Below are 55,099 nucleotides of genomic sequence, written 5' to 3' on the forward strand. Positions count from 1 at the left end.
TGCCTAAAGATCCTTGGGGCAATCCATATCAATACAGCAACCCAGGAACGAAGAGTGAGATTGATGTCTTTAGCTTCGGTGCAGATGGCAAGCCAGGCGGTACTGGGACCGATGCGGATATAGGCAATTGGCAGTAACTATTTCAAGGGTATCTGCAATCGCATTTGCACAGGCTTGTTTCAGAAGGTTTCTGCCCAAGAAAATGGTTTCTAGAAGACTGCGCTATGCGGGCGATGCAGGATTTACCTTAATTGAGTTGTTGATTGCACTTGCTGTAATGGCAATCATGATGGGTGTTGCAGTGCTGGCAATACCTAATCACGACAATCGATATTGGCAAGATAACTTAGATCAATTGGTTAGCTCTCTTAATATGGCGCAAGAAGAAAGCGCCATGGCAGGTATGCCTATCGTGGCTCAAGTGGATTCAACTGGGTGGAGGTTCTTTTCACCAGGGGTGAATGGATCGATGCCGACTATCAGTGATAGTAGTAATTTTGCTAATTCAGCTAAGGCAGGAAGTGGTGCAGTCATTGCGGGGAGCAGTGGTTTGATGCCCGATGTCTATCGCCCGCAACTGTGGCATAAACCTGTCGAGATGGCTTCCTTGCAACTGATCTTAGGTGGTGAGCAAGTCACACAAGCATTGCAAATTCCGATCAGACAAGAAAATCGTCAGGCCCTGTTAATGCGCAATAGGAATGGCCGATTTAGTTGGACTGCGAGTGCCGTCCAATGATGCTGAATCGTCGCCATCCAAATGATCAAAGCGGTTTTGCTTTGATAGAGGTGCTTGTTGGTTTGGCGGTACTCAGTATTGCGCTCTTGGCAGGCTTACGAGCCATAGCTAATGGAGCAGATACTCAGCTTGCAGTTTCACAACGCACGATGGCGCTGTGGAGTGCCGACAATGTCTTGATGGATTTACGTATGAGTCGTGCTTGGCCAGAGCAGGGCACAAGCACTTTTAACTGTCCTCAAGCTTCCTATGTATTTGTGTGTCAACGTAAAGTACTTAGTACTCCTAACCCAGGCTTTAGAAGGGTAGAGGTAACGGTATATCTTTCCAGCCAAAGTAGTGCTGACGTTGCCAATGGCCCGCGTTTGGCTTGGCTGACTACGATCATTCCTAATCCTGCAGGCGGTGTAATGTGAGGTCCTTCGGCTTTAGGTGTTTCAAATTGTCGGTACTTATAAATATTTACCGACATTATGTTACAATAGCCATATGATTTCTACCCGTTCAACCATATTGGACCTAGCACGTCAGCGGGGTATTTTGCGTTCACGTGAATTGGATGAATTGGGCTTGTCTCGAACCGCTTTGTCACGCCTTGTCGAGTCTGGTGCAATCTTGCGCCTGAGTCGCGGACTTTACACATTGCCAAATAGAGAAATAAGTGAGCATGCAACACTTGCAGAAGTTGCGATGAAATATCCTGGCGCGATATTTTGTCTGCTGAGCGCCTTGCAACTTCATGGCGTCAGCACTCAAACTCCGCATCAAGTGTGGATTGCTATTGATAACAAAGCTCGTGCGCCAAAAATGGACTATCCCCCACTGAAGGTTATTCGTTTTTCTGGCGATGCCTTGGAGAGCGGTGTGCAAGATATGGTTGTAGATGGAGTGGTTCATATTCCCGTCACCAATCTTGAAAAAACGATTGCGGACTGCTTTAAATTTCGCAACAAAATTGGACTGGATGTCGCGATTGAGGCCCTACAGGAAGCGTGGAGAACTAAGCGCGTCACAATGGATGGGCTTTGGAATTTTGCTCGTATCTGTAGAGTTTCAAATGTCATGCGACCGTATTTGGAGAGTCTGATATGAGTGAAAAAAATATTGCTGATTCAGTAAAGGCGAGATTAAAAACTAAGGCGATTGCCGAAGGCAAAGATTTCTCTTTAGTGCTGACTAGATATGCCTTAGAGAGATTTTTATATCGTTTAAGTATATCGACGCATACCGAAAATTTTTTACTAAAAGGTGCGCTACTTTTTGACTTATGGTTTGATGTGCCATTTCGGGCAACAAGAGATATCGATCTTCTGGGGTTTGGTTTGGAAGATGCCGCTCATTTGGGGCAGGTCTTTAATGATTTGTGCTTGCTAGAATGCGAGGATGGAGTTCGGTTTGATGCCTCTTCAATTCGCGTTGAGGAAATTCGGAAAGAATCTCATTACGCGGGGTTACGTATCACTCTAAATGGATTTATTGGAAGCGCGAAATGTGTTGTGCAGGTGGATGTGGGTTATGGTGATGCGGTGACACCAGCCCCAGAGCTTGCTGATTACCCAGTCATGCTTAAAGAATTTCCGGTACCGCGTTTACGTGTCTATCCTAAATACACTGTAATTGCTGAAAAATTAGAGGCCATCATTTCTCTTGGTATGGCCAATAGTAGGTTGAAAGACTATTTTGATTTATGGGTTTTACTCAATCACAGCAATCTAGATGAGGAGTTATTGCAAGAGGCAGTTCTGGCCACGACTAGACGCCGGTTAACTGCAATGCCTGCGGGGATGCCCTTAGGCCTCTCAGAGGAGTTTGGGAGTGACTTCAGAAAGCAAGCTCAATGGCTCAGCTTTTCCAATAAGAATCAAATCCATGACATTCACTTTCCAGAAGTGCTTGATTATTTAAGGGATAGGTTTACATACCTTTTTATTCCACCCCCAATTGCCACTAAGGCGCTACAAAAGCTTCCATTTGAATAAGGATCCTTCATTGAATTCAAGCTTACTAGATGCTGACAACCATGAGCAAGGCTTTGCATTGCTTGAGGTAGTGGTTGCTTTAGTGATCATGGCTTTAGTGGGGCTCATGGCATGGCGCGGAATGGATGCGATGATTCGGGGACGAGAAATCATAGACCGCCGTGCTAATCAAGATGCAGGATATTCTCAACTGGTTAGGCAATTTGAACGTGATTGCCAAGAGATTTTGCGTCGTGATGAGATTGGGGCATTGTTTGCTGGCTCTGGTTCCAGTGCTAGTTCTGGTACCGGCTCTGCTGGTAATACATCGGCGATCGCTAGTCTGGCAGCGGGTGCAAAAAATATCTGGTGGGTACGTCGTTACCGCGCGGATAACCAAGATGCCTGGATGATTGTGGGTTATGGCATGTCGCCCTCAGGCTTGCAGCGATTGACTAGTAGACCGCTATTGCGCAAGAGTGAAGTAGGTGCTTTATGGGCCAGCATTAGTCGTGATCCCGATCTCAGTTCTAGCGAGCTATTAGTGAGTTTGGAAATTCCTAGCGTAGTAAAGCAGTCCTTTCAGGTACAAACTTCAGTGATCAGTGGTTCAGGTGGAACGGGTATTAGTGCCAGTGGTACGGCTGCTCCCAGTACTGCGAGTGGGGCTGCAAGCAACTCAGGTACAGGCAATACAGCGATTAGTAATATCTATCCTGATCAACAAGGTGTCGTGATGCAGTGGTGGATTAAAGATATTCCCCTACCCATTACGCGCTCTTGCTTGATGGGAGGCGCGCTGTGATCAAGCTTAAAGCTGGCCATCAAGAGCGTGGCTCGGCAACAGTCACTGCATTGATTGTGGTGGGTGTGGCCGCTGTGCTGTTAGCTGGTTTGATGTGGCGTCAACAAATTCAGATTCGTTCTCTCGAGAATGCCCGTGATTTAGTACAGGCGCAGTGGTTGCAACGTGCCGCGGTGGATTTTGCGCGCCTGGTTTTGGTGGAGGATCAACGCACTTCTCAGTATGACCATTTGGGTGAGACCTGGGCATTACCTTTAGCTGACGGTAAGGTTGCTGACTTTTTAAAGAATGCAGATGTTCCTGATGAGATTGCTGCCGTAACCCTGCGCGGCCAATTAACTGATGCACAAAGTCTATTTAATCTCACCAATTTATGGGATAAAGACTTTAGGTCGATCAATGCGGCCGGGGTTCAAGAGTATGGCCGCCTATTGGAGGCGATTGGGCTGGATCGTGGTTTGGCTCAGCTCACAGCTCAAGGGGTATTGGAATCCGATATGCCCCTATATGACTTAGAAGGCCTCTTGCGCTTACCTTCTTACAATCCCATGATTTTGGAACAAATAAGACCTTTTGTGTCTATTTTACCAATTTTAACGACAGTTAACGCCAATACGGCGCCTCCAGAAGTGTTGATGGCAGCGATTTCGGGATTAACACGCTCGGCTGCAAGCAGTTTTGTGCAACAGCGTTCTACTAGCCCAATGAAGGGCATAGAAGACATCACAACATTGCTCAATAAGATGGGGGCTAGCCAAGGCGTCACGATCGATGCTTCCTTGGTGGATGTGCGTTCACAATTTTGGCTTGCCCGCTCTGAAATCCGCCTGGGAAGAGGTATATTTGTTAGTTCCGCTTTAATTCAGCGCTCTCAGACCCCATTGCCCGGAGGCAATTTCACGCAAGTGATTTGGAGTCGCACTGGAAAATCGGCAATCGAATGAGTTTATTAATAGTACGCGCCCCTCTAAAGCCTTTAAATGGCTCTACTGCTAGCTCTGCGAGCGACTGGCAGGATTTGGCGTGTGCTGAGCGTTTTGAATGGTGCCTATTAGAAGGTACTCTTATAGAAGGTAGCGCTGCAGGAGTTAATGCCGCCTATCAAACAGGTGTGGGCACCACCGAGTCGATGCCGTATGCCGATCAAGCTTTAGTATTAATGCCCACCCTGGATGTGCGCTTAATAGAAGCCAAAGTACCACTGGCAAATGCAAAAAAATTACAACAAATACTTCCGAATCTAGTAGAAGAATATTTACTCGGCGGTGTTGAAGCACTTTCAGTGCAAGCTTTTCCACCGGTACCTGGCAAGCCAGCTTTACAAAGAACTTTAGCTTTAATTGATCGTGCTTGGTTGGCATGGCTGACTAAGCAGTGCGAGAACTTACTCTGCCCTCGTGTACGTTTAATTCCGGATTGTTTGGTGTTGCAACTCACGGGTACTGAAATAGATTTAGCTAAGCAATCGATTGCACCAACGACGAGTTTTATCCGGGAAGAAGGCAGTCTGATTTTGACGAGACGAACTGGTGAACAGCTCGGTGTTGCCTGGGTTGAACGCGAAAACCTCGAGCAAGGCATTGCTTTGCCTAGTAGCCTTGGTAAAGACCAGGCGGTCGAGATTTCTTGGGATTGGCTGGCACCTAGTGCGCAGGCATTCATTCGCGAAAACGTGAGTAGTAAGTCTGCAAATTTCGCATTAAATCTATTGCCGCGCACCTTCAGAAAACAACTGGGTAAATCTGCTTTTGGCTCTTCTTTATCGAGTCTTTCTCAATTGTCAAAAACGGCTGGACTATCAGGAATATTTGGTCGTCAACAGGCTGGCCAAGCTGGAGTAGATTCCAGTGGAATGTCTTGGTCTGATCCCGCAGTCTGGCAACGTTCTCGTCAATGGTTAGGCTTTGCGCTGGCTACCGTGATTATTGGATTTGTATTGCACTTGAGTTGGCTTGCAGTGGATAACTGGCGTTGGGGTAAGCGCATTGAACTACTGGCTGCCCAGTCGCTGAATTCAGCATCTGTGTCCGCTCTCAATCAGAGTGGGTCAGGTGCTACCTATCAGGCAGTGCTTACCGCCTTTATTAAACAAGTGACTCAAGATCAACGTCGTCAAGGCGTGGTGACCGACGCAGACTTCTCTTCAATGTCGGCCAAGTTGCAGCAATTAAAAGCAGGGTTTGGAGCGGAAGTATTGCAATCAATTGATTACGACGGCTACGGTATTGATTTTCAATTCAAGCCAGGCGCCCTCCAGAAAACTCCTGAGCAAGTCATGCAACAGGCCAGAACGCTGGGCTTAATGGTGAGTCCCCTGGGCGCTAATCGTTATCGCTTGGAGCCGTATTCTGGATTGGGGGGTTCTCAATGAGCCAGTTCCCGAACGCTTTCCAAGAAAAATTACTCGCGATGATCAAGCGACTGAAAGAACTTCTCGGTAAAGACTATTCCTTGAATGATTTGAAGGGCGCCTTGCGAAATCTAGGACCTCAAGCGAAGCGTCTTCAGGCTAGGTTGGTAGAGATTTCTAAAGCTTCATCTAAGGCGCGTACTGAAGATGGTATTGAGTCCGATGCACCATGGGATTTCAAGCGGGTATTGAGTCTGTCTCAGACCTGGGTTGTACGCCAACGCAAGTTGCTGTTGACACTTCTAGCAATCTTGGCGGTGTTGCTATTGCATCGCTACGCCTTGTTACCCTATGTACGCAATATCGAAGCGCAACTATCAATGCGGCCTGCGCAGTGGTCTCAACTGCAAAGCCTGATTAAGTTATCGAAGTCCAATACCTCTACCGTGCCGGCCATGATTAGCACCGTAGCCCCTTTGGATGAGATGGAGTTGCAAAAACTCAAGGGCATCTTAACTTCCCGTGGCATCAAGCCAGCCGTCCTAAGATTAACGACAGATAATCCACCGCGCGTAGAGCTGCAATCGAGTGAAGTGATGTTCTCCGTATTGTTAGATGCCTTAGATGAATTACGCACAACCTGGCGTCTGTATCCAAGCCAGTTAAATGTTGTGGCAGCCAATGGGCCTGGTGTTGTCAATATCAGCGCAACTCTATTGCAGTTTGGCGGCAATACGCTCAGTTCGACTGCTGCAAATGCCAACTATCAGAACACCGCTAATGTCATCTCTGGAGCAGGGCAATGAAACTACGCCTAGATTTGACTCGCCAACATTTACCTAAATGGTTATGGGTAGTCTTGGTGTTGGCCTGTGGCTGGGTCATAGTTAGACAAATGCCAGTCGCCTGGGTTGGTGGCGCATTGGCGTCGCAGACGGCTTGCCGAGTGATGCTTGAGCAGCCGATTGGCACTATTTGGCAGGGAAGTGCCGCTTTAGCCTTTTCCGAGCCCAACGCTACTGAGGGTGGATGCCGAGAGGCCATGTCCGTGACTGAGCGTTTTCATTGGGAGACTTCCTGCAAACCCTTCTCTTTAAGCTGTCAGTCAGAAATTCAGTTTGCCGCCTTAGATCAGCCTCAGTCGATTCAGTGGCGTTTGGGTAAGACACTGATTGCCGCTAATGAGATTAAGCTTCCAGCCAATGTTTTAGAGGGTTTGGGCAATCCATGGAGCACTTTGCGTCCGCGGGGTGGATTGGGCGCGCGCTGGACTGACCTGAGCATTGATACTGTAGGGGGTTCCGAGGGTGCTGGAGCCGGTTCTTCGGGAGTAATTCGAATTATCATAAGTAACTTGACCAGCCCCATCAGCCCTGTGAAGCCTTTGGGTAGCTACGAGATTGCTGGCAATATCGCCCCAGAGGGTCTAAATTGGGTCCTATCCACTACAAGTGGCCCGCTCTTATTAAAAGGGCAGGGCGGCGTTGCCAGTAAAGCGGGTATGTATTTTTCAGGGGAAGCTTCCGCTTCTCCAGAAGCGCAAGAATCATTGATTGGTTTATTGTCTTTGTTGGGCAAAAAAGAAGGCGATGTGTATCGCCTCAAGTTTTAAGTTCTTAAGAAAATGAGTATGCAAATAGTATTAAGTAATCTTCAACAGAATTTGCGCAAGCGGTTAGCGCAGCTGGTCATCGTGTGCGTCGCCGGTGAAAGCATGCTCATGCCTTTGGCATACGCTCAGTCAGCGCCGCCGCAATCCAATATCGCAGTACCCGATGAAGGTAGTGTGACTTTGTCATTTTCAAACGCCGATATTGAATCCGTAGCCAATGTATTAGCAAAGGCAACTGGTCAAACCATCTTAGTTGACCCTAAAGTCAAAGGCACAATTAACCTCATCAGTAATAGACCACTTACCAAGTCAAAAGCATTGGATGCATTTTCTACAGCCTTGCGTACTTCTGGATTTGCGCTGGTGGATGTGAATGGGGTTTACCGTGTGGTTGCGGAAGCGGATGCCAAGCTTATTAGTAATTCAGTCACTACGGGTAAAGGCAAACAGGACGGCGATCAAATTATTACGCGCGTTTTCAAGCTGAACTTTGAATCTGCCAATAATCTCTTGCCAGTCTTGCGCCCTTTAGTGTCACCCAACAATACGATTAATGCCTACCCTGGCAACAACACGATTGTGATTACCGATTACGCCAGCAACATTCAGCGGATCTCGAAGTTAATTGAATCCATTGATGCACCTACCTCGAGTGATGTGCAGAGTATTAAATTGCAATTTGCCATTGCTACTGACATGGCAACTATTTTGAGCAAGGTCTTAGACACAGCCACTACTGGCGGTGCCGATCCTTCCCTGAAAACCATGATTCTGGCGGAGCCCAGAAGTAACTCTATCTTGGTACGTGGTGCAAGTGCAGAGCGTATTCGTCAAATTCGGATGTTGGTTGCGCGCTTGGATGTGCCTACTGCCAACAACGGCAATATTTGGGTAGTCCCACTCAAGAATGCGGAAGCTACGAAGTTAGCAGTCACCTTACGTGCGATTGTGGCGGCCGATGCAACCCTTTCTGCGCAAGTCGGTGGCACACCTGGGCAGCCGGGATCGGTTAATCCTGCGGCCAATTTAAATCAGCCTCAAGCCAATCAACAAACCAGCGCGCCAGGTGCTACTGGATCTAGTGCAGCCACTTCCGCATTAACCAGTTCAAGTAATCCCACCACGGGCGGCATTATTCAGGCGGAGCCCGCTACAAACTCCATCATCATTACTGCAAGCGAGCCTTTGTATCGCAACTTGCGTCATGTGATTGAGCAGTTGGATCGCCGCCGTACTCAGGTCTATATTGAATCGCTCATCGCTGAGGTGAGCTCTACCAATGCGGAAGAGCTAGGTATTCAGTGGCAAGGTCTCGTCGGATCAGGCAATCAAAACGTCGGCTTTGGTGGTACGAACTTCACTAACGCTGCAGGCCAGATCGGATCGAACATTGTTGGGCTTGGCTCAAACGTGAATAATATTCTCAATCCGGGTAATCCATCTGGTGTGCCAATTCCACCGGCACCGGGTTTGAATTTGGGGATGTTGACCAAATTTAATGGCACTTATGGAATGTCCGCTTTGTTAACGGCCTTGGCAACTACGCAAGGTACGAATATTTTGTCGACGCCAAACCTGATCACATTGGATAACGAAGAGGCCCGTATCGTCGTGGGCCAGAACGTACCAATCATTACGGGTTCTTACGCTCAAACAGGCTCCACTAGTACAGTGACACCATTTCAGACTTATACCCGCCAAGACGTGGGTTTAACTTTGCGTGTGCGCCCACAAGTGTCGGATAACGGCGTGGTGAAGATGCAGATTTATCAAGAGGTCTCCTCCATCTATAACCAGAGTTTTGCCTCCGGCATTATTTTGAACAAACGCAATATCGAATCCAATGTATTAGTGGATGATGGTCAGATTATTGTGTTGGGCGGTTTGATTGAAGATAAATACAACGATGGCTCTAGCGGCATTCCATTCTTAAAAGATATTCCATGGATTGGGGCGCTCTTTCGTTCTGATTCGAAGACCCGTACTAAAACCAATTTGTTGGTATTTATTCGCCCTTACATCTTGCGCGATAAAGATCAGACTGCGGATATCACTACCAATCGCTTGAACTTAGTGCAGCAAACTGAAAATCAATTTAAGCAGGCGCCAATGCTCTTGCCAAAAGAGGATTTGACAAAGATGTCAGATCTAGAGCCTCCACTCATTCCGCCAGGTAAGCCTGTAGCACCGGTACCGAGTAATCTGCCTTCATCCGGCTTAACCAAGCCAATACCAGTGCGACCTTCGACTGCGCCAGCTTCATCCGCGCCGTTGCCGATTACGATTCAATAATGTCGCGACTCCCTCGTATCCCCTTTGGCTACGCAAAGGCGAATGAGATCCTCTTGAAAAAGAGTGAGGATCCAGAGGGAGTGCCAACCTTAATTCATAGTGCGAAGACTGACTTATCAGTGCTGCAAGAGATCTGTCGTTTAGTGGGACCCATTCATCGGCTTGAGCAAGCAAGTGAGCAGGTATTGGAAGCGCTCAATGCGGCGTACTCTGAAGGTGACTTAAATGCCTCCCAAGTAGTAGATGAAGTAGAGGAAGCGGTCGATCTCTCACGCCTCCTGCAGGAGATGCCCGTCTCTGAAGATTTGCTGGAGATGAATGACGATGCTCCGGTCATCCGCATGATTAACAGTCTATTGAAGCAGGCTAGCCGCGATGGGGCGTCGGATATTCATTTGGAAGCATTCGAGCGTAAATCGCTGGTGCGCTTTCGGGTAGATGGCAATTTGCGCGACATCGTGGATATGCGTCGTGACCTGCATGCCGCTCTGGTTTCTCGTATCAAGATCATGGCATCGTTGGATATCGCTGAAAAGCGTATGCCTCAAGATGGCCGTATTTCATTGCGAGTAGGTGGGCGCGCGATCGACGTTCGCGTTTCTACTTTGCCAACATCACATGGTGAGCGCGTGGTATTGCGTTTACTGGAAAAGAACTACGATCGCCTAGATTTGCGAGCCTTAGGTATGGCCGAGGACACCTTTACGCAGTTTGATCAGTTGATTCATCGCCCGCACGGCATTGTTTTAGTAACTGGCCCTACAGGTAGCGGTAAAACCACGACCTTGTATGGCGCTTTATTACGCTTGCGTAATAAGATCAACAACATCATGACGGTAGAAGACCCTATCGAGTACAACCTCGATGGCATTGGCCAAACCCAGGTGAACTCCCGCATTGATATGAACTTTGCGCGGGCATTGCGCGCGATCTTGCGTCAAGATCCCGATATTGTGATGATTGGTGAGATCCGCGATTTAGAAACAGCACAGATTGCTGTGCAAGCCTCATTGACTGGGCATTTGGTTTTAGCCACCTTGCATACAAACGATGCCCCATCCGCCGTCACGCGGTTGATTGATATGGGGATTGAACCTTTCTTGCTCTCTTCCACCTTATTGGGTGTATTGGGTCAGCGCCTGATTCGTCTGTCTTGTACAGCATGTGGCGGCAAGGGATGCGCTGTTTGTGGCGACTCTGGATACAGTGGTCGCGCAGGCATTTATGAGCTGATGTCGACCAATGAAAAGATTCGTGAACTCATTCATCAGCAGGCATCCGAAAGCGAGATCCGTAAGCAGGCCCTAGTGGGTGGAATGCGCACTTTGGCTGATGATGGCAAACGATGGGTTGCCGATGGTAAATCCACCCCAGAAGAAATTCTGCGAGTGACTGGTTCAGTAGAAATAGATTAATCGATATATGCCGCGCTACCGATTTGAAGCCCTAACTTACGCTGGTAAGAGTGAGCGCGGAAGCGTTGATGGCGAGACTGTGCGTGCCGTTCGCCAGGCTCTGATGGCCAAGCAGTTAGTGCCAGTTAGCATTGAGTTGGAAACCGAATGGGGCAAGCAACGGTTCTGGAGTAAATGGTTTTCAGAAAACAAGCCCCTCAGTCGCGCTGATCTCACCCTGATTACCAAACAAGTAGCGATTTTGGTGCGATCCGGCGTGCAAATAGATGAGACCTTATCTGTGCTGGCCGAAGAGAGTAGTCAGGCGCACGTGAAGGCAGTATTACAGGCAGTAGTAGCCGAGCTGCGTGCGGGCTTACCTTTATCAAAGGCTATTGCCACACAACCTTTGTCATTCGACCCTTTGTACCAAGGCGTAGTTGGTGCGGCAGAGCAGTCAGGGAAGATGGGGCAAGTGTTAACTCAATTGGCTGAGTTTTTAGAGAAACGCCAAGCGCTCAAAAACAAGGCATTAGGCGCGCTGGCGTATCCAGCGATGTTAACTGGTGTGGCTTTCATGATTGTGTTGTTCTTGATGACCTATGTCGTACCCCAAATTGCGAGAGTGTTTCAGAGTACGAAGCAGGCCTTGCCTTTTTCAACTCGTTTTATCTTGGCACTTTCTGAGTTTCTAGTGAATTGGGGTTGGTTGCTCGTGATCGTGATTGTTGGTACGGTTTTTTATGCTCGTCGCGCTTTAGCAAAAGAGGATTTTCGTTTGAAGGTGGACCGCGTGCTATTGAATTTGCCTTTAATAGGACCCCTGCTCTTGGGATTTGAGACGGCGCGTTTTGCCAATACGATGGCGATGCTGGTGGCAGCGAATGTCCCTATTCTGACCGCCTTGCATAGTGCGCGCGATACCCTCAATAACACGGTCTTGCGTGCTGCGATTGATTCAACAGAAGGACGCTTGCGTGAGGGCAATAGCTTGGCTAGGGCTTTAGGTAGTCAGGGCGTGTTTTCACCGATCTTGATTCACTTGATCCGCTCAGGCGAGGCTTCAGGTAAGCTAGCTGAAATGCTGAAGTATGGCGCTGAGAATGCCGAGCTGGAGTCTGAACAAAAAACCAAAATATTTACAAGCTTGTTAGAGCCTTTGCTGATTTTGATCATGGGCTTGATGGTATTGGGAATTGTGATGGCGGTAATGCAGCCAATCTTAGAAATGAATTCAGGGGTGAGGTAATCAGATGCAAATACTAATCATGACTGGTCCACATAGTCGCGTTAGAGAGATCACGTTAACAGCACGCCACTTGGTGTTCGGTGGGGCTACTGTGCTGGCCTTATTGTGTGGCGCTAACTGGATGGTTAGTTCCGTAAATAATGAAACCAAAGACCTCTTGCATGCGATGGAGAAAAAAGAGCTTTTAGAGAAGCGCTTTATCGCAAACTCCGAAGATGATTACGAAACGAAGTTAATGGAATTACAGGCGCGCCTAGAAGATGCGCAGCGCAACCTCGATCAATTGGATGCCTTGCGTACTCAATTAATGCGCTCCAACGGTCAAGTCAGCGCAGTCAATCTTAGCAATGCGGACTTTGGTAATGCGCAGGGTGGCCCATTAAAGCCATCCAATGTCACTATCAATCTTGGTAATCAAGATGAGCAATACGGCGCGCGTTTAGATCGAACCGTTCAAGATTCCATCGCACTCAATGCACGTGTAAAAGATCTGCAGAAATCACTTACCCATACCTGGGATGTGGCGAACTCCATTCCGACGGCAGCGCCCTTACCTTTAATGCCGCAAGCATCTAGTGGTTTGGGTTACAGAGCTGATTCATTTACTGGCAAAGTCGCTTGGCATGAAGGTACGGACTTTCCAGCGGCTTATGGCACACCTATCCTCGCTACTGCTGACGGTACTGTAATCCGTGCGGCTTGGGATGAAGAATATGGCTATGTGGTTGATGTCCAGCACAAAAATGCCGTCATGACTCGCTACGCCCACGCCCAAGAACTCCTAGTAAAACCAGGTGACTTTGTGAGACAGGCGCAAGCCATTGCTAAGGTAGGTTCTACTGGTCGCTCAACTGGACCCCATTTGCATTACGAGGTGCTGAGAGATGGCCAGTCTCTAGCTAAGAATTAATTAGTACATCTGTCAGTACACCTATCAGTAAATCTTTTGCCCATTATTAAAAAACGAAATATTTTCATATGCATTTATCTATTCTTAAATTTCTGAGTGTTGCTAGCTTGCTGACTTTTTCAGCATTGAGTTTTGGTCAGCAGACTCCTATTTCAGCTCAATTTGAGTACGATCTCAAAATCACCGCCGACCCTTCTAAAAGGGCGGCATATTTGAAGCAATCGGGCGAGGCGCCTAGCCCTTATGAACAAGTGTTTAATTTGGTCAAAGGCTCGATGCAAGTTGCTACGGTCGTCGATAAGGTTGATATCAAGAAAGACCAATACCATATCAACTCCACAGGAACACTTTTGGCAGTGCTCTCAACCGTGCTACAGGATCAAAAGTTGATTCGGGATTCAGTTGGCGGCATGGGGGCTAATGGCATGCTGACCAATACCTATCAAGAGAAGCGGGGTAATACTGAATTACTCATCGCCAAGGTAGATACCCCAAAGAATGTGGTGAATTTCTATAAAGTTTCATCCCGTAGCGCTCCAACAGGAACTGCGCCTTACGCTGGTCGCTTATTAGATATGGTCACGGTAGGTTATCAATTTATTGGCCGTGATCTGCCCGCTAAATCAATCGTGTTACCAGTAACAGATGGCCGCTCGATCAAAAATTACACTTTGGTACGTGGCGAAGCTTGGGAATTTCCTTTTGATGGCGCTAAAGTAAAAGCAATTCGTTATTACAAAACTACCTCAAAGGATGATTCGGCTACCTTCGAGGTTTGGTTTTCGGAAAAAGAGCATGTGCCATTACGCTCTGTCATTGGTTTGAGTGATCAATATGGTGCAACTATTCAGGTTGACCTGAAAAAAGTTCCGAAACTGTAAAGAGATAGCTTGAGGCGAAAAAATCATGCAGGCTAGGACGCTTAAATTCATGATTGGCTTGGTGCTGATCTTATTTGTATTCTTGAGTATCTTGATCAGCCAGCTTTGTCAGCCACCACAAAATAATGCCGTAGTGGCCGCCGTATCTAATGCTTTTTCGGCACCCAATCCCATTCAAAAAAATGCCCCGCCAGATCCTTTATCTTGGGAGCCAGTGCTGCAGAAATTATTGATTTTTTTCTCTAAAGCTTGTCCGCGCTAACAAGTCATTATTGTTGGATTTTTCCTGCGGGCACTCTCACGATCACTAGTGGCGCACCCGATTTTCTGCTGGCTGTTGAGGTGTAGACCACTTCAGGTTTGTGATTCACGGACGCTGATGTTTTGATCTGATTGGGTGCTTTCAGGCGAATCTCTTTGAAAATGAAGGTATAGCGCTGCAGATCAGAGCCGGATTGTTTACCTTCAATTAAGAAAAGTAATTTTGGGTCTATAGAAATCCCGCTTTTACTCACCTCAAAATGTAAATGCGGGCCGGTAGATTTACCAGTGCTGCCGACAGTAGCAATTTGCTGTGATTGCTGAACGACATCACCCGCCTTCACCAGTAATTGGGCTGCATGCCCATAGCGTGTGACGACACCCTCGCCATGATCAATTTCGACCAGATTGCCATAGCCAGGAGCGTATGCGGAAAAAAGGATCGTACCCTTACCAGCAGCAAGAATTGGACTCCCTAATTGAGCGGGGATATCCAGACCATCATGATTTTCATGAAGGCCGGTAAAGGGGCCGATGCGATTTCCGTAATCACTGGAAATACTCGTACTTTTGATTTCTCGAACTGAACCTAAGATCGCAGGCTTAGAAGGTAGAGTCTCTAACATCGCCATAGCAATGGAGGGGTGCGCAGGATTCTGGGGCTCTGCCATCAACTTCTGACTCATCAGGCAGAGAGTCACCAAGATGCAGAATGGGATTTCTTTGGGTAGCGCTAAATACCTAGACATGCTTACTCATTACGGTACTAAGCTTAAAAACAGGAACTCAAAGAAGATAATCAAATGCACCACACCTTGTAGCTGGGTAGTTCTGCCAATCGCTAATGTGAGCCCGCCAATAAAGAAGGAAAGATACATGAGCGTCATATTGAGCGAGCTGATACCAAGACTAATCGGTAGATTAAAGAAGATCGCAAACGCAGCTACGGTAGGGATGGTTAGGCCAATACTGGCTAATGCTGACCCCAAGGCCAAGTTCAAACTGCTTTGTAGTCGATTGGCTTTAGCAGCCCTCACTGCCGCATAACCTTCAGGCAATAGAACGAGCATTGCAATCGCGATACCCACAACTGTCTTGGGTGCGCCCGCCGCTTTGACGCCAGCCTCAATAGCGGGGTTGAGTGCTTCGGCTAAGCCGACCACAACTGCAAGCGAGAGTAGGAGTAAAAAAACGCTGACAACGGTCTTGAGATTACTAGGGCGATCCGCATGTACTTCGATATCGGTTTTCTGATCTTCTGCTTTTGGTAAATAGTAGTCGCGGTGACTGACTGTTTGAAAAAAGATAAAAGCACCATACAAGGCAAAAGAAGCAATTCCGGCAAAAGCCAGCTGACTCTTTGTGAAGTCGGGGCCGGGAGTGCTGATGGTGACCATTGGCATGACGAGAATGAAAGTAGCTAAAGCAGTTAGCACTGCTAGGGCGGAGTTAGTACCTTCATTGCGGAAGGCCATTTCATGGTGCTTAAAGCCCCCCATAAAAATACACAAACCAATAACACCGTTAATCACAATCATGACAGTAGCAAAAACGGCATCACGCGCTATAAATTCAGAGCCTTCATGGCCGGCGAACATCATAGCAATGATCAGTGATACTTCAATAATGGTCACGCTGATCGCCAGCACTAAAGTTCCATAGGGCTCACCCGTTTTATGTGCGATCACTTCAGCATGGTGAACGGCAGATAAGACTGCGCCTATGAGTGTGACGCCCATTAAAGCGATAAACCAAGTTTGACTAAGGAGGGGCGCCAAGGAATGCATGAATATGACCTTTACGGTGAAAATCGCAATTGCTCGTTAATATAGAGAAATTCTATACAACTTAGATGAATCAACCCATTTTAAGGTGATTTATTGAGCGTATTGCCTCCCACTTGCTGAACCCCTATAAAGATCGATATGAAAGCAATTATTTTGTTTGGACATGGTGCCCGTGATGTTCGTTGGCGTGAGCCCTTTGATCGACTGGCATCGATGTGGAAGACGCAGCACCCCAATACTGCGGTTGAGCTGGCATTTTTAGAGCTAATGCAGCCTTCTCTAGAGCAAGCAGTCGCTTCTTTAAGTGCTGTTGGTGCAACCGAGGTAGTTGTGGTGCCAGTCTTTTTTGGCCAAGGAGGCCATTTACGCAATGACTTTCCGGTCCTACTGGAAGCTTGCCAAAAGCAGTTTCCTGCTATCAGCTTAAGCGCTCAGCCTGCTGTCGGTGAGGATCTCGCTGTCTTGCAGGCTATCGTTGATTTTGGCGCTCGAGCACTTCTCCCTTAAAGCTTCGCCGACCATGATCAAGGCAGGTGAACTGCCATCAAACCACTGATCTGCTTTTCCTAAAGCGAGCTCACCTAAGGTACTAGACCAATGGCGTTCTCTTGGAGTGCTTACAGCCTCCAAGATGTGTACTGGCGTATTAGCGCTGTGATTGCATTTGGCCTCTATTAGTTGCTGTGCAATCTGCGCAGCATCCTTGCGACCCATGTAATACACCAAGGTATCGGCATTGGGGGTTTGCAATGGTTGGAGAGATTGATCTTCAGAGAGAGGGGTATTTTCTGTACCTTGCGCTAGGGTGACAAATGCCACACTGCGAGATACTCCCCGTAGAGTTAAAGACTGCTGAATAGCTGCTGCACCCGCTAGTGCAGCGGTAATGCCTGGCACCACCTCAACAGCAATACCAAGCTCTTTGAGCGCTTGAATTTCTTCATCGGCGCGACCAAACATCATGGGATCCCCACCTTTGAGGCGCACGATGATTTGATATTTTTGAGCCGCATCAACTAAGCGCTTATTAATGAAGTGTTGAGCAGAAGAAAGCTTTCCACAACGCTTGCCAACAGGCTCTTGAATAGCTTGGGGGCATAGCTCTAACATGGCTGGCTCAACCAAGGCATCATGAAAAACAATATCTGCCTGTGCCAGTAGCTTTGCGCCACGCACGGTGATGAGGTCAGCGGCGCCAGGGCCGGCGCCAACCAAATACACTTTTCCGAGTTTGTTGATATTGCTCATGATCTGTCTATGCTGAGTCTATTTAGTTAGCTTCTTGAGTGCTGCGTTGATCGCGCCAACTATTCTGGGTAGTGACGCTAAAGAGATCAAACTGCTTTAGTCCGATAGCTAAGTTTTGATCGGGACGTAATTCAAAAGCGTCAAAACCTACGCGCGCACCTTGCAAGAGTTGATCGATCAATACATCCCCAATTGCCCTGACTTCACCTACCCAGGAAAAACGATCTCTTAGTAAGGCCGCGGTACTAAAGCTTCTGCCATCTCTAAAGATAGGGAAGTGCGCACCAACTACTGGCCAAAGACTTTTGCCTGCCTCAATGAGCTCGGCATGCTTGAGGATGTCGTCATCAGCAGCAAACCAAACGCCAATCTCACCTTTGTTTGCTCTCTCTATTACATCTGCATTCTTATGATGTGTAATCCACCAATGAAATGGCACCAATACCCTATGCAATCCATGCTCAAGATCGGGGATACCGCCTTCATCACGCTCGCCATCCCATACCTGCCATTCATTAGCAACTAGGGTGGGTTTGCCATCTTTGGGGAAAGAAATAATCTGCTGATTCATAGTTGTTCCATGATTAAGCCAACGCCCCTTTGGAATGTTTGCCATTGTTCTGATAGGCAGCCTCTTTGAATGGAGCTACACCTAGACGACGATAAGTCTCGATAAATGGCTCATCGCTTGTGCGGTGCTCGACATAGGTATTAATCAGGCTAGTCATCACATCAGGGATTTCATTGGCGTAGAAAGAAGGGCCAATCACTTTTCCAACGGAGGCATGATTGCCTTGCTCGCCACCTAAGGTGATTTGGTACCACTCTTCACCATCTTTATCGACACCCAAGACGCCAATATTACCAACGTGATGATGGCCGCAAGAATTAATGCAACCTGAAATATTTAAACTGATGTCACCTAAATCAAATAAGTAATCCAAGTCATCAAAGCGTTCTTGGATGGCTTTAGCGATCGGGAGTGACTTCGCATTAGCCAGTGAGCAGAAATCACCTCCTGGGCAGGCGATGATGTCAGTGAGCAATCCAATATTTGGAAGTGCTACATGTTGTTGCTTGGCAGCTTGCCAGAGCCCCAAGAGCTTAGATTGCTCGACATCAGCCAACACTAAGTTTTGCTCATGCGTGACCCGTAATTCACCAAAGCTATATTGATCAGCTAGATCGGCAATGGCATTCATCTGCGCACTAGTGGCATCACCAGGGGCAACGGTACCGTGTGGCTTGAGTGACAGAATTACGCTGGCATAACCTGGCACTTGATGTGGTTTCACATTACGCTCTAACCATCGAGCAAAGGCAGCTCTTTCCGTCTCGGGTGCGGCGGCTAGGATGGTTTCATTGCTTAATGCGCTGAACTGCTGATAGGCCGGCTTAGTAAAGTGCTGAGCAACACGTTCCCACTCAGCTTGTGTGAAATTGTCTTTGCCCTGTTTTGCTTCATTGTGAAGATGTAGCCACTCACCCTCAACCTGGCGGGCGAATTCTTCTGGACCTAAAGCCTTTACTAAAATCTTAATGCGGGCTTTGTAGAGATTGTCTCTTCTGCCAAAGCGGTTGTATACACGTAAGAGGGCAGTTAAGTAACTTGGTAAAACTTGCCATGGCAAACCTTGTTTAATTAATGAGCCGAGAATCGGCGTGCGACCCATACCGCCACCAGCATAAATGTCTGCAGTCAATTCGCCTGCGGCGTTTTTCTTGAGCTCAATGCCAACGTCGTGGCAAAGCAGCACAGTGCGATCTTCTTTGGCGCCATTGATTGCAAACTTAAATTTTCGTGGCAGATGAGCAAACTCGGGATGGAGGGTTGACCATTGACGTAGTAATTCACAAACGGGGCGCGGGTCAATGTATTCATCTGCAGCAACACCAGCAAAGGCATCACTAGTGATATTGCGAATACAGTTGCCCGATGTCTGAATCGCATGCATCTCTACCTTGGCTAACTCCGCCAAAATATCCGGAGTCTGCTCTAGCTCTACCCAGTTGTATTGAATATTTTGACGAGTAGTGAAGTGCCCATAACCGCGGTCGTACTTATCTGCAATGAAGGCTAGGGTACGTAATTGTTTAGCGCTCAGCAGCCCATAAGGGATGGCAACGCGCAACATGTAAGCATGGCGCTGATGGTAGAGGCCATTTTGCAACCGGAGCGGGCGAAACTCTTCTTCGGCCAAGGTGCCGTTTAGGCGTCGCTCAACCTGGTCTCGAAATTGGGTAACCCGTTGATCTACAAGGGTTTGGTCAATATGGTCATATTTATACATAGACCCGTATTGTCGAGGGGTAATGTTATTTCTACAAATAATTAAATATTGAGTCTATATAACCAAATTGATATAAAGAAATCACTTTTACTGGAAAGGCAAACTCTGCTTAAATAGGCCTCAATCCACTGGCAATCATGAAGCCGAGGGATTACCTAAAAAAACAATAATCGGAGACAAAATGAAGAAAGTGCTTATGGCGAGCATGCTTGCTAGCCTATTGGTCAATTCTGCGGCAGTTAGTGCGCAATCGACTAAACCACCATTACCTATGGCAAATTCAGCTGGACAGGGCTTTTCTCAAGAGGGCTTAAAGCGAATTGACACCTTCTTTGCAGACCAAGTAGCCAATAATCAAATGGCAGGGGCTGTTCTGGCCGTGGCCAAAAATGGCAAATTAAGCATCTATAAGCCTTATGGTTATCTAGATAAAAGTACGCAAAAGCCAATGACAACGGATGCCATCTTTAATTTGGCATCGATGACTAAGGTGATGGCTTCAGTAGGGGCTCTCACGTTTTATGAAGAGGGTAAGCTGCCCTTAAATGCGCCAATCTCCGATTGGCTTCCGCAGTTCAAGGACATGAAGGTGGGGCAGGTTGATGCGGATGGCAAGCTCACCACAGTTCCTGCCAAGAATCCAATCACGGTTCAGGATTTAATGCGTCACACCAATGGATTGACTTATGGGGGTCGAGGGGCAACTCCGATACACAAGTTCTATCCAGCTGGCTCAGCGCCTGCTGCGGCCAATTACACATCAGAAGAATTTATTAATAAGCTTGCGGCAGCGCCATTGTTATACGAGCCAGGAACCGCTTGGGACTATGGCTTTGGTATTGATGTGCTTGGTCTGATTGAGGAAAAAATTTCTGGTAAGTCATTGGGCGGCGTTTTACAAGAACGCGTTTGGAGTAAGGTTGGAATGCCCAATACGGTTTTCCAGTTAGCTGAAAAAGATCGCCCTCGTTTAGCGCAACCACTACCGATGGACCCTCTAACTGGTAAGCCCCAAAAGGTGGATATCCATACTCAGCAAGTGAAGTTTGATTGCGGAGGTTCGTGTGCTTATTCCACAGCAGGGGACTATGTTCGCTTTGGACAAATGTTGTTGAATGGTGGAAGTATTGATGGCAAGCGAGTCCTGGGGCCCCAGACAGTGGCCTTCATGACATCGAATCACCTCAACAAAGATATCAAAAATAATGTGAGTGGTACTGAGCCTGCCCGATTGGGGTATGGATTTGGTTTGGGTGTAGCGGTTCGAACTGAGCGTGGCCTGTCTGCCAATAATGGCAACATTGGCGACTACTCTTGGAATGGTGCTTACGGCACTATTTTCTGGGTTGATCCAAAGGAGCAATTAGTAGTCGTGATGATGGGCGTTGCTCCAGGCGAGATTCGGAAAATCCATCGTGAGAAGTTAAATGCTTTGATTTATGGTGCGCTTGAGAAATAAATTTATACAGTAACGCTGGTAATTAAAAAGCCCCGATCAGTCGGGGCTTTTTAATGGAAGCTATTACTCGCTCTAGAAACTAAATTCTCTGTAATGCCGATAGAGGTTGGCAATCGATGCAAAGCCCAGTACGACGATTAGTACTGCAAATAAGTAGTCGATGGTCAGGTAGGTAAAGATGCCCGTCTGAATAGCAACTGCGGCAGCAATAAAGGCGGCAAGTGCGCCCAATACAACTAGCTTGAAGTTCGGTATAAAAGCGCCCAGAGTAATGGCAACAAACAACAGAATGAGATCAGAAACCAGCTGATCAGCGATTAAGAAAATACTATTAGTGAACTCGGGATTAGTCAGCTTACCAACAATCGCGAGTACCAGAATGCTACCAAGTACTGCAAAGTTCAGCTTTGCTTTCTTGAGAATCGTGAGGAGTTGATCATTCATGATGGCGTAGCGCTTAAAGTATTTTAATAATTCGGGCTGCCATTGAATACCAGGCTGATACCAATCCACAAAAGAATAAAGGCGATCAAAATAGTAAAGCCAATTTTCTTTAGGAAGTATTCCAAAGTATCCATATAGGCTTCATCATTACGACCAAAGTATTTGTCAAAGCGCTTCCATACTAAGCGCCCTACGACGAGTGGCAGAAGCATAGCGATGATGCCGAAAACAACGGTAAAAGTAGTATCCATGTGAAGCTGCTATTCCTTATTGCTCAATTTAGTCATATTCCTAGCTGAAGGCAGGGAAGTCATACAGGATACAGGGGTTATTCACCAGAATGGTTTTTCTGAGGGCCGGGTCTTCCACCCATGAGCCAAAGAGGTCGCAGAGGTCTGCATCATGCGGCATTTGCTTTTTGACCATCACGTGCGGCCAATCGCTTCCCCAAACCAATCTGTTGGGATTGGCGTCTATGACCGCCTCATTGAATGGGCGCATATCGGCGTATGGAAGGTCTCCATCGCAAATACGATAAGGACCGGTCATTTTGACCCAAGCTTTTTCCTCGCGGAGTAATTGAAGTAGTCCTTGAAAGCCTGGATTATTTATCCCATGTTTCGAATGGGTATATCCAAAATGCCCGAACACCACATCGACTGGAAAATTCGTAAAGGTTTTTGCTAGGTCAGGATATTCATTGGCATGCATGAGTAATTCCAAATGCCATCCAAGCGGTGCAATTCGCTCCGCCAAATAAGTCAGCTCTTGTATGGGTAGACCAGCAGACTTATCGGCAACATCGACGACATTACAACGAATCCCTCGAACGCCAGATTGATGAAGCTTTTCAAGTTCAGCATCTGCAATATCGCTATCGATTACTGCAACTCCCCGAAATTTTTCAGGATTGGAGGTGAGTGCCGCTAGCATTGCGCGGTTATCAGTTCCATAGACGCTTGGTTGAACTAGTACCGAGCGATCAACGCCGAGCATGCGTAATAGGAAGTCGTATTGCTCTACGGTAGCATCTGGCGGCGTATAGATCCGCTCGCTTGAATAGGGGAATTGCTGCTCGGGGCCGCACACATGAGCATGGCAATCTACTGCACCCGCTGGAAAGACAATTTTTGGAGATCGAATTTCTGGATCGGGTGCCTGGCAGGGAGGTGCGGAGTGAGTTGAGTTCAATTTACTGAGGTTCGATGTTTGCGTCTTTAGCAATTTTTTGATACTTAGCCATTTCATCACGCACAAATTTACCGAATTCTTGCTGACTCATTGGTGTGGCTTTAATACCCTTGGAGTCGTAAGCAGTTTTTACTTCAGGACTTTGCATTGCCAAATTAATGTCTTGGTTAATCTTTTTCACAATCGCCGGCGGGGTCCCTGCAGGAGCCCACACACCAAACCAGAGGCCAATCTCAAAGTTAGCGTAGCCTTGCTCAGCAATGCTCGGAATCTCTGGAACTGCAGCATTACGTGTTTTGCTAGTCACGCCTAGTGCGCGCAGTTTGCCGCCCTTAAGTTGACCAATTGCGGTATCGAGTGGCGCCATATAAAAAGCGGTTCGCCCTGACATGGTGTCCTGAATCGCTTCAGGGGAGCCTTTGTAAGGAACATGGATTAATTTGATGCCCATCATCTGATTGAAATACTCAGCCGCTAGATGGGTTGAGCTACCAACACCTGCTGAAGCAAAAGTAATTTCATCAGGCTTAGATTTGGCTGCAATCACAAGGTCTCGAATCGTCTGATAAGGGCTATCTGCGGCGGTGATCATGACATAGGGAGTTTGACCCAGAATAGCTACATCAATCAAGCTTTTGAGTGGGTCATATGGGAGCTTCTTATAGATTGCTGGATTAGCCGCATAGGAGGCCGACTGCACTAGCAAGGTATAGCCGTCTGGTTCGGCATTCACCACTACCCCGGTACCAATTAAACCTCCGGCACCAGGCCGGTTCTCAATGATGACGGATTGTTTCCAGGTTTCGGTCAAACTTTTAGCGACAACGCGTCCTGCAATATCGGCACCAGAGCCAGTAGTTAAAGGAACTACCATTTTGACTGTGCGACTTGGAAAGCTTTGGGCATAAGCTGCACCACCTATGAGGCTGATGCTGGTAAGTGCAGTGAATAGCAGATTGGGAATGCGACGGACTAAACGGCTTGAGGTCAGCATGATGTCTCCTTAATATAATTTTTATAGTTTCGTTGGATAATCTAACACGCTCCTCTCGAGATCTCCATGATCAAGATGGGGTAAATAAAAATAGTCAAAAAGATGGGAAACAGAGACAAATGAGCCAGACACCAGAAAAACAGATCATTCAGGTAAACGGGATTGATATTGCTTATCGTCTTGACGGGCCAGAAAATGGTCACGTCATCTTGATGGCCAATAGCCTGATGTCTGATTGCAGCATGTGGGACTGGAATGTTCCGGCGCTAGCAGATCGTTATCGAGTACTGCGCTTCGATAAGCGAGGACATGGTGGTTCTGAGACAACGCCTGCGCCGTATAGCATTCCTCAGTTGGCTGATGACACGGTTGCTTTGTTGGATGCACTCAAGATTGATAAGGTGCATTTCATTGGCCTATCGATGGGCGGCATGATTGGTCAGCAATTGGGTGCTCGCTACCCAGAGCGTGTTTATTCCCTATCTTTGTGTGACACCGCTAGTGAGATGCCTCCTCGCGCTCTGTGGGAGAATCGTTTTGCGATCGCCCGTAAGGAGGGTATTGCTGGTTTGGTAGACGGCACGATTCAGCGTTGGTTTACTGCGCCATTTATCGCTCGCGCACCAAAAGACATAGAAAAAGTACGCCAGATGATCTTGGGTACTGAACTTGAGGGTTATTTAGGTTGCGCAAGTGCAGTACGAGATATGGCGCAAACTACGATGCTGCTCAAAATTAAGGCGCCTACACTGATTTTGACTGGACGCCAAGATCCAGCCTGTACGGTAGATCAGGCAATTGTGCTCAACCGTATGATTGACGGCTCTAAGATGGTTATTTTGGAAGATGCGGCACATTTATCCAATATTGAGCAGCCTGAATTATTTAATCGTACAGTCCGAGAATTTATTGATACAGTAGATGACACTTTGTAGGAGATTGAAATGACTGAATTATCCGTAGCCCAAATTAAAGAAATTCGTACCGCTGTTCTCGGCGCTGCCGCAAAAGTACCTGGCGCACTCATTGGCATGGGAATTCTTTTTATTGCTTTAGGCATGATTGGCGTTGCAGGTCAGACCTTGTTCTCATTTGTCACGATTAATATCTTGGGTGCATTCTTGATCTTTGGTGGTGCATTGCAATTTGCTCATGCACTGAAGTCATCAGGCTGGAAGAGTGTTTCTATTCAGGTGGTTTTAGCAATTCTTTATATTGCTGCTGGTATTTATACCTGGGCCTTTCCTATCCCCGCTTTAGAGGCAATTACTTTGTGGCTAGCTGCCATCTTTTTTGTAACTGGCTTCTTGCGCTTGATCTCCGCATTTCAGCACCGTCATTTCCGTGAATGGTTCTGGTTGGTATTGTCTTCAGCGATCTCCATCTTGATGGGCGTGCTCATCATGAATGGCTACCCACAAACCAGCTTGTGGTTGCCTGGCTTGCTCATCGCAATTGAATTGCTTTTGCAGGGCTGGTCTTTATTGTTCTTGGGCTTGGCAGCACGCTCAATAACCAAATAAGTAAAGTTACATTGCAATGAAAAAAACCGACCTCTATAAAAACCTAGCCCTGGCAACTGCACAGCGCATGAAAAATGCGACCAAGGTGCCCAAGCCAGGTGCAGCGGAGGATGTCGCCAAGACCAAGAAAGAGCTCGCTGATAGCAATCCCTTGCTTGCTTCTTTAATGGGTAAGGCAAAGTCCAAGGAATCCAAATAGTCACTCAATTGCTTAAATTGAGCGGCAACCCAGTTCTACTTTGAAGCAAGTCAAATCACTTTTCTTAATTGATTTTCTTAAGGTCTTCGCAGCTCTTTTGATTATTCTGCATCATCTATCTAGCTATGGTCAGATAGCGGTAGATGCGCGCTTAGTATTGCCAGGAATAATGACTTACTTATTTGAGTATGGTCGTTATGCAGTGCAGATCTTTTTGGTGATGGCGGGGTATTTAGCAACCCAGTCGCTGACAAGATTTACGAATGCGAAATTCAGTAGCCAAAATTTACTACGCGTGATCATTAATCGGTATCTGCGTTTGTTTGCGCCTTATATTGCGGCTTTGATTTTTACTATTCTCTGCGCCTGGACTGCCCGCTTTTGGGTTAATGATGAATTTGTTGGTCAGACAGAGACCTTGGGCCAATTTATCGCCCACTTATTTTTCTTGCAAGGCATCCTAGGTCTTGACTCGATCTCTGCTGGTGCTTGGTATGTGGCAATCGATTGGCAGCTTTATTCTGTATTGGCTGTTCTCCTGATTTCTTTTTCTTCGTATCAGGCTTTCATTTGGCTCATCAGTATTGCAGCGGTAAGTTCCTTGCTGTACTTCAATCGCTCTGATCAATATGAGGCTTACTTTATTTATTTCATTGGCTCTTACGGCCTAGGTGTCTTGGCTTATCTCGCTAAGAACTTTGCTGACAAGAAGATCCAGGGCCTAGCTAAGTTTTCGCTCATTGCTATCGGGGTGATTATTGCGCTCTCTACATTGCAACAGGTTTGGCTACGCAACTTCTTGGCCTGGTTTGTGGCCTTACTATTATTTGTCTGGGGTAATGCTACTTATCCGAGTGTTAGGGCTTCGGCTCATGGGGTGCAAGCATGGGCACTACGAGCTATTGCCTGGGCTAGCCCACGCTCTTACTGCGCGTTTTTAATTCACTTTGCTTTTATCTTGTTGGCGAATACTTTATATATTGCTTCTGGGTTGCATGCTCATGAGAGTGGGTTAATTGCAATTAGTCTTATGTTGGTAGTGCTGGTGTGTAGTGGTATTGCGGCAAACTATTTATATCGCTGGGTTGAGATTCCCTCAGCCAAACTCAAGATCTAAGGCAACAGCTTAAATTCCCATGTCCTTTAGTACGCGGAAAATTTCTCGATAAGCCTTAGGGGGTTTATTGGTTTCTTTTTCTTTGCGGGCATTGCGGATGAGAGTGCGCATGTTCTGAATATCCATGTCGGGATATTCTTCGATCATCTTAGTGAATGTTTCATCATTAGCAATCAAACGGTCGCGATAAGACTCCAGATAGTGGAGTTTGGCGGTTTCTGCTTTGCTCACGCCTTGAATGGCGTCTAAACGCTTTTGAATGGTATCTAGCTCTTCATCATCTAGAAAGCGCATCAGCTTACCAAGGTACTGCTTGTGACGACGAATCGCCTCAAAACTTTTAATCTTGTTGGTTTCCGCAATTGCAGCCTTGATAGCCTCATCCATAGGAATCGTCTTTAAAGCATCACTACTGAGCGCTGCCAGAACCTCGGCCAGCTTTTGGCGCTCAGTCATCTGGCGCTTTAGCTCGGATTTGCTGGGCCCCTGATCAGGATCTTCTTTCTTGGGGGTTCGGTTCTTTTCATTGACATGCATAGGACTATTTTAGACGGGTATTTGCTATTTCAAGCTGAATTGCCCAATTTCTTCCCATCTATAGAAGATGGTAAATAATAGAGCTTGAAAATAGGCATCTATAAAATTAGAGACATGAGTACAGTAAGCCAACAAAATACCTACGACTTCATCATCATTGGCGCCGGTAGCGCCGGCTGCATGTTGGCCAAGCGCCTGACTGAGAGCCCCGCTAAACGCGTGCTCTTAATTGAGGCTGGTAAGAATGACAACTACATTTGGATACATGTACCTGTAGGTTATTTGTACTGCATCGATAATCCAAGGGCAGATTGGCGCTTTAAGACTGCTGCTGAAAAAGGCTTAAATGGGCGCTCACTACTCTATCCACGTGGCAGAGTACTCGGTGGCTGTTCATCTATCAACGGCATGATCTATATGCGGGGTCAAGAGGGTGATTACGCCACTTGGGTTAATGCGACGGGTGATGAGTCTTGGTCCTGGGAGAATGCCTTAAGACGCTATAAGTCATTTGAGGACTATCACGGTGCTGCTAATCAATGGCACAGTAAAGGCGGCGAGTGGACGGTATCTCGGCAGCGTTTGCGCTGGCCCATCATGGATATCTTTAAGCAAGCAGCTGTGGAGGCGGGTATTCTGGCATCGGATGACTTTAACCAAGGCGATAACTTTGGCGTGGGCTACTTTGATGTGAGTCAGCGCAAAGGCTGGCGGCTCAATACCTCCAAAGCATTTTTGCGTGATGCAGCTAAGCGATCCAATCTCACTGTGATTACTGAGGCTGTAGTGAATAAGTTATTGATCGATCCCAATAGTAAAGATTGCTACGGAGTTCAATACATCAAAGATGGCAAAACTACTGAAGCGCTTTGCGATGTCGACAATCAAGGCGAAGTCATTCTAAGTGCAGGTGCAATCGGTAGCGTGCAGATCTTAGAACGCTCGGGTATCGGTTCAGCTGCGCATCTCAATAAGCTGGGGATTGCGGTGAATGCTGATTTGCCAGGTGTAGGTGAGAATTTGCAAGACCATCTGCAATTGCGGATGATTTACAAAGTCAATGGTATTCAGACTTTAAATACTAAAGCGAACTCCCTGTTAGGAAAGTTGCTCATTGGAATGGAGTATGTGTTTAAGCGCTCAGGCCCGATGTCAATGGCTCCTTCACAGCTTGGTGCTTTTGCCTATAGCTCACCCGATCAACCTTCAGCAAATTTGGAGTATCACGTTCAGCCTTTATCGCTGGAGAAATTTGGTGAAGACTTGCATGCCTTTAATGCAATTACTGCGAGCGTTTGCAACTTGCGCCCGACATCTCGCGGTAGTGTGCACATCAGCTCGCTTGATCCGGAGGCGCCTCCAATCATTGCGCCCAACTATTTATCGACAGATGAGGATCGTCAGGTCGCCGCAGACTCATTGCGTCTTACGCGCAAGATTGTGGAGAGTCCCGCACTGAAGCCGTATATGCCAGATGAATATAAGCCCGGCAAACAATATCAAACTGATCAAGAATTAATTAAGGCTGCTGGCGATATTGGAACGACTATTTTCCATCCAGTGGGCACATGCAAGATGGGGCGCGCTGACGATCCAATGGCTGTACTGGATTCTGAGCTGAGAGTCAGAGGAGTTCATCATCTCAGAGTGGTTGATGCATCTGCGATGCCAACCATCACCTCGGGGAACACTGCGGCGCCCACCATGATGATTGCGCAACGCGCCGCGGAATTACTCACTGGTGAATAACTCACCCCATCTCACCACAAAGCAAAGCTATCAATTACCAGCTAGCCATTTACTGCTAGCGTTAGCGATTGTCGCGGTATGGGGTACTAACTTTGTAGTCATTAAAGTTTCATTAGCAAGCTTTCCACCTTTTTTGTTTGCGGCATTGCGGTATACCTTTGCTTTGTTACCCCTAGTCTTTTTTATGCCTAGACCAAAGGTTTCCTGGATGAACCTTTGCGTTTATGGACTTGCAGTTGGAGTGGGGCAGTTCGGTGTGTTGTATTTTGCGATTGATGGCCGCATTTCCCCTGGGTTGGCTTCCTTGGTGATTCAGACACAAGTATTTTTTACTATTGGCTTTGCCATGTTCTTTGCAAAAGAGGGGCTGAGGCGCTATCAGGCCGTAGCGGTTTTAATAGCAATGACGGGTCTTGGAATTATTGCGCTGCACACAGATGCGACGACTACTTTCCTAGGGCTGGCTTTGGTGGTGTTTACCGGGTTTTCTTGGGGTGTTGCCAATACCACTAGTCGTCGGGCCGGCTCAATCAATATGCTCTCTTATGTGGTTTGGGCTAGCGCCTTTGCTATTCCACCCTTGTTTGCCATCTCCCTAATGTTTGAAGGCGGGTTGGAACAGATGAGCCTCTCAATAGTTGAAGCCCCTTTGGGGGCATGGGCTGGCGTGCTTTGGCAGTCGTGGGGCAACACCTTGTTTGGCTATGCGGCTTGGGGCTGGTTACTCTCTAAACATCCAGCCGCAGTAGTTGCCCCGGCCCCACTCTTAGTACCCATTTTTGGAATGGGGGCTTCAGCCTTCTTTTTAGGTGAAGCCTTACCAAGCTGGAAAGTGATGGCCGCAGGTTTAGTGATCGCTGGACTTGTGGTGAATCTCTTTTGGCCCAGTTTGCGGGTACAAATTGCTAAGTATTTTTAGAAACGACTTTATCTTCTTGGGCTAATGTAAAACCCTAATACAAACCCCTTTTTTTGCCCCTGCATTGACTGTAAGATGGATATTCGTTTCAAGTTGTACCTAAAAAAGATTTTATTTAATTAGCATTTTTAGTCATGGAGACTTTATGAATATTCGTCATCACATTTTTGCAGTAGCTGCAGCTGCAATGCTCACAACCGGCGCATATGCTGCCGATATTAAAGTTGGTGTTATTGGCCCATACACAGGTGGCTCATCCTCAATGGGTGTGAGTATGCGTGATGGTGTGCGTCTTGCTACCAAGGAAATCAATGCTGCTGGTGGTATCAATGGCAACAAGATTGTTTTAGTTGAGCGTGACGACGAAGCTAAAAACGAGCGTGGTGTACAAATCACCCAAGAATTTATTAATAACGAAAAAGTAGTAGCTACTCTTGGTTACATTAATACTGGTGTTGCTTTGGCTTCACAGCGTTTCTATCAAGAAGCGAAGATTCCAGTGTTGAACAACGTTGCTACGGGTTCGTTGATTACTCATCAATTCCCTAATGCATCAGAAAACTACGTTTTCCGTAATGCGGCTGCCGACAATATTCAGGCTCCAATGATCGCTAAAGAAGCAGTTGAGAAGCGTGGCTTGAAGAAAGTGGCGATTTTGGCTGATTCCACAAACTACGGCCAGTTGGGCCGCGAGGACTTAGAAAAGGCTTTGAAGGGCTATGGCGTAACTCCAGTTGCTGTTGAGAAATTCAACATTGGTGACGTGGATATGACTTCACAGTTGCTCAAAGCAAAAAATGCTGGTGCTGATGTAGTTTTGACTTACGCAATTGGACCTGAGTTGGCGCAAATTGCTAACGGTATGGCGAAATTAGGCTGGAAAAAGCCAATGATTGGTTCTTGGACTTTGTCTATGGCTAGCTTTATTGATACTGCTGGTAAGAATGGTAACGGCGCAACAATGCCACAGACTTATATTCAAACGCCAGCAACGACTGCTAAGCGCAAAGCCTTTTTGGATGCTTACTTGAAAGAGTTCAAGCCAAAAAATAACAACATCGCTTCCCCAGTATCAGCAGCTCAAGGTTACGACTCTGTTTACCTCTTGGCGGCTGCTATTAAGCAAGCTGGCAGCACAGAGGGACCAAAGATTTTGGCTGCACTTCAGGATCTCAAGGCTCCGGTTGATGGTGTTGTGATTACTTACAACAAGCCATTTAGCGCGACTAATCACGAGGCTATTTCTGCTAAAGACGTAGTGATGGGCGTGGTTGAGAATGGTCGTGTCGAGTTCTTGAATGCTGAGGATGCAACAGCTAAGAAGAAGTAATTGAAGTTAAAAGCTGCGGGCAAGATCATTATTTATTTTGCACTGCAACATTTGTGAGATCAAAGCGCCGCCCAAAAAGCGGCGTTTTGCTTACAATGTCGAATTCGTTAATAAAACAGTTTTAAGTATTTTCTTTTAGGCCAATAAAAATGGACATGCTTGCACAAATCCTCTCAAGCGGTATCGCGGTGGGGATGATCTATGCGGTTATCGCTTTCGGTTTCCAGCTAACTTTTGCCACTTCTGGCACATTGAACTTCGGACAAGGCGAGGCGCTGATGTTGGGTGCTTTGGTTGGTCTAACTTGTGTGGACACTTTTGGCATGAACTATTGGGTCATGATTCCAGTGGTTTGCTTGTTCGGAATGATTCAAGGTAGTTTTGTTGAATTGATTGGTGTGCGTCCAGCAATCAAAATTAAGTCCGAGTTTGGTTGGATTATGTCCACCATCGCTCTCGGTATTATTTTCAAGAACGTAGCTGAAAATATTTGGGGTCGCGATGCGTTGCCATTCCCATCACCACTCGATATGGAGCCAATGAGCTTCTTGGGTGCGAATATTCTGCCAATGGAAATCTTGGTAGTAGTTGGCGCCTTGGTGATGATGTTGTTAGTGGAATTTTTCAACCGTAAAACGATTTACGGTAAAGCGGTTGTTGCAACTGCCAACGATCGCGATGCGGCTGGCTTGATGGGTATCAATACCAGCCTGGTGATTACTTTCTCATACGCTTTATCTTCGTTGACTGCTGCTTTCGCAGGGGTATTGATTGCACCATTGACTTTGACTGGCGCAACTATGGGCGGCGCTCTCGGCTTAAAGGCTTTCGCAGTAGCGATCATCGGTGGCCTCTCTAGCGGCCTTGGCATCATTGTTGGCGGTTTGATTTTAGGAATCGTTGAGACTGCCACTGGTTTCTATGTCTCTACTGGCTATAAAGATGTGCCAGGTTTGATCTTGCTCTTGCTAGTGCTTGCATACAAACCATCCGGCCTCTTCGGTAAATCTGCGATTAAGAAAGTTTAATGATGAAATTGAAGTCTCTATTACCTCTATTAATTGCAATTGTGGGGCTGTTTTGCTTGCCCCTATTTGTTCATAATCCTTACTACATTCACTTAGCTGAAACGATTCTGATCTACGCCATTCTCTTGTTTGGTTTGGACATCGTGGTGGGTTATGTAGGCCAGGTTTCACTAGGGCACGCAGCCTTATTCGGGATTGGTTCCTATACCGCTGGTGTGCTGTTCTTCCATTTTGGACTTCCCATTTGGGCAACCCTGCCAGCTTCAGTAGTGGTGACTGCTATTTTCGGTGGCATCTTAGCGCTTCCAGCACTCAAGGTGATTGGCCCGTATCTGGCGATGGTGACCTTAGCGTTTGGAACCATTGCACAGATCTTGATTAATGAAATGACTTGGTTGACTGAAGGCCCCTTGGGCATCAAGATTCCAAAGCCAGAGCTCATGGGCGTTCCGATGACCAAGGCAGAGTATTTCTGGTTGGTATCGATCGTTCTGATCCTTGCTTTGATTGTGGTGGATCGTTTTGTGAAATCACAAATGGGTCGTGCGTTTGAGGCCTTGCGTGACAGCCCGATCGCTTGTGACTGTATGGGTGTTTCTGTATATCGCTTTAAGGTAATCGCATTTGTGATCAGTGCCGGCTTTGCTGGTTTAGCTGGTTGCTTGTATGCCTACTCCGAGCAATATATTTCTCCAAACACTTATAACAACGAACTCGCTGTTCTGTTCCTGCTCGGCATCATCATGGGTGGCCGCAAGTCACGCCTCGGTGCAGTGATTGGCGCTGCCATCATCGTGCTGTTGCCAAAACTCTTGGATGACATCAACCTGTTTCGTATTGTTGCCTCGATCATTGCGATCGTAGTGGTGGTTGGTGCTGCGATGGCCTTGTCAAAAAAGGTCACGACTCCACGCCGCGTTGCAATTCCAATCGCAGGCGTGGTTGGCTTGGCAGCATTCTCATTCTGGCTCAACAGTATTTCAGATTGGCGCCTGAGTATTTTCGGCTTCATGATTTTGTTGGTGGTCTATTACTTGCAAAACGGTATCGTTGGCTTTACTAAGAGCTTTTACCAATCTATTGCTGGTAAGACCAAAACTACTCGTGGCGATCAAGTTGAGGTAGTGGATGACTCCATTAGTTTCATCAGTACCGTTAAAAATCAAAATACAGGTGCTGAACTCCTGAAGGTGGATTCAGTGTTGATGCAGTTTGGTGGCCTGAAGGCTCTGAACAATGTGGATCTCAGCATCAAGCGTGGCACGATTCATGGTCTGATCGGTCCTAACGGTTCTGGTAAGAGCACGATGATGAACGTCTTGACCGGTATTTACGTGCCTACCGCTGGTAACGTTTTATTTTCTGGACAAAGCGTAGTCGGCCGCACTTCTTCTGACATTGCTCTTTCTGGTATTGCGCGTACTTTCCAAAACGTTCAGCTCTTCGGTGAAATGACCGCCATCCAAAATATTTTGGTTGGTTTACATCACACCTTTAAGTCCAACATGGTGGAAATTGCATTACATCTGCCGCGTTATAAGCGTGAAGAAGCTGAAGCACATGCTCGCGCAATGGCTCTACTGAAGTTCGTTGGCTTGGATGACTTGGCAAATGAAGAGGCGCGTAACTTGCCATACGGTAAGCAACGCCTCTTGGAAATTGCTCGTGCCTTGGCCTTGGATCCAGAGTTGCTCTTGTTGGATGAGCCAGCTGCTGGTTTGACAGCGCCTGACATTAAAGAACTCTTGCGAATTATTCGTAAGATCCGCGATAGCGGTATTACCTTCATCCTGATTGAGCATCACATGGATGTGGTGATGTCAGTATGCGACACCGTTTCTGTATTGGACTTCGGTCAGAAGATTGCAGAAGGTAAACCAGCTGAAGTTCAGGCAGACGAGAAGGTGATTCATGCCTACTTGGGTACTTAATCACTAGAACTATATTGAATCGGTAAATACCATGTTATCTATTAAGAATCTTGAAGCAGGCTACGGCAAAGTAAAAGTTCTGCACGGCATCAATATTGATGTTCCTAAAGGACAGGTGATTACTTTGATCGGCTCCAACGGCGCCGGCAAAACAACCACTATGCGTGCTATTACTGGGATGATCAAGCCTACTGCTGGCGAAGTGATCTTGGGCGGTGAAAAAATTGATGGTTACGACTCTCATAAAATTGCCCGCCTTGGATTAGCGCATAGCCCAGAAGGTCGTCGCGTGTTTACGACGATGTCTGTAAATGACAATCTTTTGTTAGGCGCATTCCCACGCTTTACAGGTAGCCGTCCAAAAGGCGATATCAAGAACGATCTGGAGCGCGCTCTAGAAATGTTCCCTCGCTTAAAAGAGCGTCGCAACCAGTTGGCTGGAACATTGTCAGGTGGTGAGCAACAGATGTTGGCAATGGCTCGCGCCGTGATGTTAAATCCAGAGATTATTCTCTTGGACGAGCCTTCCATGGGTCTTGCGCCAATTTTGGTTGAGGAAGTATTTAAGATTATTTCTAACCTTAAATCTCAAGGCGTGACGATGTTATTGGTTGAGCAGTTTGCTGCCGCAGCTCTGAATGTTGCTGACTATGGTTATGTGCTGGAGAACGGCAAGATTGCAACTCATGGCCCAGCCGATAAGTTGATGCATGATCCTGCTGTGAAAGCGGCTTACTTAGGTGGTGCTGGCAGTCACTAAGTCATTGCTTTTTCAGTAATGCATTAGTAAATCTTGTTTGTTAAAAAGCCCTCGATTGAGGGCTTTTTCTATTGGGGTGTAAGTAAGGCATTCGCCCAACTAGCCCTGGAGTAATGAGATCGCCTCACGAACCAGTAAGGCGCGGTAGCCCATATAGATGGCTACACCTACAAAGCCCAGCAGAAAGAGCTTAGGCACTAAAGCACCCTCAGCTACTAACTCTGAATTGAGGAGCCCGAGAGCTACAGCTAAGAAGAATATAGCGCCTAAGCCTAGGACAATCCAATTTTCATGCTGACTGACTTGCCGTGTTTGATTGGCGTAAGCCAGCACCTGAAAGCGATTGCCTTTGGAGTAGCCAGATACTGTAACCCTATCACCATTAGTGACCACCATGGGTGATGAGAATTTAGCTTCAATTGCACGATCATCTAAATTAAACGTAGAGATATAGAAGCGTTGGTAATACACCGAGGAATGGTCATGAGTAGGTTTTTCTGGATTCACATATTCCAGGAGCTCATGATTGAGATTGCTGACCGTTCCAGAAAGAGCGCTCACTGAGCTGGTTAAAAAAGAACTGGGTTTCAGAGTCATGAGTAAAGCTCCCGATATTGCGAGAGAAAAAATAAGAAGAAAGGATGGTATTGGACGTTTCACAGATTCAAAGTTAGCACACCTTTGACTAGCAGACTGATGGCAATCACTAAGGTGAAGATAGAGAAAATGAGTTGGGTATGCGGACCGCTGAGTTTTTTACCCAAGAGAAGCCCAATGAATAGCCCGCCCAATGCTGCTAGCGCAAATGGCGCAGCAAGCCAAATATTTAGGTTGCCACTGACGGCCGAGAAAATCGCTCCGCCACTAGTAATAATGGCAAGCACTCCAAGAGAGGTGGCAACAATGGATTTGATTGGTAAGTCGCTATAGCGCCTGAGGGCTGGGACGATGATAAAACCGCCGCCAACACCAAGCAAGCCAGACAGAAAGCCCGCGATGCTACCAGCGAATATTAGGGCGCGTGCGCAGGGGAGAGTCCATTGGAGCTTTCCAATAGCGGGATTGATTAGACAGGGAGGTGGTTTTCTGTTTGTCTCTGGGATGCCATTAATCTGATTGCGGGCCTCACCCAATAAGCGCATGGCTACATATAAGAGGATCAAGCTAAATAAAATCTGTAATGGGGCATTCGGAATCTTTGGAGCAAGCCAGAGTCCTATGGGCGATAACGCTAAACCAAAGATCGCCATAAAACCAGCTGCTTTATAGCGCAAAACCTTATTTCTGAGGCCCATGATCGCTCCAATACTGGAAGCTAAGGCAACGGCACATAAGGCAATTGGGGCTGCCTCTGCAATGGGTAGACCAAGGAAGAAGACTAATAAAGGGACCGATAAAATCCCGCCACCAGCACCAGTAAGGCCCATTAGGATGCCTACGAGGATGCCAAGTGCTGGGCTGATAAGGGGTGAGTAGTCCATTGCAATTTATTTTAGATTAATATAGTATATAAATATATATAATATTAATGCAATTGGGAGAATATTTTGACCATACAGCACAATGCCCTAATTAAGCACTTTTTTGATCCAGAAACTGGGACCTATACCTATGTGGTCTATGAGGGGGATGCTAGCCCCTGCATCATCATCGACTCGGTACTGAACTATGACCCTAAATCGGGCAGAACTAGCACCAAATCCGCTGATGAGGTGATTGCCTTTGTTCAGTCACATCAGCTGCAAGTGAGTTGGATTCTGGAGACTCACGCCCATGCGGATCATTTAACGGCAGCCCCCTATTTACAAAGTCGCCTAGGCGGCAAGTTAGTGATTGGCGATCACATCACGAAAGTGCAGACAGTCTTTAAGGGAGTTTTCAATCTAGATGATCGATTTCAGGTGGACGGGAAACAGTTTGATTATTTATTAAAAGAAGGCGAGTCACTCGCTTTTGGAAATCTTTCCTTGAAAGCGCTTTTTGTACCAGGTCATACCCCTGCTTGTATGGCTTATGAAATCGGAGATGCGATCTTTGTGGGTGATACCTTATTTATGCCAGATGTCGGCACAGCTCGCTGTGATTTTCCAGGTGGCGATGCAAAGATGCTCTATCGCTCCATCCAAAAGATCTTGTCATACCCTAGCCAGACCAAGCTGTATCTGTGCCATGACTACCCTCCAACTAGCCGGCCTGTCGCTTGTATGAGCACCGTTGCCGATGAGAAGGCAAATAATATTCATGTGCATGATGGCGTTACTGAAGAGCAGTTTGTACAGATGCGTACCGAACGAGATAAAACCTTAGAGATGCCCGTGCTAATTTTGCCGTCTATTCAGGTCAATATTCGGGCAGGGCATTTTCCTGAGCCAGATAGTAATGGCGTTGCCTATCTAAAAATTCCTTTAAACACACTCTGATAGGGGGATAACAATGAATATGCCGATCTCCAAAGCGGAGCTCAAGAAGATGCAGTCATCGGCAGATGATGCCTGCAAGCTAATGAAGGTCTTGTCTAACCGGGATCGCATGATGCTCTTATGTGAAATTGGACAGGCGGAAAAATGCGTTGGAGAGCTGGAGGCTGCGCTAGATTTACATCAGCCAACCCTCTCTCAGCAATTGACCGTGTTGCGCAAGGAGAATTTAGTTAAGACCCGTCGAGAGGGTAAGCAAATTTACTACTCTCTATCAAGCCAGATTGCCGTATCCGTCATGAGTTTGCTCTACAAGCATTACTGCAAGAAGTAAGAGTAATAAATCATTTAATCGTTTTTAAAGGGAGTTCAATATGAAATGTAACGTCGGTGGTATCGATCGTATTTTAAGAATCTCAGTAGGTATTGTGCTGGTCGCGCTTGCAGCTAACGGTATCGTGGGCTGGTGGGGTTGGCTCGGACTACTTCCTTTGGCTACTGGTATTTTCCGTTTCTGCCCAGCCTACCCATTGTTAGGAGTGAGTTCTTGCGGGACATCTGCTGGCGATTCTTGCTGTAAGTAAGTCTTTTTCAGCATCATCAAGGCGTATTGAGAAAAGTCACTCGATGCGCCTTATTACCATCTAAGGCAGTGGCTTTTTAACATAAACACCATGCAGTAAAAAGATGGCAAAGAATGCCAGGCCAATTACCCAGTGTGTTGTGATGACTGTATCTCGAATTTCTTCAGGGCCGTAATACAACAAGGCGCCCGATATTAATAAGGTAGTTAAAAAAGCCAACTGGCCCAGTCCACTCCATAACTTTCTTTTGGATTTCAGGCCCGCTTTAATGTGAAAAGGTAAGACTGAGCCTAAAGCCATCGTAGCTATCATGGCGGCAACCCCATGCCACATCAAAATCGAGTGGGCGCCCAGCACAGTGCGTTCAATATGAAATTCATGGCCGAGTAAGTAGGCTGTACCAGTAAGAGAGCAGCTCAACATGCCAGTTAGGACGAAAGGTCTTTGCCATGCCGGCATCTTACCGAGGCGACTAGTATTTTTCATATGGTGGGGGTGTTAGGGATTCTGATTGCTTGGGCAGAAAAATGCTTCAAGCAGGGGTGGTGGATATTTTTGGTGATGCTGATCACCTTGGTTAAGGCATCTGCATAGACGCATTCATTTGCAATGACTGAGTAAGACTCTTCAAACTCAATATGCTCATGATTAAGAGGATTTATTAAATAACTTTGCGAATTGGCATCGCGCTTTGCAAAGTAGAGGCTGCTAGTTGCAATCGCACCCGTCTGCATGCTACCAATCTGGATAAGTTCATGGGGATTAAATGGATTACGAATTTGAATATCTTGTGCGCGATCTCCAAAGACTCGTATATCGCCACCTGCATTGACTGATCCAACGCTAATCTTATGAGCTTGTAGAATTTCAATGGCCTTATCAACTGCATACCCTTTAGCGATGCCACCAAGATCAAGACAGAGTGGTAGCTGAGAGCGAACCAGATTTTCTTCAATAAAGTCTAGATCTTCAATGCCTCCGAATGAGTGATCGCCTAGACTGAAATGATTAGGCAGAAGTCCCGCTTCTACTAAGCGATGCCCAACTCCGCAATTAAATACCCCTTGAGACTGAAGATAAATCTCCTTGGAGATGGCAAGTACTCTAGCGGTCCAGGGATGAATACAAACTGGCTCTAGATAAGATCTGGCATTAATTTGGGAAAGCTCACTATCTGGATGATGAAAACCCATTAAAGACTGCACTTTTTCAATAGCCAAAAAGGCCTCGCTCAGAGCCTGAGAAGATTGCGCATCATCCTCAATCATGATTTCTACGAAGGTGCCTAAGAGCGGTTTGCAGCGAATCATTTTGCTTTTAGGGCTAAGGCCTGATTTTTCAAGGTAATGTCGTATAAGACTGCAACGCGCTTTACACCGTCGGTGAGATGCTTGCAGGAGAGGGTTGCCCCACCAATATTCTGAATATCTTGGTTGAGCTTGATTGGATCAGCCGCTGTCTTACCGATGAACTGGTTTCGCCACTGAACTTCACCTACTTCATAACCATAGGACTCTACATAGTCTAGGATCTCGATTCCAGTTACTGCGCCTGATGGACTCAGTGCAACAGCATAGGTAATCATTTCGTGTTTACCAACTACCTCATCTACGATGAACCAACTTCCATCGGCCGCTTTCCAAATTCGGTCTCCTTGAAAAGGATGGCGAATGCTAGAAGCGGAGCGCATTTTGTCTTGTAGTTCATCGGTGATGATGATGGGATTTTTAGTAAGTGATTTATTGGGTATGAGTATCTTTTGAGCTTGTTCAACTGATACATAAATCTTGGCATGCGCCACTATTGGTGTCGTGACTGCGGTTAGACCAATGATGAATAGGGGGTTGGGTTTCCAATACATAGCTTGAATTCGTTGGCTTAAGTAGGTTGTATAAATTAATTAGCTAGCAGCGCATTAGCCTGAGAGCAAAGCTCATCAAGCTCTTGATTGCTTTCGTTTAGCTGAGCTAAGGCCTCGAACATCATCAAGGCCCGTTCTCTCGCAGTTACACAGTGGGTGGACTGAAATTTAATCAGGTAAATGAGTGCTGCCATTAATAAATTTTGCTTTTCCATGGTTTCCTTAAAATGAAGACTGCGAGAGATTGTTTAGTTAAGTGGGAAACCGACTTTAACGATGAATTCATTGACTGAGTGGCTATCCCAAACGCGGGCATTGGAGCACTCCGCGGTTCCATCACCCATGCAGGTATTGCCCTTAAGCTGATAGCGCCAAGCTCCAGTGACCCACCAATTTTTTTCTGCATAGTGCAAATTGGGACCAACAAAAGTTGCCCTTTGTACTTGATTTTGTAGGTTGTAGCTAGAGTAGTCATTGTGAAAGCGAGCTTCAACACCACCTGACCACTTGGGCGCAAATCGATAGCTTGCTCCCACTAAGAAATCGAGCATTGACTCTGGGACATTGCCATTGCCGACAAACTTCAATTGCTCATTTGCCACAACTACGTTTCCAGCCAAAACTAACTTGTCATCTATGAAGTTAGATTGCAGTAGTAAACGTGCCTCTATCTCATTCTTATTCTTACCAATGGTTGGCTCTAAATAGAGTCCCACGCCTACTGGAGAGGTAACTGGATTGGTTATTCGGTAAATTGCCTCCAGTGACCCGCCTTCAATGCCACTCTTTCTGTAAGGTGAGGCTGGATTATGTGATTCCGGGACAGGTTGTCCTCCTGTGCATGAGGGGCTATCGCCACATGCCTCTGGGTTGGTGTAATTTTGATTTGCGTTGACGTAATAGGCATTGAGATAGCCGGCCAACTGAAAATCGTTAGTTACTCCATATTCCAGCTCAGAACGAGAGAACCAGGCGTTATATGACCCTGCAGCTTGCTGCTTATTCAGTTGTAAGCGCTGTTCAAACTCTAGCTTTCCTTTTGGCTGGAGATCTAGGGTGTAGATCCAACCAAATGCACCTTCACCCGCATTGGCGAAAGAGAAGTGTAGGGCTGTAGCCAGCAGGGCGGCAAACAGGGCTATTCGTTTGATAGTCAGTTTCATTGTGATTGTGGGTTGGTTGATAAAAGTAATTGATAATGATTCTCAATATACAGCAAATGAGAATTATTCTCAATTGAGAAAATGACCACATTTCTTTTGGTGTTGAGATTTACCCAGAGGGCTTGCTGAGCTTGTAAGATCCATAGTTATGGATTCGGAAGCCTTGGTGAAGCTGGTCACAATGAAGATGCCTTATGGCAAGCATGCCGGTCGCGCGCTTGCGGACTTGCCGGGTAATTATTTGGCGTGGTTTGCTCGTGAAGGATTTCCTAAGGGCGAGCTTGGTCAGCTTCTGGAGTTAATGCACACCCTAGATCACAATGGTTTGCGCGGCCTATTGGCGCCCATTCAGCGCGCCCATGGAGTTCCTGCTCGTACGCGCGAATACTAGGTTTATTTAGAGCGCACTATCGCTGTCACGCGATTCCGCTCGTAACTCACATTAGGTGAATCTGGTGGACTGCTTTGGGAAAGGGTGACCTGCATTGAGCTTTGCGCTTGAATCTCTTGCGCTAGGTTTTGAGCCAATTTGAGATTGCGGTCATATTGAATCTCGATACTAGCTACTCTTCCCGCCTTAATATTGGAGATGATTGCTGCCACCTTCTCAGGTGAGTATTGATCAAAAAACACGGGATACCAAGCGCCTATTAATTGCCTTGGCTCAGTTGCACCCTTTTCAACGGGTTTGCTGAGCTTACTTTCGCCGATATCTGTAGGTAAGCGAAAGTCGATGCCAGTTTTCTGAACTAGTTCTGCGTAAGAGATCGGTGGGCTCATTTGTGCATCATCGGTGTTCTCAACCCAATAAGCCCAGGCCAGGTTTTTATTAGGGTCATAGATCAGCTTATAGAGATGGCTCGGAATGGTGACCCTACTTTTGCCAATGCTGCCCGCATGACCAACTGATCCAGTAAAGACATAGACGTCGCCCTGAGCGCGCTTGATATACATCCTAGTGGGCTCTTCAACCCGTTTTGCCCAGATACCCTGATTGTTTTGCCTGGCCTGCGGCATCATATTTGCCAGGGAGAATGACTGTGCCATGCCCCGTTCGCGGGTCATATCGCCAGCCGGTACGTTGTGCCCACGGTCATACCCACTGCCGCGATAGTCTGTCAGGAGAGCCCGCTCATTCCAAGGTAGTCTGGCTTCTTCATAAAACTGATTGGTGCGACGAGGATGGGGCGCTTGAAGTTGCTCGCCATTTAATCGTTCAACTGTATAGATCGGTTTTTTATCTGAAGGTGAGTAGTAGATCGCGAAATCATCAAAGCAAAGATCCCGCCCCAGCTGAGTTGTACTGGGGACTTGCTGGGCTGGGAATAGATCTTTGCATTGATCAAAGAAAGCAAAGGCACTCGACGCCAGCCAGAGGGTACTTAATAGGAGTAGCTTAGCCAGTGATTTCATTGGGTGTCAGTGTAATGAGTGGCACCCAGTGAAAGTAAAATTTTTGCTCTTTTTGGGTAAGTGAGTTAGCTCTAGAGCTAGTACTTATCAGGGTTTTAGAGTCTTTTACTGATTTCTTATATTGCATCATCAAGCACAAATAGCATTGGAGTTAGGGTTGGTAGCGTTACTTGAAATAACACTACCAGTAGAAAATCTAGCAACACAAAATACTAGATGTATGGGTTGAGGACTCCTTGTGAAGTTCAAAAAAGGTAAAAAAGTTGGATTTTGAGCACTTTTTTATTATATGAAATAAGTCCTCACTAACTTCTTTAAGTTATTGAAATTAAAGGGAAAAATATCAAAACTGGGGGAATACCTAGGGATCATCCTTATTTCAAGACCTATAAGTTATGGAAATCCAGTTCTTTATTCTTGACTTGATATAAGAACCTTCTTAGGATGACCCATGTTTATTACTTATTGCATCGCAACATAAATCTGAACTTTGATTTTTGGTGTGCCGCAAGACCATGAATGATTAAATGTTTTTCTGCCAATTCGAGTGACTTACAACTAGCGCCAGCCACAACGGCGAGCGCGAAAGAGTTGTTAGCCCATGCTCTATCTCCAGTGTACCGGGTGATGAATGGTTTATTGATCGTGACAGTTTTCATGATCGTGGGACTCTGGCTTTCCGGCAATGGAACTCAAGCAGGTGCATTTGATTTAGCTCGCATCTTAGTTCCAGATGAAGCGCGGCATATAGTTTGGCAAAACGGTTTTGGAATGCTCGATCAGTATCAAGAGGAGACTCCAAAGGCGCAGGCTGATAAGGAGATCGCTAATGTGATCTACGGAAAAGCTTCGAACAGTCCTCATAGTGGCTTAACTAGCGCCAAGCAGCAAACTGTCGCCCTCTTGATGCCTTCGGTAGCCCATGCCCAGGTCAAGCCGATTTCACACTTGTCGGATCGCATCCCAACCTCAAAAATTGACCCTCAAGCGCTCGATTCGAAGTTGATGGTGTCTATTCAGAACCAACGGGCTGTTGCTGACTTCTTCGAGAAAAAATACAACTTGGATCGTGCCAAGATTGAAGAATACGTCTCCAATACTGTGTTGATCGCGAAAGAGGTCAACATTGACCCCGTCTTGTTGTTGGCTGTGATTTCAGTAGAGTCAAACTTTAATCCACTGACCAAAAGTCATGCTGGCGCTGAAGGTTTGATGCAGGTGATGACTGCTATCCATAAAGATAAATATGCTTTGTACGGTGGCACTACAGATGCTGTTAAGCCTGAAGTGAACATTCGGGTAGGTGCTTATATTCTGAAATACCTGATTGCCACTAGTGGCTCATTGCGCAATGGCTTGAAATATTATGTGGGCGCTGCAAACGCTGAAAACGATGGTGGCTATACCGATAAGGTGATGGCGGAAAGAAATCGTTTGATTGGTTTGTGTCAGCCAGCGACGCAAAATAAATTAACCCTGAATGGTAAAGATTTGCGTTCGTAAGATCTGCAGCAGTACTCTGGGAAAAATAAAGGCCACTCATTGAGTGGCCTTATTGCTTGCAGATGGAGCTACGGAATTAATTCACTCCATGTAGTTCTACGTCAAATACCAATGTTGCATTTGGGGGAATTACGCCACCAGCACCACGTGCGCCATAGCCCATTTCAGAGGGGATGATGAGAGTACGCTTGCCACCAATCTTCATGCCTTGTACGCCCTGATCCCAGCCCTTAATGACATGACCAGCACCCAAAGGAAAGCTGAACAGTTGACCGCGGTCTAGCGAGCTATCAAACTTTTGCCCTTTATGATCGGGCGCCTTCTCGTCAAACAACCACCCGGTGTAATGCACGTCTACATGATTACCGGCAGTAGCTTCCTTGCCATCACCAACAACGGTATCTATTTTTTGGAGTTCGCTCACGTTTATCTTCCTCTTTGGCTGAAATTGAGGGGCTAGTATATTCTGAGCGTAATCTTTTTGTTCGAGCAAACCAACATGACAAACTTCTGGCCCCATTCTGCGTATAAAACCCTTTCGGTGGGGTCTGATAAGCAATTGCTCGTGACAGATGATTTTCTGCGTGCTTACTTGTCGCGTCCAGAATTAAACCTCGTCCCTGAATCCTGTGATGTAGAGCGTGCCTTACATCAGCGTTTAAACGAGAATCCTCGGGCAGTCATTGCCGATCAAGAAATTACCGCAATGGCAGATCCCGATATTCAGGTGAACTATCAAGTTTGGCTTAGGTATCGAGCTAAGTTATTGGCAGCCAGCTCTTTGGAAAATTTTTATATGAGCTTATTTAAAGGTGATGGCGTAGATGTGCCACCTTTATTTATCTCTCAGTTGGCTCAAATCTTCATCCGGCACATCTTGGGCGAAGATTGCCACCCCTTAGATGCGCGCATGGGTGAGCTCTTCTTTCGGGTTCAGAAGATCACCGTGCTAGAGGACAGTGTTGTGATGGGCGCGGACGATGAGGTGGTTACTCGCAATGCGCAGGCAGGGGAGACCGGCAACATCATGGATCTGCTCAAGGGGAAGTCGATGTCCATGCGATCAATCGATTTGGATGTGTTGCATGAGGAAAATGCCGATCTCTATTGGGATAAGAGCGAGGATCATGACTTTGCAGTGCAACTGAACTTTGGTCAGCCCCCCATCAATCATTTTTGTCGCGTCCTTGAAAAATGGGTGCAGCACTTTTTAGGTGCTCAGGTACGCATTACCCCAATGCAGCAAATCACTGACCCTAAATGGTCTTGGCATGTTGGTCTAGATGCTGCTGCGACCGATATTTTGAATAAGCTGTACAACAAAGAACCAGTGGACACTGACGAACTTGAGAAAGTGATTTGTTTATTCCGTCTGGACTTTATTGATGAGGCTGCCCTTACTCAATCTCAGGCCGGTAAGCCGGTGTACCTAGGCATTGCTATGAATGATGAAAAGCAATTAAAGCTTAAGCCACAAAACCTACTCTTTAATCTACCCTTGGCTAAAGTTTCCTAAGCGGTAGAGGAGGCGCTACTCTTCTTGCGATTAGCGCTAAGCCAAATCAAAGCACCTGCTGTGACTGCTACGGGAAGCAGCGATCCCAGATTCAGAATATTCCAGCCCTGTGAGGTAATGAGGGCGCCAGAGCCGAAGGAGGTAAAGGCCATGGTTCCAAAGACGAAGAAGTTAATGGCAGCCTGAGCCTTATCGCGCTCTTCGGGTCGGTAGGCTGTCATCGCTAGGGAGGTCGAGCCGGTAAATAAAAAGTTCCAGCCAACACCCAATAAAAATAGTGCAATTAAGAATTGATGAAAGTCGACACCAGTTAAGGCTATCGCAATGCAGAGAAGATTCAGGGCGACACCGACACCCATGATCTTGAGTGTGCCAAAGCGCTGAATCAGTGAGCCAGTAAAAAATCCTGGCGCGAACATACCAATCACATGCCATTCCAATACCAGCGCCGTGTCAGAAAAAGGTAGCCCGCAAATTTGCATGGCAAGCGGAGTAGCTGCCATCAGGAGATTCATGACACCATAGCCCAGAGAGGCGCCGATCACGGCAACCATAAAAACAGGTTGCTGCAAGATGGTTTTGAGACCCCTGCCATCCGAAAGCGAGTGTTGGGTTTTGAATTCTTCTGGAAAATGGATGAACTGCATCACGATGACGCCGATAAAGCCGGCTATCGAGAGGGTCAGGTAAGCCCCCAAGAATGCCGTATCAAAGAAATCCTTGGTCCACGAAGCCAGGTTGGGTCCAATGACGGCCCCAAGGATTCCACCAGCTAATACCCAAGAAACCGCCTTATCTCTTTGGCTGGCAACTGTCAGCTCAGCCGCCGCAAATCGGTAGAGTTGTCCATTAGCGCTGTAGTAGCCCGCGATAAAGGTGCCGAGTACCAGAAGCCAGAAGTTTTTGGAGATAGCGGCATACGCGCACAGAAGCGCTGAAAACACGGCCACCAAGAGACCCAGCTGAAAAGAAATCTTCCTACCAAAGTAATTTTGGGTTTTAGCCACAATCGAGGTTGAGAAGGCGCCCCCTACAACATAGCCCATTACGGGCAAGGTAGCCATCCAGGCTACTGGACTTAGACTGAGCCCAACTAGGCCATTAATGGCTATGAAGGTCACATTATTGGTTAAAAACAAGCCCTGGCAGAGAATCAACAGTACGAGGTTTTTGTTCAGTAAGGGGTGCTTGTTGCTCATGTATTGCAGTTTACGTTGTAAGTAGATGGAAGATTGGCTTGGTGGATTCCCTTAGATTGACTGACTTCAGCCAATTTGGTGCCTAAAACCCCTTAAATTACTAGGGTCGATGATTTAAAATAGTCGTCTCGGTCCAGTGCGTGAAATTACACCCAAGTCAGCCAAAAGCGTCTGAAGTGTTGCGTGCGGAATGCGGGAGTGGTTCGGTATAAGGCCGAGCCCTAATATTTATCCATATCGAGGAAACATCAATGGCTTCAGAGAAATCAAAGATCATTTACACGCTGACAGACGAAGCACCCTTGTTGGCGACCTGTGCATTTTTGCCAATCATCCGTACTTTTACAGCGCCAGCTGGAGTGCAGGTTGTAGAGAGCGACATTTCTGTTGCGGCACGTATCTTGTCGGAGTTCTCTGATTGCTTAACTGCTGAGCAGAAAGTGCCTGATAATTTGGCTGAGTTAGGTCGCATGACTTTATTGCCTGATACCAACATCATCAAGTTGCCTAATATCAGCGCTTCAGTACCTCAGTTGCTTGCTGCGATTAAAGAATTGCAGTCTAAGGGTTACAAGATCCCTGATTTTCCAGAAGATCCTAAGGACGATGCTGAAAAATCGATTCGTACTCGTTATTCCAAATGTTTGGGTAGCGCCGTAAACCCCGTTTTACGCGAAGGTAACTCTGATCGCCGTGCGCCAAATGCAGTAAAGCGTTATGCCCGCAAGAATCCGCATTCTATGGGTGAGTGGAGCCAAGCTTCCCGTACCCACGTATCTCATATGCACGGTGGTGACTTCTACGCAGGTGAGAAGTCCATGACCATGACCAAGGCATGTGATGTGAAGATGGATTTGGTAACGAAGAGCGGTAAGACTATTGTGCTTAAGCCAAAAGTCTCTTTACTTGCTGGTGAGATTATTGACAGCATGTACATGAGCAAAAAAGCGCTGTGTGAGTTCTACGAAAAAGAAATTGAAGATGCTTATAAGACAGGCATGATGTTGTCATTGCACGTCAAGGCAACCATGATGAAGGTGTCACACCCAATCGTGTTCGGTCACGCTGTAAAGATTTTCTACAAAGATGCATTTGAGAAGCATGCTAAATTGTTTGATGAGTTGGGTGTGAATCCAAACAACGGTATGAGCAGCTTGTATGACAAGATCAAAACTTTGCCAGAATCCAAGCGCGAAGAAATCATTCAAGATTTGCACGCTTGTCACGAGCACCGTCCAGCATTGGCGATGGTGGACTCCGCCAAAGGCATTACCAACCTGCATTCACCAAGCGATGTAATCGTGGATGCCTCTATGCCAGCGATGATTCGGGTTGGCGGCAAGATGTGGGGTGCGGATGGTCGTTTGCATGACACTAAGGCAGTCATTCCAGAAAGTACCTTTGCCCGTATTTACCAAGAGATGATTAACTTCTGCAAAACTCACGGCAACTTTGATCCAAAAACCATGGGTACAGTGCCCAATGTGGGCTTGATGGCTCAGCAGGCTGAAGAGTACGGTTCACATGACAAGACTTTTGAGATTCCAGAGGCTGGCGTAGCCCGCATCGTTGCGGATGACGGCACAGTACTGCTGGAGCAGAATGTTGAAGAGGGCGATATCTGGCGTATGTGTCAGGTTAAAGATGCGCCGATTCGTGACTGGGTTAAGTTGGCGGTAAACCGTGCGCGTTTATCTAATACCCCAGCAGTATTTTGGTTGGATGAGTACCGTCCACACGAAGCTGAGTTGATCAAGAAGGTGCAAACCTATTTGAAAGATTACGACTTAACAGGTGTAGATATTCAGATCATGTCTCAGACTCGTGCGATGCGATTCACGCTAGAGCGCGTGATTCGTGGAAAAGATACGATTTCTGTGACAGGTAATATTTTGCGTGACTACCTCACTGACTTGTTCCCGATTATGGAGCTCGGTACTAGTGCCAAGATGTTGTCTATCGTGCCTTTGATGGCGGGTGGCGGCCTCTTTGAAACTGGCGCAGGCGGCTCCGCTCCCAAGCACGTTCAACAATTAGTTGAGGAGAATCATTTACGTTGGGATTCCCTTGGTGAGTTCTTGGCCTTGGCTGTTTCTCTGGAAGATATCGGCGATAAAACCGGCAATCAAAAAGTGAAGATTTTGGCCCGCACTCTAGATGAGGCAACTGGTACATTGTTGGATAACAATAAGTCACCATCACCACGTACTGGTGAGTTGGATAACCGCGGTAGCCAGTTCTATTTAGCAATGTACTGGGCTCAAGCTTTAGCTGCGCAAACCGAAGACAAAGAATTGCAAGCTCACTTTGCTCCGATTGCCAAAGCTTTGACGGACAACGAGCAAAAAATTGTTGCCGAGTTCAAAGCGGTACAAGGTAAGCCAGTAGACATTGGCGGCTACTTTATGCCTGATCAAGCAAAGTTCAAAGCGGTGATGTGTCCAAGCGCCACGCTCAATGACATCTTGAAAACAGCTTCAGCAGCTTAAGTTCAGCTGGTCTCACAAAAAAGGCAAACCAGACGGTTTGCCTTTTTTCTTAAGCGCTCCTGTATTGGCAAAGTTTTAAGTAACTTTCAAACTAGAGTGCCTGAGTATTCATGTATTGATCTTCTCGATAAGTGCTGACCCATTGTGGTCTGTACACGAGCAGGATAGCTAGCAGCATTCCAGAGAGTGACCCTTCCATAAAGGATAGGATAAGCAAGCCTAAAAACCAGCCCAAAGGATCGGTTGTTCCAAAAGAGGTCATTTGAAATATCTGCTGTATGCAGAAGATTAATAGCCCCGTTAGAAAGGTGCTGATGAAAGCAGCTAAATAGCCGTTACCCAAAATAAGAATAAATAAATGTTTTGGTAGGAGTCTTTGAACAGCCTTGATGACGCCAAAAGCAATGAGTGCAGGAACAATGCTTACTAAAACGTAATGTCTTGAAGCTTCCACTAAATCGCCGCTGATGCCAAATACCCCAATTAAGGCGACTATGAACAGCAGGGTAATGGCGCTCCAGAATCCGAATAAGGCAACCAAGAGTGAGGCTCCAAAAAAGTGAAAGGAGAGATCGATTAAGTTATCGATATTGCTACTGGGAAGATGGGCGCGAATATTCCAGGCGAGGGCCAGCAGCAAGATGCAGGAGATGAAGATGTTTCTGAGGCGTGGTTGTAGTAAGACGCCATGACGGCTTTTAAAAATACCTAACAAGAAAATGGCGGTAGCAGACAAAATCCAAGCCATATCAGCCTCATATAGGGGATAAAGACTTGATTTAACTGGTTTCTTTGCCACTGTGCTATTGGATTTAACCCTATTGCCTAGATAGAGGTTCAGCAATAAATCCCTAGGCGTAGGAGAATGAACATTATTCATCATGCAGCCTGGCATCCATCAAAGAGATATTGATATGTATACAAATGACTCAAAGCAGCTTTCTCAGGAAATCACCCCCAAGGCAGTTTTTGAGGGGCGCCGTGACTTAATTAAAAGTGCTGCTGCCGGAGCATTTGGTCTGGCACTCGCGCCTTGGTTCTCACGCGAGGCGCTGGCAAATAATTCTCAAAAGTTACTCGCGACACCAAATCCAAACTTTATCCTCAAAGAGGAATCGACTAGTTACAAATACGTGACTGGCTATAACAACTTCTATGAGTTTGGTACGGATAAATCAGATCCCGCTGCTTATGCGGAGAGTTTGCAAACGCGGCCATGGACCGTCACTATTGAGGGCTTGGTTAAAAAGCCCATGACCTTGGATATAGACGCATTACTCAAGCTCGCTCCGATGGAGGAGCGCATCTATCGCATGCGCTGTGTTGAGGGATGGTCAATGGTCATTCCGTGGGATGGTTATTCCTTATCTAAGTTACTTAATCAGGTTCAGCCTTTAGGCTCCGCCAAATATGTTGAATTTATTTCCCTGGCGGATCGTAAGCAAATGCCCGGCCTTAAGAGTCAGGTTATTGATTGGCCTTATCGCGAAGGCCTGCGCTTGGATGAGGCAATGAACCCCTTAACTTTACTGACCTTCGGCCTTTATGGAGAGACGCTACCAAAGCAAAATGGAGCGCCCGTTCGGATTGTGGTGCCCTGGAAGTATGGTTTTAAGAGCGCTAAATCCATTGTCAAAATTCGTTTGACAGAAGAAATGCCTAAGACTAGCTGGAGCCAGTTCGATGCAAGGGAATATGGGTTTTACTCCAATGTGAATCCTTTGGTAGATCACCCACGCTGGAGTCAGGCTACCGAGCGTCGCATTGGGGATCCTAAAGGCGTCTTTGCTCCCAAAATGAAAACCCAAATGTTTAATGGCTATGGCGATCAAGTGGCGAGCATGTATTCTGGGATGGATCTGAAGAAATTTTATTGATGCTAAGTGATAAGTAAAGTTTGATGAAGTTATTGATTTTTCTGCTAGCGCTCTTGCCTTTGGATCGCTTGATTTTCTTAGGTTTTACTGATGGCCTGGGTGCCAATCCCATTGAATTTATTACGCGTTCAACGGGGACATGGGCGCTAGTCTTCTTATGTTTGACGCTAGCGATGACGCCATTACGTTTGCTGACAAGTTCAACGTCGTGGATTCGGTATCGCAGAATGTTGGGTTTATTTAGCTTCTTCTATGCATCTTTACATTTTGCAATCTGGCTTTGGCTAGATCAGGATTTTGATTTAGCTGAAATGCTGAAGGATGTGCTGAAGCGGCCATTTATTACGATGGGCTTTATCAGTTTTGTTTTGCTGATTCCTTTGGCCTTAAGTTCTACCCATTGGGCGCAAAGAAAACTGGGTCGTCGTTGGGCGCAATTGCATCGGCTGATCTATCTCATTGCCTGTACTGTCATCCTGCATTATTGGTGGCATAAGGCGGGAAAGAACGATCTGGATACCGTGACAATCTACGCAGTCGTTTTGCTATTGCTGTTATGTTGTAGGATTCCTTATATCCGCAAGCTTTTGGGCAAGCGATCTACCATTTAATACCACCCCTCCTATGACTCTGTTTTCATATCCTCGCGCTTCATTGATTTCTATCTCGGGCTTCATACTGATTGCTGTTGGTTCTTCGCAAGCCATGGCCCAACAAGGCGACCAGAGTGTGAAGACTATTGCGGCTTTGGACGTCCCTCGCTATCTGGGTACCTGGTATGAGATTGCGAAATTCCCAAACTGGTTTCAGAAGAAATGTGTTTCTAATACCAAGGCCGTTTATACCGCTAAGTCTGATGGAAATCTTCGGGTGCTAAATAGCTGTAAAACTGCTGGTGGAGAGACTTCAGAAGCAGAGGGCTTAGCTCGCCAAATCGGTGCAAAGGATTCGCCAAAATTAGAAGTGCGCTTTGCCCCAGAGTGGCTTTCCTTTCTCCCGTTAGTATGGGGTGATTACTGGGTGATTGATTTAGATCCGCAATATCAGGTAGCGGCCGTGAGTGATCCAAGAAGGGAATATCTCTGGGTCTTATCCAGAACGCCCCAGCTTGATCCTCAAGTCTATGCTGATTTACTGCAGCGCTTGAAGCAGCAGCAATTTGATATTCAAAAGCTTGAACTCACTTCTCAGAAAAATTAACGTGCCTGAAAAGCGTATTGGCAATTACTTGCTCCCACCCGGAATCGATATCTTCGAGCGTGGGTGGTTATCGGCGAATAATATTTTGCTTTACTGTGATGCGGATGTTTCGCTTGTCGACACTGGCTACTGCGCTCATCAGCAGATGACTGTGAACTTGGTTACGAATGCGCTTGAGCAGCATCAATTAACAGGTCTTAATAAAGTGGTGAATACCCATCTGCATTCGGATCATTGTGGTGGCAATGCTGCGCTATCCACAATATTTGATAGCGAGATATGGATACCAGAAGCCGAGGCAATTGCAGTGCAGGACTGGGATGAAAATTTACTCAGTTTCCAGCAGCTGGGACAAGAGTGTCCGCGCTTTATGCATCAAGCCCTCTTGGTGCCCGGTGAAGAAATTGTCTTGGGCCCTTATCGCTGGCAAATTCTAGCGGCCCCTGGCCACGACAACCATTCCATCATGTTGTATCAAGAGCAACATCAAATCTTAATATCGGCTGATGCGCTATGGGAGGAAGGTTTTGGTGTCATCTTTCCCGAGCTCTGGGGTGAGGCTGGTTTTGAGGGGGTAGCGCAGACGCTGGAGCTGATTGAGGGGCTCTCAGTAGCCTTAGTCATTCCGGGGCATGGCAAGCCTTTTACAGAGGTAAAGACGTCGATCGAGACTGCGAAATCCCGACTTGATTACCTTTCAAGTGATGCCGATCGTAATGCCCGTCATGGCGCTAAGGTACTTCTAAAGTACAAGTTGTTGGAATGGCAAAGTCAGGAGATGGCAAAGGTCAATCAGTGGATTTTAGGTACGCCAGCACTGGAAAGTATCCGGCAGCAAATGAATCTCAGCGATGAAGATTTTCAAGGCTGGTTAGTGCAGGCTCTAGTGAAGTCGAAAGCTGCTGTTATTGAACAGGGTATGCTGGTTAATCTGGATTAACAGTTCAACAAGCGTTTAATATTCATTACCAATATATTTAAATAAAAGAACAAAGAGCATATGGAACATACAGTTTTAGTAACCGGCGCTACAGCTGGCTTTGGAGAAGCAACCGCAAGACGTTTTCTGGCAAATGGCCATAAAGTCATTGCTTTAGGAAGAAGGATCGAGCGCTTGGAGGCTCTGAAAGCATCACTTCCTGCAGAGCAGCAGAAAAAGTTACTGAACTTAGCCGTTGATGTTTGCGATAGCACGAAGGTCGATAGTCTTGCGGCTGCCTTGCCTGCTGAGTTTGCCAAGGTGACAGTACTAGTCAATAACGCTGGATTGGCTTTAGGGTTAGAGCTAGCGCATCAAGCGTTGCTCTCGGACTGGGACCAGATGATTGATACTAATATTAAGGGTCTAGTTCATATGACGCGCGCTTTCTTGCCTGGAATGGTGGAGCGCAACTGTGGGCATGTCATCAACATTGGCTCGGTAGCGGGTTCCTATGCTTATCCTGGTAGTAATGTGTATGGCTCCACCAAAGCATTTGTAAATCAATTTAGCTTGAACTTGCGAGCTGATTTGGCAGCAACATCATTACGGGTAAGTTGTATAGAGCCTGGATTGAGCTCTGGTACTGAATACTCCAATGTACGCTTTAAGGGCGATGACGAAAAAGTGGAGAAGGTATATGAGGGCGTCCAAGCACTGAGTCCGCATGATATTGCTGAGGCTATTTATTGGGCTGCAACTCTGCCTAGTCACGTCAACATTAATGTCATGGAGCTGATGCCAGTTCAGCAGTCATTTGGCGGAACCGTAATTAATCGAAACGCCTTGAAGAATTAAGGCCGCCAGCGATAAAACTTGGGATAGACGCGAATCACTACCGGCCCGTCAAAGTCCCAGGATTTACAAGTTCCTAAATAGAGTGGCGGCTTGTTGTCATCCGGATCAAAGAGCGCTCCAGGAATAGCTTGAAAAGCAGCGGTAGCAATATTGCTTAGGAGCTCTCGTAAGTGCGTGCATCCCTTAATTCCGCCAAGGTGTTCATTGATGGTTTTACGCCAACCTTTGCCAATTTGCGCTCCAATGAGCGCATCCATCGGAGGTATGACTTGAGGACACTCTGGGTGAGGGTGACTATCCATTGTTACCTCAATAGCTTGAATTACCAATTGCCTATCGACAGTAATGCGAGCCCACATATCGTGGAAAGCCTCGCCTGGTTCCCAAGTTTTATCTCCAGTAACAAAGGGATTAAATTTAAAATCTCGTAAATGGGCTTCAATATCCCATAGGCCATCCTCTCGGGCGTAGCCCTGAAAAGTAATTTCACGGGTATGGAGGGGATTTCTAGGTACTGGGGTAGAGAGCATGGCGGTAGACAGTAAGAAACAATGTGACGGTATATGTCAATCATAACGGCTTCAATTCACGGTCACTTAGTAGACCGGCTTTGTAGTATTCTCGGCAACATATGGCCAAACCGATCTCTCTCGAAAAAATATTATTTAGCCAAGGATTTGGCACCAGGCGCTATTGCAGCGATTTAGTCCATGCTGACCTAGTCAAGGTCAATGGTGTTTTGGCGGAAGATCCAGAGCAGCGAATTTCTACGGAGTCTTTGATGCTCAATGTAGAGGGTAAGGACTGGGAATTTCATGAAAAGGCCTATATTGCCTTTAATAAACCCCCTAACTATGAGTGCTCCCACAAGACTACGCATCATCCAAGTGTCTATAGCTTATTGCCTAAGCCTTTTGTAGAGCGGGGTTTGCAATGCGTTGGGCGTCTAGATTTTGATACGACAGGCTTAATTTTGATTTCAGATGATGGTCAATTTATTCATAAGATGACCACTCCAAAGAAAAATATTGGCAAGGTATATGAAATCACTACTCCTGAGCCTATCACTCAAAAACAGATCGAGCACTTGCTAAATGGGGTTGTGCTGGACGATGATCCAAAACCCTGTTTTGCCACAGCAT

Annotated in this window: 63 protein-coding genes (2 of these 63 only partly in view); 41 read left to right on the top strand and 22 right to left on the bottom strand. The window is 46.7% G+C overall.

Annotation, left to right across the window (positions count from 1 at the left end):
• From gspG to ICN42_RS04365, 16 genes are all read left to right on the top strand, one after another.
• A protein-coding gene (gspG, locus tag ICN42_RS04290) for a type II secretion system major pseudopilin GspG (protein WP_216251359.1) crosses the window boundary here: on the top strand, positions 1-137 show its 3' portion. It extends 439 nt beyond the left edge of the window; the window shows 137 of its 576 coding nt (coding positions 440-576); its start codon lies beyond the left edge, outside the window; it ends in the stop codon at positions 135-137.
• Complete coding sequence (locus ICN42_RS04295) at positions 128-739, top strand: prepilin-type N-terminal cleavage/methylation domain-containing protein (RefSeq protein WP_216251371.1); 612 nt, start codon at positions 128-130, stop codon at positions 737-739. Before gspG ends, ICN42_RS04295 begins: the two co-directional genes overlap by 10 nt.
• Positions 736-1,155 carry a type II secretion system minor pseudopilin GspI gene (gene gspI, locus ICN42_RS04300; RefSeq protein ID WP_216251374.1) on the top strand — a complete coding sequence of 140 codons (420 nt, stop codon included), beginning with the start codon at positions 736-738 and terminating at the stop codon, positions 1,153-1,155. Before ICN42_RS04295 ends, gspI begins: the two co-directional genes overlap by 4 nt.
• Positions 1,156-1,228: 73 nt before the next feature.
• Positions 1,229-1,831, top strand: coding sequence for an AbiEi antitoxin N-terminal domain-containing protein (locus ICN42_RS04305; protein WP_216251378.1), 603 nt, complete (start codon positions 1,229-1,231; stop codon positions 1,829-1,831).
• Positions 1,828-2,718, top strand: a complete 891-nt coding sequence (locus ICN42_RS04310) for a nucleotidyl transferase AbiEii/AbiGii toxin family protein (protein ID WP_216251381.1) — start codon at positions 1,828-1,830, stop codon at positions 2,716-2,718. Before ICN42_RS04305 ends, ICN42_RS04310 begins: the two co-directional genes overlap by 4 nt.
• A gap of 10 nt (positions 2,719-2,728) precedes the next feature.
• Positions 2,729-3,502, top strand: a complete 774-nt coding sequence (locus tag ICN42_RS04315; RefSeq protein ID WP_216251384.1) for a type II secretion system protein J — start codon at positions 2,729-2,731, stop codon at positions 3,500-3,502.
• Entirely contained in the window at positions 3,499-4,446 is a 948-nt protein-coding gene (gene gspK / locus ICN42_RS04320) for a type II secretion system minor pseudopilin GspK (RefSeq protein WP_216251387.1), read from the top strand. The genes ICN42_RS04315 and gspK overlap by 4 nt, the downstream gene beginning before the upstream one ends.
• Positions 4,443-5,873 carry a type II secretion system protein GspL gene (locus ICN42_RS04325; RefSeq protein WP_216251391.1) on the top strand — a complete coding sequence of 477 codons (1,431 nt, stop codon included), beginning with the start codon at positions 4,443-4,445 and terminating at the stop codon, positions 5,871-5,873. The genes gspK and ICN42_RS04325 overlap by 4 nt, the downstream gene beginning before the upstream one ends.
• Positions 5,870-6,658, top strand: a complete 789-nt coding sequence (locus tag ICN42_RS04330) for a type II secretion system protein M (protein ID WP_216251393.1) — start codon at positions 5,870-5,872, stop codon at positions 6,656-6,658. The genes ICN42_RS04325 and ICN42_RS04330 overlap by 4 nt, the downstream gene beginning before the upstream one ends.
• The gene (gspN, locus tag ICN42_RS04335; protein ID WP_216251395.1) at positions 6,655-7,464 is read left to right on the top strand and encodes a type II secretion system protein N; all 810 of its coding nucleotides are present in this window, start codon (positions 6,655-6,657) and stop codon (positions 7,462-7,464) included. The genes ICN42_RS04330 and gspN overlap by 4 nt, the downstream gene beginning before the upstream one ends.
• 18 nt (positions 7,465-7,482) lie before the next feature.
• A complete protein-coding gene (gene gspD, locus ICN42_RS04340) occupies positions 7,483-9,756 on the top strand; it encodes a type II secretion system secretin GspD (protein ID WP_216251398.1) in 2,274 nt (757 codons plus the stop codon).
• Positions 9,756-11,171: a GspE/PulE family protein gene (locus ICN42_RS04345; RefSeq protein ID WP_216251402.1), complete on the top strand. Its 1,416-nt coding sequence runs from the start codon at positions 9,756-9,758 to the stop codon at positions 11,169-11,171. The genes gspD and ICN42_RS04345 overlap by 1 nt, the downstream gene beginning before the upstream one ends.
• 7 nt (positions 11,172-11,178) lie before the next feature.
• Entirely contained in the window at positions 11,179-12,399 is a 1,221-nt protein-coding gene (gene gspF / locus ICN42_RS04350) for a type II secretion system inner membrane protein GspF (RefSeq protein ID WP_216251404.1), read from the top strand.
• Positions 12,400-12,403: 4 nt separating this feature from the next.
• Positions 12,404-13,309: a peptidoglycan DD-metalloendopeptidase family protein gene (locus tag ICN42_RS04355; protein WP_255539235.1), complete on the top strand. Its 906-nt coding sequence runs from the start codon at positions 12,404-12,406 to the stop codon at positions 13,307-13,309.
• A 68-nt stretch (positions 13,310-13,377) separates the two neighbouring features.
• Complete coding sequence (locus tag ICN42_RS04360) at positions 13,378-14,190, top strand: DUF3108 domain-containing protein (protein WP_216251408.1); 813 nt, start codon at positions 13,378-13,380, stop codon at positions 14,188-14,190.
• A gap of 25 nt (positions 14,191-14,215) precedes the next feature.
• Positions 14,216-14,452 (top strand): hypothetical protein, encoded by a 237-nt coding sequence (locus ICN42_RS04365; protein ID WP_216251411.1) that lies wholly within the window; start codon positions 14,216-14,218, stop codon positions 14,450-14,452.
• A gap of 7 nt (positions 14,453-14,459) precedes the next feature.
• On the opposite strand, the gene ICN42_RS04370 is transcribed toward ICN42_RS04365, so the two are convergent.
• Both ICN42_RS04370 and ICN42_RS04375 read right to left on the bottom strand, forming a co-directional pair.
• Positions 14,460-15,200 (bottom strand): M23 family metallopeptidase, encoded by a 741-nt coding sequence (locus ICN42_RS04370; RefSeq protein WP_216251414.1) that lies wholly within the window; start codon positions 15,198-15,200, stop codon positions 14,460-14,462.
• Positions 15,201-15,209: 9 nt separating this feature from the next.
• Positions 15,210-16,238 (bottom strand): calcium:proton antiporter, encoded by a 1,029-nt coding sequence (locus ICN42_RS04375; RefSeq protein WP_216251417.1) that lies wholly within the window; start codon positions 16,236-16,238, stop codon positions 15,210-15,212.
• A 138-nt stretch (positions 16,239-16,376) separates the two neighbouring features.
• Here ICN42_RS04375 and ICN42_RS04380 point away from each other — a divergent pair, with 138 nt between their 5' ends.
• Positions 16,377-16,745: a sirohydrochlorin chelatase gene (locus ICN42_RS04380; protein ID WP_216251422.1), complete on the top strand. Its 369-nt coding sequence runs from the start codon at positions 16,377-16,379 to the stop codon at positions 16,743-16,745.
• On the opposite strand, the gene cobA is transcribed toward ICN42_RS04380, so the two are convergent.
• Genes cobA through ICN42_RS04395 form a run of 3 tightly spaced genes read right to left on the bottom strand, consistent with a single transcriptional unit; the run spans position 16,662 to position 19,777 of the window.
• Positions 16,662-17,486: a uroporphyrinogen-III C-methyltransferase gene (cobA, locus tag ICN42_RS04385; RefSeq protein ID WP_216251425.1), complete on the bottom strand. Its 825-nt coding sequence runs from the start codon at positions 17,484-17,486 to the stop codon at positions 16,662-16,664. The genes ICN42_RS04380 and cobA overlap by 84 nt on opposite strands.
• Before the next feature lie 22 nt (positions 17,487-17,508).
• On the bottom strand, positions 17,509-18,057 hold the full coding sequence (locus ICN42_RS04390) for a DUF934 domain-containing protein (protein WP_216251428.1): 549 nt from the start codon (positions 18,055-18,057) through the stop codon (positions 17,509-17,511).
• Between the two features lie 13 nt (positions 18,058-18,070).
• Positions 18,071-19,777 carry a nitrite/sulfite reductase gene (locus tag ICN42_RS04395; RefSeq protein ID WP_216251432.1) on the bottom strand — a complete coding sequence of 569 codons (1,707 nt, stop codon included), beginning with the start codon at positions 19,775-19,777 and terminating at the stop codon, positions 18,071-18,073.
• A gap of 181 nt (positions 19,778-19,958) precedes the next feature.
• Between ICN42_RS04395 and ICN42_RS04400 the strand changes: the two genes are divergently transcribed.
• Positions 19,959-21,236 (top strand): serine hydrolase, encoded by a 1,278-nt coding sequence (locus ICN42_RS04400; protein ID WP_216251434.1) that lies wholly within the window; start codon positions 19,959-19,961, stop codon positions 21,234-21,236.
• 72 nt (positions 21,237-21,308) lie between these two features.
• On the opposite strand, the gene ICN42_RS04405 is transcribed toward ICN42_RS04400, so the two are convergent.
• The 4 genes from ICN42_RS04405 to ICN42_RS04420 are packed head-to-tail and all read right to left on the bottom strand — an operon-like array spanning position 21,309 to position 23,865.
• The gene (locus ICN42_RS04405; protein WP_216251438.1) at positions 21,309-21,680 is read right to left on the bottom strand and encodes a hypothetical protein; all 372 of its coding nucleotides are present in this window, start codon (positions 21,678-21,680) and stop codon (positions 21,309-21,311) included.
• Positions 21,681-21,703: 23 nt separating this feature from the next.
• Positions 21,704-21,931: a hypothetical protein gene (locus tag ICN42_RS04410; protein WP_216251441.1), complete on the bottom strand. Its 228-nt coding sequence runs from the start codon at positions 21,929-21,931 to the stop codon at positions 21,704-21,706.
• Positions 21,932-21,971: 40 nt separating this feature from the next.
• On the bottom strand, positions 21,972-22,904 hold the full coding sequence (locus ICN42_RS04415; RefSeq protein ID WP_216251456.1) for an amidohydrolase: 933 nt from the start codon (positions 22,902-22,904) through the stop codon (positions 21,972-21,974).
• Complete coding sequence (locus ICN42_RS04420; RefSeq protein WP_216251470.1) at positions 22,873-23,865, bottom strand: tripartite tricarboxylate transporter substrate binding protein; 993 nt, start codon at positions 23,863-23,865, stop codon at positions 22,873-22,875. The genes ICN42_RS04415 and ICN42_RS04420 overlap by 32 nt, the downstream gene beginning before the upstream one ends.
• A gap of 119 nt (positions 23,866-23,984) precedes the next feature.
• Here ICN42_RS04420 and pcaD point away from each other — a divergent pair, with 119 nt between their 5' ends.
• From pcaD to ICN42_RS04440, 4 genes are read left to right on the top strand one after another with little or no spacing between them, the layout of a single operon-like run.
• A complete protein-coding gene (gene pcaD / locus ICN42_RS04425) occupies positions 23,985-24,800 on the top strand; it encodes a 3-oxoadipate enol-lactonase (protein WP_216251473.1) in 816 nt (271 codons plus the stop codon).
• A gap of 9 nt (positions 24,801-24,809) precedes the next feature.
• On the top strand, positions 24,810-25,388 hold the full coding sequence (locus ICN42_RS04430; RefSeq protein ID WP_216251476.1) for an HdeD family acid-resistance protein: 579 nt from the start codon (positions 24,810-24,812) through the stop codon (positions 25,386-25,388).
• A gap of 16 nt (positions 25,389-25,404) precedes the next feature.
• Positions 25,405-25,587 carry a hypothetical protein gene (locus ICN42_RS04435; protein ID WP_216251477.1) on the top strand — a complete coding sequence of 61 codons (183 nt, stop codon included), beginning with the start codon at positions 25,405-25,407 and terminating at the stop codon, positions 25,585-25,587.
• 40 nt (positions 25,588-25,627) lie between these two features.
• Positions 25,628-26,704 (top strand): acyltransferase, encoded by a 1,077-nt coding sequence (locus ICN42_RS04440; protein WP_216251480.1) that lies wholly within the window; start codon positions 25,628-25,630, stop codon positions 26,702-26,704.
• A gap of 9 nt (positions 26,705-26,713) precedes the next feature.
• Here the strand turns inward: ICN42_RS04440 and yjgA are convergent, their stop codons facing one another.
• Positions 26,714-27,241, bottom strand: coding sequence for a ribosome biogenesis factor YjgA (gene yjgA / locus ICN42_RS04445; RefSeq protein WP_216251483.1), 528 nt, complete (start codon positions 27,239-27,241; stop codon positions 26,714-26,716).
• A 114-nt stretch (positions 27,242-27,355) separates the two neighbouring features.
• Between yjgA and ICN42_RS04450 the strand changes: the two genes are divergently transcribed.
• From ICN42_RS04450 to ICN42_RS04475, 6 genes are all read left to right on the top strand, one after another.
• Positions 27,356-28,990, top strand: a complete 1,635-nt coding sequence (locus ICN42_RS04450; protein WP_216251485.1) for a GMC family oxidoreductase — start codon at positions 27,356-27,358, stop codon at positions 28,988-28,990.
• Entirely contained in the window at positions 28,983-29,909 is a 927-nt protein-coding gene (locus ICN42_RS04455; RefSeq protein ID WP_216251488.1) for an EamA family transporter, read from the top strand. Before ICN42_RS04450 ends, ICN42_RS04455 begins: the two co-directional genes overlap by 8 nt.
• A gap of 145 nt (positions 29,910-30,054) precedes the next feature.
• Positions 30,055-31,239, top strand: coding sequence for an ABC transporter substrate-binding protein (locus ICN42_RS04460; protein ID WP_216251491.1), 1,185 nt, complete (start codon positions 30,055-30,057; stop codon positions 31,237-31,239).
• Between the two features lie 149 nt (positions 31,240-31,388).
• Positions 31,389-32,267 (top strand): branched-chain amino acid ABC transporter permease, encoded by an 879-nt coding sequence (locus ICN42_RS04465; RefSeq protein WP_216251496.1) that lies wholly within the window; start codon positions 31,389-31,391, stop codon positions 32,265-32,267.
• A gap of 2 nt (positions 32,268-32,269) precedes the next feature.
• Positions 32,270-34,198, top strand: coding sequence for an ATP-binding cassette domain-containing protein (locus ICN42_RS04470; protein ID WP_216251500.1), 1,929 nt, complete (start codon positions 32,270-32,272; stop codon positions 34,196-34,198).
• Between the two features lie 31 nt (positions 34,199-34,229).
• Positions 34,230-34,958, top strand: a complete 729-nt coding sequence (locus ICN42_RS04475) for an ABC transporter ATP-binding protein (RefSeq protein ID WP_216251503.1) — start codon at positions 34,230-34,232, stop codon at positions 34,956-34,958.
• A 99-nt stretch (positions 34,959-35,057) separates the two neighbouring features.
• Here ICN42_RS04475 and ICN42_RS04480 read toward each other — a convergent pair whose 3' ends face one another.
• Entirely contained in the window at positions 35,058-35,555 is a 498-nt protein-coding gene (locus tag ICN42_RS04480; RefSeq protein WP_216251506.1) for a hypothetical protein, read from the bottom strand.
• Between the two features lie 59 nt (positions 35,556-35,614).
• A complete protein-coding gene (locus ICN42_RS04485; protein WP_216251509.1) occupies positions 35,615-36,439 on the bottom strand; it encodes a sulfite exporter TauE/SafE family protein in 825 nt (274 codons plus the stop codon).
• A gap of 66 nt (positions 36,440-36,505) precedes the next feature.
• On the opposite strand from ICN42_RS04485, the gene ICN42_RS04490 reads away from it, so the two are divergent.
• From ICN42_RS04490 to ICN42_RS04500, 3 genes are read left to right on the top strand one after another with little or no spacing between them, the layout of a single operon-like run.
• Positions 36,506-37,378, top strand: coding sequence for an MBL fold metallo-hydrolase (locus ICN42_RS04490; RefSeq protein ID WP_216862429.1), 873 nt, complete (start codon positions 36,506-36,508; stop codon positions 37,376-37,378).
• A gap of 13 nt (positions 37,379-37,391) precedes the next feature.
• Positions 37,392-37,709 (top strand): metalloregulator ArsR/SmtB family transcription factor, encoded by a 318-nt coding sequence (locus ICN42_RS04495; RefSeq protein WP_370625997.1) that lies wholly within the window; start codon positions 37,392-37,394, stop codon positions 37,707-37,709.
• Positions 37,710-37,749: 40 nt separating this feature from the next.
• The gene (locus ICN42_RS04500; RefSeq protein WP_216251512.1) at positions 37,750-37,959 is read left to right on the top strand and encodes a DUF2892 domain-containing protein; all 210 of its coding nucleotides are present in this window, start codon (positions 37,750-37,752) and stop codon (positions 37,957-37,959) included.
• A gap of 60 nt (positions 37,960-38,019) precedes the next feature.
• On the opposite strand, the gene ICN42_RS04505 is transcribed toward ICN42_RS04500, so the two are convergent.
• Genes ICN42_RS04505 through ICN42_RS04525 form a run of 5 tightly spaced genes read right to left on the bottom strand, consistent with a single transcriptional unit; the run spans position 38,020 to position 40,983 of the window.
• Positions 38,020-38,445, bottom strand: a complete 426-nt coding sequence (locus tag ICN42_RS04505) for a hypothetical protein (protein ID WP_216251515.1) — start codon at positions 38,443-38,445, stop codon at positions 38,020-38,022.
• Positions 38,442-39,269: an FAD:protein FMN transferase gene (locus ICN42_RS04510; RefSeq protein ID WP_216251527.1), complete on the bottom strand. Its 828-nt coding sequence runs from the start codon at positions 39,267-39,269 to the stop codon at positions 38,442-38,444. The genes ICN42_RS04505 and ICN42_RS04510 overlap by 4 nt, the downstream gene beginning before the upstream one ends.
• The gene (locus tag ICN42_RS04515; RefSeq protein WP_216251530.1) at positions 39,266-39,820 is read right to left on the bottom strand and encodes an FMN-binding protein; all 555 of its coding nucleotides are present in this window, start codon (positions 39,818-39,820) and stop codon (positions 39,266-39,268) included. The genes ICN42_RS04510 and ICN42_RS04515 overlap by 4 nt, the downstream gene beginning before the upstream one ends.
• A 35-nt stretch (positions 39,821-39,855) precedes the next feature.
• On the bottom strand, positions 39,856-40,035 hold the full coding sequence (locus ICN42_RS04520; protein ID WP_216251532.1) for a hypothetical protein: 180 nt from the start codon (positions 40,033-40,035) through the stop codon (positions 39,856-39,858).
• A 33-nt stretch (positions 40,036-40,068) separates the two neighbouring features.
• Entirely contained in the window at positions 40,069-40,983 is a 915-nt protein-coding gene (locus ICN42_RS04525) for a DUF6662 family protein (protein ID WP_216251535.1), read from the bottom strand.
• Between the two features lie 148 nt (positions 40,984-41,131).
• Between ICN42_RS04525 and ICN42_RS04530 the strand changes: the two genes are divergently transcribed.
• On the top strand, positions 41,132-41,374 hold the full coding sequence (locus ICN42_RS04530; RefSeq protein ID WP_216251538.1) for a DUF3820 family protein: 243 nt from the start codon (positions 41,132-41,134) through the stop codon (positions 41,372-41,374).
• A gap of 2 nt (positions 41,375-41,376) precedes the next feature.
• Here ICN42_RS04530 and ICN42_RS04535 read toward each other — a convergent pair whose 3' ends face one another.
• A complete protein-coding gene (locus ICN42_RS04535) occupies positions 41,377-42,396 on the bottom strand; it encodes a DNA/RNA non-specific endonuclease (RefSeq protein ID WP_216251541.1) in 1,020 nt (339 codons plus the stop codon).
• Between the two features lie 519 nt (positions 42,397-42,915).
• Between ICN42_RS04535 and ICN42_RS04540 the strand changes: the two genes are divergently transcribed.
• Positions 42,916-43,899, top strand: a complete 984-nt coding sequence (locus ICN42_RS04540) for a transglycosylase SLT domain-containing protein (RefSeq protein WP_216251544.1) — start codon at positions 42,916-42,918, stop codon at positions 43,897-43,899.
• Positions 43,900-43,975: 76 nt separating this feature from the next.
• Here ICN42_RS04540 and ICN42_RS04545 read toward each other — a convergent pair whose 3' ends face one another.
• Complete coding sequence (locus ICN42_RS04545) at positions 43,976-44,323, bottom strand: FKBP-type peptidyl-prolyl cis-trans isomerase (RefSeq protein ID WP_216251547.1); 348 nt, start codon at positions 44,321-44,323, stop codon at positions 43,976-43,978.
• A 75-nt stretch (positions 44,324-44,398) separates the two neighbouring features.
• Here ICN42_RS04545 and ICN42_RS04550 point away from each other — a divergent pair, with 75 nt between their 5' ends.
• On the top strand, positions 44,399-45,415 hold the full coding sequence (locus tag ICN42_RS04550) for a DUF6352 family protein (protein WP_216251551.1): 1,017 nt from the start codon (positions 44,399-44,401) through the stop codon (positions 45,413-45,415).
• On the opposite strand, the gene ICN42_RS04555 is transcribed toward ICN42_RS04550, so the two are convergent.
• On the bottom strand, positions 45,412-46,593 hold the full coding sequence (locus ICN42_RS04555) for an MFS transporter (protein WP_216252911.1): 1,182 nt from the start codon (positions 46,591-46,593) through the stop codon (positions 45,412-45,414). The two genes, ICN42_RS04550 and ICN42_RS04555, sit on opposite strands and share 4 nt — an antisense overlap.
• 272 nt (positions 46,594-46,865) lie before the next feature.
• Here ICN42_RS04555 and ICN42_RS04560 point away from each other — a divergent pair, with 272 nt between their 5' ends.
• Positions 46,866-49,103 carry an NADP-dependent isocitrate dehydrogenase gene (locus ICN42_RS04560; RefSeq protein WP_216251556.1) on the top strand — a complete coding sequence of 746 codons (2,238 nt, stop codon included), beginning with the start codon at positions 46,866-46,868 and terminating at the stop codon, positions 49,101-49,103.
• Between the two features lie 91 nt (positions 49,104-49,194).
• Here ICN42_RS04560 and ICN42_RS04565 read toward each other — a convergent pair whose 3' ends face one another.
• Entirely contained in the window at positions 49,195-49,983 is a 789-nt protein-coding gene (locus ICN42_RS04565; protein ID WP_216251559.1) for an energy-coupling factor ABC transporter permease, read from the bottom strand.
• 34 nt (positions 49,984-50,017) lie between these two features.
• Between ICN42_RS04565 and msrP the strand changes: the two genes are divergently transcribed.
• Genes msrP through ICN42_RS04590 form a run of 5 tightly spaced genes read left to right on the top strand, consistent with a single transcriptional unit; the run spans position 50,018 to position 53,957 of the window.
• Positions 50,018-50,980, top strand: a complete 963-nt coding sequence (gene msrP, locus ICN42_RS04570) for a protein-methionine-sulfoxide reductase catalytic subunit MsrP (protein ID WP_216251562.1) — start codon at positions 50,018-50,020, stop codon at positions 50,978-50,980.
• 23 nt (positions 50,981-51,003) lie between these two features.
• Entirely contained in the window at positions 51,004-51,591 is a 588-nt protein-coding gene (locus ICN42_RS04575) for a sulfite oxidase heme-binding subunit YedZ (protein WP_216251565.1), read from the top strand.
• Between the two features lie 13 nt (positions 51,592-51,604).
• Entirely contained in the window at positions 51,605-52,180 is a 576-nt protein-coding gene (locus ICN42_RS04580; protein ID WP_216251567.1) for a lipocalin family protein, read from the top strand.
• Positions 52,155-53,120, top strand: coding sequence for an MBL fold metallo-hydrolase (locus ICN42_RS04585; protein WP_255539236.1), 966 nt, complete (start codon positions 52,155-52,157; stop codon positions 53,118-53,120). Before ICN42_RS04580 ends, ICN42_RS04585 begins: the two co-directional genes overlap by 26 nt.
• 60 nt (positions 53,121-53,180) lie before the next feature.
• Positions 53,181-53,957 carry an SDR family NAD(P)-dependent oxidoreductase gene (locus tag ICN42_RS04590; protein ID WP_216251570.1) on the top strand — a complete coding sequence of 259 codons (777 nt, stop codon included), beginning with the start codon at positions 53,181-53,183 and terminating at the stop codon, positions 53,955-53,957.
• On the opposite strand, the gene ICN42_RS04595 is transcribed toward ICN42_RS04590, so the two are convergent.
• Positions 53,954-54,487, bottom strand: a complete 534-nt coding sequence (locus tag ICN42_RS04595) for a DUF2889 domain-containing protein (RefSeq protein ID WP_216251572.1) — start codon at positions 54,485-54,487, stop codon at positions 53,954-53,956. The genes ICN42_RS04590 and ICN42_RS04595 overlap by 4 nt on opposite strands.
• 101 nt (positions 54,488-54,588) lie before the next feature.
• On the opposite strand from ICN42_RS04595, the gene ICN42_RS04600 reads away from it, so the two are divergent.
• Positions 54,589-55,099, top strand: the 5' portion of a protein-coding gene (locus ICN42_RS04600) for a pseudouridine synthase (protein ID WP_216251575.1). The gene runs 230 nt beyond the window's last position; 511 of the gene's 741 nt are visible here — the first part of the coding sequence; the start codon lies at positions 54,589-54,591; its stop codon lies beyond the right edge, outside the window.

This window comes from Polynucleobacter sp. 71A-WALBACH, from assembly GCF_018882365.1.
Taxonomy (GTDB): Bacteria; Pseudomonadota; Gammaproteobacteria; order Burkholderiales; family Burkholderiaceae; genus Polynucleobacter.

Bases quoted from the DNA above. Each gene is read 5' to 3' on its own strand.
- gspI (WP_216251374.1), top strand. From the start codon at position 736: ATGATGCTGAATCGTCGCCATCCAAATGATCAAAGCGGTTTTGCTTTG.
- ICN42_RS04305 (WP_216251378.1), top strand. From the start codon at position 1,229: ATGATTTCTACCCGTTCAACCATATTGGACCTAGCACGTCAGCGGGGT.
- ICN42_RS04310 (WP_216251381.1), top strand. From the start codon at position 1,828: ATGAGTGAAAAAAATATTGCTGATTCAGTAAAGGCGAGATTAAAAACT.
- ICN42_RS04325 (WP_216251391.1), top strand. From the start codon at position 4,443: ATGAGTTTATTAATAGTACGCGCCCCTCTAAAGCCTTTAAATGGCTCT.
- ICN42_RS04330 (WP_216251393.1), top strand. From the start codon at position 5,870: ATGAGCCAGTTCCCGAACGCTTTCCAAGAAAAATTACTCGCGATGATC.
- gspN (WP_216251395.1), top strand. From the start codon at position 6,655: ATGAAACTACGCCTAGATTTGACTCGCCAACATTTACCTAAATGGTTA.
- gspD (WP_216251398.1), top strand. From the start codon at position 7,483: ATGCAAATAGTATTAAGTAATCTTCAACAGAATTTGCGCAAGCGGTTA.
- ICN42_RS04345 (WP_216251402.1), top strand. From the start codon at position 9,756: ATGTCGCGACTCCCTCGTATCCCCTTTGGCTACGCAAAGGCGAATGAG.
- gspF (WP_216251404.1), top strand. From the start codon at position 11,179: ATGCCGCGCTACCGATTTGAAGCCCTAACTTACGCTGGTAAGAGTGAG.
- ICN42_RS04355 (WP_255539235.1), top strand. From the start codon at position 12,404: ATGCAAATACTAATCATGACTGGTCCACATAGTCGCGTTAGAGAGATC.
- ICN42_RS04360 (WP_216251408.1), top strand. From the start codon at position 13,378: ATGCATTTATCTATTCTTAAATTTCTGAGTGTTGCTAGCTTGCTGACT.
- ICN42_RS04365 (WP_216251411.1), top strand. From the start codon at position 14,216: ATGCAGGCTAGGACGCTTAAATTCATGATTGGCTTGGTGCTGATCTTA.
- ICN42_RS04370 (WP_216251414.1), bottom strand. From the start codon at position 15,200: ATGTCTAGGTATTTAGCGCTACCCAAAGAAATCCCATTCTGCATCTTG.
- ICN42_RS04375 (WP_216251417.1), bottom strand. From the start codon at position 16,238: ATGCATTCCTTGGCGCCCCTCCTTAGTCAAACTTGGTTTATCGCTTTA.
- ICN42_RS04380 (WP_216251422.1), top strand. From the start codon at position 16,377: ATGAAAGCAATTATTTTGTTTGGACATGGTGCCCGTGATGTTCGTTGG.
- cobA (WP_216251425.1), bottom strand. From the start codon at position 17,486: ATGAGCAATATCAACAAACTCGGAAAAGTGTATTTGGTTGGCGCCGGC.
- ICN42_RS04390 (WP_216251428.1), bottom strand. From the start codon at position 18,057: ATGAATCAGCAGATTATTTCTTTCCCCAAAGATGGCAAACCCACCCTA.
- ICN42_RS04395 (WP_216251432.1), bottom strand. From the start codon at position 19,777: ATGTATAAATATGACCATATTGACCAAACCCTTGTAGATCAACGGGTT.
- ICN42_RS04400 (WP_216251434.1), top strand. From the start codon at position 19,959: ATGAAGAAAGTGCTTATGGCGAGCATGCTTGCTAGCCTATTGGTCAAT.
- ICN42_RS04405 (WP_216251438.1), bottom strand. From the start codon at position 21,680: ATGAATGATCAACTCCTCACGATTCTCAAGAAAGCAAAGCTGAACTTT.
- ICN42_RS04410 (WP_216251441.1), bottom strand. From the start codon at position 21,931: ATGGATACTACTTTTACCGTTGTTTTCGGCATCATCGCTATGCTTCTG.
- ICN42_RS04420 (WP_216251470.1), bottom strand. From the start codon at position 23,865: ATGCTGACCTCAAGCCGTTTAGTCCGTCGCATTCCCAATCTGCTATTC.
- pcaD (WP_216251473.1), top strand. From the start codon at position 23,985: ATGAGCCAGACACCAGAAAAACAGATCATTCAGGTAAACGGGATTGAT.
- ICN42_RS04430 (WP_216251476.1), top strand. From the start codon at position 24,810: ATGACTGAATTATCCGTAGCCCAAATTAAAGAAATTCGTACCGCTGTT.
- ICN42_RS04435 (WP_216251477.1), top strand. From the start codon at position 25,405: ATGAAAAAAACCGACCTCTATAAAAACCTAGCCCTGGCAACTGCACAG.
- yjgA (WP_216251483.1), bottom strand. From the start codon at position 27,241: ATGCATGTCAATGAAAAGAACCGAACCCCCAAGAAAGAAGATCCTGAT.
- ICN42_RS04450 (WP_216251485.1), top strand. From the start codon at position 27,356: ATGAGTACAGTAAGCCAACAAAATACCTACGACTTCATCATCATTGGC.
- ICN42_RS04460 (WP_216251491.1), top strand. From the start codon at position 30,055: ATGAATATTCGTCATCACATTTTTGCAGTAGCTGCAGCTGCAATGCTC.
- ICN42_RS04465 (WP_216251496.1), top strand. From the start codon at position 31,389: ATGGACATGCTTGCACAAATCCTCTCAAGCGGTATCGCGGTGGGGATG.
- ICN42_RS04470 (WP_216251500.1), top strand. From the start codon at position 32,270: ATGAAATTGAAGTCTCTATTACCTCTATTAATTGCAATTGTGGGGCTG.
- ICN42_RS04475 (WP_216251503.1), top strand. From the start codon at position 34,230: ATGTTATCTATTAAGAATCTTGAAGCAGGCTACGGCAAAGTAAAAGTT.
- ICN42_RS04480 (WP_216251506.1), bottom strand. From the start codon at position 35,555: ATGACTCTGAAACCCAGTTCTTTTTTAACCAGCTCAGTGAGCGCTCTT.
- ICN42_RS04485 (WP_216251509.1), bottom strand. From the start codon at position 36,439: ATGGACTACTCACCCCTTATCAGCCCAGCACTTGGCATCCTCGTAGGC.
- ICN42_RS04495 (WP_370625997.1), top strand. From the start codon at position 37,392: ATGAATATGCCGATCTCCAAAGCGGAGCTCAAGAAGATGCAGTCATCG.
- ICN42_RS04500 (WP_216251512.1), top strand. From the start codon at position 37,750: ATGAAATGTAACGTCGGTGGTATCGATCGTATTTTAAGAATCTCAGTA.
- ICN42_RS04505 (WP_216251515.1), bottom strand. From the start codon at position 38,445: ATGAAAAATACTAGTCGCCTCGGTAAGATGCCGGCATGGCAAAGACCT.
- ICN42_RS04510 (WP_216251527.1), bottom strand. From the start codon at position 39,269: ATGATTCGCTGCAAACCGCTCTTAGGCACCTTCGTAGAAATCATGATT.
- ICN42_RS04515 (WP_216251530.1), bottom strand. From the start codon at position 39,820: ATGTATTGGAAACCCAACCCCCTATTCATCATTGGTCTAACCGCAGTC.
- ICN42_RS04520 (WP_216251532.1), bottom strand. From the start codon at position 40,035: ATGGAAAAGCAAAATTTATTAATGGCAGCACTCATTTACCTGATTAAA.
- ICN42_RS04525 (WP_216251535.1), bottom strand. From the start codon at position 40,983: ATGAAACTGACTATCAAACGAATAGCCCTGTTTGCCGCCCTGCTGGCT.
- ICN42_RS04530 (WP_216251538.1), top strand. From the start codon at position 41,132: ATGGATTCGGAAGCCTTGGTGAAGCTGGTCACAATGAAGATGCCTTAT.
- ICN42_RS04535 (WP_216251541.1), bottom strand. From the start codon at position 42,396: ATGAAATCACTGGCTAAGCTACTCCTATTAAGTACCCTCTGGCTGGCG.
- ICN42_RS04540 (WP_216251544.1), top strand. From the start codon at position 42,916: ATGATTAAATGTTTTTCTGCCAATTCGAGTGACTTACAACTAGCGCCA.
- ICN42_RS04550 (WP_216251551.1), top strand. From the start codon at position 44,399: ATGACAAACTTCTGGCCCCATTCTGCGTATAAAACCCTTTCGGTGGGG.
- ICN42_RS04560 (WP_216251556.1), top strand. From the start codon at position 46,866: ATGGCTTCAGAGAAATCAAAGATCATTTACACGCTGACAGACGAAGCA.
- ICN42_RS04565 (WP_216251559.1), bottom strand. From the start codon at position 49,983: ATGAATAATGTTCATTCTCCTACGCCTAGGGATTTATTGCTGAACCTC.
- msrP (WP_216251562.1), top strand. From the start codon at position 50,018: ATGTATACAAATGACTCAAAGCAGCTTTCTCAGGAAATCACCCCCAAG.
- ICN42_RS04575 (WP_216251565.1), top strand. From the start codon at position 51,004: ATGAAGTTATTGATTTTTCTGCTAGCGCTCTTGCCTTTGGATCGCTTG.
- ICN42_RS04580 (WP_216251567.1), top strand. From the start codon at position 51,605: ATGACTCTGTTTTCATATCCTCGCGCTTCATTGATTTCTATCTCGGGC.
- ICN42_RS04590 (WP_216251570.1), top strand. From the start codon at position 53,181: ATGGAACATACAGTTTTAGTAACCGGCGCTACAGCTGGCTTTGGAGAA.
- ICN42_RS04595 (WP_216251572.1), bottom strand. From the start codon at position 54,487: ATGCTCTCTACCCCAGTACCTAGAAATCCCCTCCATACCCGTGAAATT.